A 57671-nucleotide genomic window follows, 5' to 3' on the forward strand; every position below is an offset into this window, starting at 1 on the left:
GCCTGCCTGGAACAGCGCGAAAGCGCGAGCCAAGACCGACGGCAACTCGGCAGCGGACATCAAGGTATGCGAAAACGCGGCGACGCCTGCAACCAGTGCCCCTTGCGCCGGCAATTCGTGCAGCTTGCCGCGGCCGCCGCCCAGTTGGCTACGCGACTGAACGCTGGAAATCACCAGCATCGGGATCGAGTCGGCGTAGGCCTGGCCCATGGCGGTGGTGATGTTGGTCATGCCGGGTCCGGTAATGATAAAGCACACACCTGGCTTGCCGCTGGTACGCGCATAGCCGTCAGCCATGAAACCGGCGCCCTGTTCATGTCGCGGGGTGATGTGGTTGATCGAGGAACTGGCCAGCCCGCGGTACAGCTCCACGGTATGCACACCGGGAATGCCGAACACCCGCTCGACTCCATAGCCTTCAAGTAGCTTGACTAACACTTCGCCGCACGTTGCCATGTCTGGACCCCTTGTTCGTTCCTGAATTGTTTCGAAGGCGCTCACAGGCTTACGCCGATAGCGCCAACATGGCGATCATTGGAACCGGCAGGAGATACCAGTGACAATGCAAAAAATGTCATGCTTAGCCATGTCCTCAGATCATGCCTGCGACCACCCATGAAACGTCTGCCGCCCCTGCCCGCTCTGCACACCTTCCTGATCACGGCGCGATGCTGCAATTTCACGCGCGCGGCGGAGTTGCTGCACATCACTCAAGGCGCCGTCAGCCGGCAGATTTCCGGGCTGGAAAGCCACTTGGGGTTTCGGCTGTTTCATCGGCAGGCCCGGGGATTGAGCCTGACCGCCCAGGGTCGCGACTTCTTTCCGCGGATCGAGCAGGTCTTCGGCTTGATCGAGGAAGCGGTGGATCAGGTAGGGACTGGGCAACAGACCTTGCAACTCAAAGCGCCGACTTGCATCACTCGCTGGCTCTTGCCACGTCTTTTGCAATGGCAACAGGAGCGTCCGGATGTGCCTGTCGAGCTGACCACGACCATTGCGCATGATGTGGACTTCCGTCGCGAGCGGTTCGACGCGGCTGTTGTCTATGGCGCAAGTCCCGACGATTCACTGCATGTGCATCACCTGTTCGACGAACAGCTGACGCCCGTCTGCGCACAGTCCCTGGTCGATGGATCACGGCCGCTTGAGCAATTCAGTGACTTGGAACAACACATGCTGCTGCATCCCACACTGGATGAGCAGGATTGGACGCACTGGCTGAAGGCCGCAGGAACACGGTTGAGTAATGTCGGCAAAGGACAACACTTCGACACCATGGACTTGGCGATGACCGTTGCGTCTCAAGGTTCAGGGGTTGCGATGGGTGACTGGTCTTTGATCGGCGAAGACCTCAGCACCGGGCGCCTGGTTACCCCATTCGATCTCAAGTTGAAGACAGGCGCGGCATATTACTTCGTCTATCCGAATCGCGAGGAACCGACGCCGCAATTGCGCCAATTGCTGAACTGGTTACTCGCCCAAGCGGCGACCCGCAAGCCTTAGCGGCGTGATGTATCAATGAAGCTCACCCGGCAAACCACGCGGCTACAAAAGACGCTGCGTGCAATCGGGTTTAGTTCCATCACCATTACGGCGCCCGGCCCCGGTCACCGATAAAAACATTCAATCCCTGCGGCTGCGCTCCTGCCGGCATACCGACCTACACTTACCTTGTCCGTCAAAAAAATAATTTTTAACCGGATCGAGGTATGCGTCATGAAAACCACAATAAAAAGACAATGCGTTTACGTAGTCGCTGTCGTGACCGTACTGAGTATCTACGCGGCGGGCGCCTACAGAATCGAGCAGTTGCGCCAGGCGCCTCGCATGGCGGTGGTCTGCACCTTCGGCCACTGCATCCCGACCGATGCCAGCTTCAGCGCATTACGATGATCTCTCGGCGTTTTTGGGGCTGCGTGAATCGATTAAGCCAGCTATCGATTAGCAAGCTAACGGATTAGACTGGGCGCACTTTTCCCGCAGAGTTTTCGGCGGGTCAACCTGCCAGTGCGAGTCTCCATTCGTGACCAGCCTCAACCAAACCCGCCCGGACATCCGCAGCATTCTCTTCGCGCTGATGATGGCCGTCTTTCTCAGCGCGTTGGATCAGACCATCGTTGCGGTCTCGATGCCCGCCATCTCTGCCCAATTTCAGGATTTCGACCTTCTGGCCTGGGTCATTTCAGCCTATATGGTTGCCCTGACCGTCGCCGTGCCGATCTACGGCAAACTGGGCGATCTTTACGGACGAAGACGTCTGATGCTGTTCGGGCTGGGCATGTTCACCCTCGCCTCGCTGTTCTGCGCGATGGCTCAAAGCATGGAACAACTGGTGCTGGCGCGGGTGCTGCAAGGCATCGGCGCGGGCGGGATGGTGTCGGTCAGCCAGGCAATCATCGGGGACATCGTGCCGCCTCGTGAGCGCGGTCGCTATCAAGGCTATTTCAGCGGCATGTATGCAGCCGCCAGCGTAGCGGGACCGGTGCTCGGCGGATTCATGACCGAGTATTTGTCGTGGCGCTGGGTGTTCATTATCAATCTGCCTCTGGGGTTCGTTGCCTGGTGGGTCGCACGGCAGACACTCATCGGTCTGCCAGTGCCGCAACGCAAGCCGATCATCGATTATCTTGGTACGGTATTGATGATCATCGGCCTCACCGCCTTGCTGCTCGGCATCACTGAAATCGGTCAGGGTCACAGCTGGAGTGATCAGCATGTGCTCATTCAGTTGGGCGTGGCATTGTTGGCGCTGGTATTTTTCGTGACATACGAGCGCCGCACCCGCGAACCGCTGCTGCCAATGCACTTATTTGCCAACCGCAGCGCAGTGTTGTGCTGGTGCACGATTTTCTTCACCAGTTTTCAAGCGATTTCATTGATCGTACTGCTGCCATTGCGTTTCCAGACCGTGACCGGCGGCGGCGCAGACAGCGCGGCCCTGCACCTTATGCCATTGGCGATAGGCATGCCCATGGGCGCGTACTTCGGCGGTCGACGCACCTCGCTCACGGGTCGCTACAAACCCATCATCCTGACCGGAGCCCTGTTAATGCCGCTGGCCGTTCTGGGAATTGCCTTCACGCCGCCGCAGTCGGTGATCCTGACCGGATTGTTCATGGTGCTGACCGGCATCGCCAGCGGTCTGCAATTCCCGACTTCACTGGTGGGCACGCAGAACTCGGTGGAGATGAAAGACATGGGCGTGGCTACCAGCACCACCAACCTGTTTCGCTCACTGGGTGGCGCAGTAGGTGTCGCCAGCATGTCGGCCCTGTTGCTGGCCATGCTCGCGGGGTCCGGACTCGGCCAAACCGCTGGCGGGACGATGGTCGGCGAAGGTAGCTCCGGCAACCTGTTGATGGACAGCCTGCACGATGTAAGCGGTCCGGCACTGGAATTGTTGCGCGGACAGCTTTCGATGACGTTCCAGCATTTGCTGATGACCAGCGCCGCAGTTTCGCTGCTTGGTCTGGCCGCGGCCCTGGCGATGCCAAATCACCTGCTTCGTGGACGAGAAGACAAGGATCGGTAAATCGGTTTCACCTGCATTAACAGTCCGGTTGCTGGCGAAACGAAATGTCGATCGCCACCGCCAGCAAGCCGGACTGCTATAAGACGCATGAAAAAGGATCAACCGCTGCAATACCCACCGCCACCAGAAAATGCCCCGCTTTGCGCATATACGCGTGTATGTGTTCGATCTTGCCGGTCATCGCGCTGCGCCAACGGTATTCATATTCGCCTGCGCCGCGCCAGCCACGGTTCGAACATGTCAGCCTGTCGCATTACTGAATACGCATAAGGATTTGAGTAAAGGCTAAGTAAACCACCTGTTCAAGCCGCATGAACAAATGTATAGATGCAGGCTAACCGCCACGCGGTTATAGTCGCTTGTCTGAAGAGCAAGGCGAATCTTCCTTGCGCAGGATCAAGCATGTACCACTCATCCGTTAGTCGCACCCGACGCGGACTCGCAAGCAGGGTCTCGCAAGGCGCAACTGTATCGGAGCATGTCCAGAACTGTATCGACCAGGCGCTCGGCGTCCAGGAATAGTTGGAAGCTTTCCGGGACCAACAACCACTGGGCGAGAATGCCATGTACATAAGCATGCAGACAGATGGCCCCTCGTTGAGGGTTTAGATTGGCGGGTAGTTGCCCTTGGCGCACAGCGTTGCTCAATCCCAGGGCGATACGCTCATTGGCATCCAGCCAGACGAATTGACGCTGACGCCGCATGTCACACATTTCATCGGTGAATTCGAATTTATGAAAAAGAATTTCATTGATGCGGCGGGTTTTCGGGTCCGTGGCAACTTGTTGAAACAAACGCACCAACAGCTTTCGCGTCCAACCGAGCGGGTCGGTTTCCTCAGCGCTTTCGCTGGCCCGGGCCATTTCTTCCAATGGCTCATGAAGGCTGTCGAGCATCGCCTGCACCAGATCGGCCTTGTTGCTGAAGTGCCAGTAGATGGCCCCGCGCGTCACCCCCGCAAGCGTCGCGATGTCTGCCAACGTCGTTCGCGCTACGCCACGATCGTAAAAAGCCTGCTCAGCGGCTTCGAGAATCTGCCTGCGCGTTTCCTGAGCTTCTTCTTTCGTGCGACGAACCATGGCAGTAAAACCTCAATGAAAATGCTTCAGGCTCTCGGGTCGAGTGGCCTGAACAGCATGTCGGGCGGCCTTTGTATTGCCTTGTCCCGCACCTACAATCGATGCCCTCGGTGCGTTCAGGTGTCGCAGCCGTGGGTGTTTACAAACAACCGTGAACGTAAGTATATTCATTAGCTTGCTACTTATCCAGCCGGAACCCATTTAACGCCCCTTCCACTTCTCATGAGCCCAGGCTCCTGACCCGAGGATCTTCATGCAATTCAAGCCAGCTGTTACCGTACTGGTCACTGCCGCCGCCCTGGCATCGCTGCTCAGCGGATGCAGTAAAAAGGAAGACGCGGCCGCGGCTGCACCACCGCCCCCTCAGGTCGGCGTCGTGACCATTCAGCCCCAGCCTTATACGCTGGTATCAGACCTGCCTGGACGCACCGCTGCATTTCGCGTGGCCGAAGTTCGTCCGCAGGTCAACGGCATCATTCTCAAGCGACTGTTCACTGAAGGTACGGACGTAAAGGCCGGTCAGCAGTTGTATCAGATCGATCCTGCCGTGTATGAGGCCAACCTCAATAGCGCCAAGGCGACCTACGATGCGACCAATTCGCTGGCAGGCCGCTACAAGCAACTGATCAACGAGCAAGCCGTTAGCCGTCAGGAATACGACACCGCCGTCGGCAACGCGCGCGAAGCACAGGCCGCCGTGCAGACCGCCGAAATCAATCTGCGCTACACGAAGGTGTACGCACCGATTTCCGGCCGCATAGGTCGTTCGCTGGTCACTGAGGGTGCGCTGGTCAGCAACGGTCAGGCCGATGCGATGGCAACCATTCAACAGCTGGACCCTATCTATGTGGACGTCGTGCAGTCCTCCACCGAGCTGCTGCGCCTTCGTCGTGAGCTGGAAAGCGGCAAACTGCAGAAGGCCGGTGATAACGCTGCCAAGGTCAAGCTGACCCTGGAAGACAACAGCCAGTACCCGGTCGAGGGCAAACTCGAGTTCTCCGAAGTATCGGTTGATCAGACCACAGGCTCGGTCACCTTGCGCGCTGTGTTCCCCAACCCTAATCACACGCTGCTGCCAGGCATGTTCGTACACGCTCGCCTGCAATCCGGTGTGAACGAGAAGGCGATCCTGGTGCCGCAGCAAGGCGTCACCCGCGATCTGAAAGGCACTCCGACAGCCCTGGTTGTCAATCAGGACAACAAAGTCGAGCAACGCACGCTTGTTGCCAGCCGCACCAGTGGTACCGACTGGGTGATCGACAAAGGCCTGAGCGCGGGCGATCGCGTCATCACCGAAGGCCTGCAGTACGTCAAGCCGGGCGTTGAAGTGAAGGTAGCGGAAGCCACCAACATCAAACCTGCCGCACCGGCTCCCGTCCAAGGGAGTAATTGATCCATGTCGAAGTTTTTCATCGACCGACCCATTTTCGCGTGGGTAATTGCCCTCGTGATCATGCTGGTCGGGGCTCTGTCGATCCTCAATCTACCGATCAACCAGTATCCGGCCATCGCGCCACCCGCCATCGCTATCCAGGTGACCTACCCAGGCGCGTCCGCACAGACCGTGCAGGACACCGTGGTTCAGGTTATCGAACAGCAGATGAACGGCATCGACAACCTGCGCTATATCTCGTCGGAAAGTAACTCTGATGGCAGCATGACCATCACCGTTACCTTCAACCAGGGTACCAACCCCGACATCGCTCAGGTTCAGGTGCAGAACAAGCTCAACCTGGCTACCCCGCTGCTGCCGCAAGAGGTGCAACAGCAGGGTCTGCGCGTGACCAAGGCAGTGAAGAACTTCCTGCTGGTGGTCGGCCTGGTATCCGAAGACGGCAGCATGGGCAAGGAAGACTTGTCCAACTACATCGTGTCCAATATCCAGGATCAGATCGCCCGTACGCCAGGCGTGGGGGACTTCCAGGTGTTCGGTGCGCAATACGCGATGCGCATCTGGCTCGACCCGGACAAGCTGAATAATTTTCAGCTGACGCCGGTTGACGTAAAGTCCGCGATCACCGCACAAAACGTTCAGGTCTCCTCCGGCCAGATCGGCGGTCTGCCGGCGGTCAAGGGCCAGCAGCTCAACGCCACTATCATTGGCAAGACCCGCCTGCAAACCGCCGAGCAGTTCGGCGACATTCTGCTCAAGGTCAATCAGGATGGCTCTCAGGTACGCTTGAAAGACGTCGCCAGCATTGGCCTGGGCGGTGAAAACTACAGCATCGACGCGCAATTCAACGGCAAACCTGCATCCGGTATGGCGATCAAGCTGGCGACCGGCGCCAACGCGCTGGACACCTCCAAGGCCATCCACGCCACCATGGATCGTCTGGAACCGTTCTTCCCGCCGGGCATGAAAGTCGTCTACCCGTATGACACCACCCCGGTGGTTAAAGAATCCATCAGCGGCGTAGTCCACACCTTGGGTGAAGCGATCATCCTGGTGTTCCTGGTGATGTACCTGTTCCTGCAAAACTTCCGCGCCACCCTCATCACTACGATGACCGTGCCGGTGGTATTGCTGGGTACTTTCGGTATCCTCGCGGCAGCCGGTTTCACCATCAACACCCTGACCATGTTCGGTATGGTGCTGGCGATCGGTTTGTTGGTGGACGACGCGATCGTTGTGGTAGAAAACGTCGAGCGGGTGATGGCCGAGGAGCACTTGTCGCCCCGAGACGCCACGCGCAAGTCCATGGAGCAGATCCAGGGCGCACTGGTCGGTATCGCCATGGTGCTCTCGGCGGTGTTGCTGCCAATGGCATTCTTTGGCGGATCCACCGGTGTGATCTACCGGCAGTTCTCGATCACCGTGGTGTCTGCGATGGCGCTCTCGGTTCTGGTCGCGCTGGTCTTCACCCCGGCCCTCTGTGCGACGCTGCTCAAGCCGATCGATCCGGAAAAGCACGGTCAGCCGCGCAAAGGTTTCTTCGGCTGGTTCAACCGCACGTTCGATCGCGGTGTACTGAGCTACGAGCGTGGCGTCGGCAACGTCATCCGCCACAAAATCCCGGCATTCCTCGTTTATCTGCTGATCTTCGGCGGCATGATCTGGATGTTCACTCGCATTCCGACGGCGTTCCTGCCTGAAGAAGACCAGGGCATCATCTTCGCCCAGGTGCAGACGCCACCCGGCTCTACCGCCGAACGGACGCAAGATACGCTGACCAAAATGCGCGAATACCTGATGACCGATGCAGGCGTCAACTCAGTGTTCTCGGTCAACGGCTTCAACTTCGCGGGCCGTGGCCAGAGTTCCGGTCTGGCGTTCGTGATGCTCAAGTCGTGGGAAGATCGTGATTCGTCCAACAGCGTGTTTGAAGTTGCCAAACGTGCCCAAGGCCACTTCGCCGGTTTCCGCGACGCGATGTCCTTCGCCGTTGTTCCACCTGCGGTACTGGAACTGGGTAACGCCACCGGTTTCGACTTCTATCTGCAGGATCAGGCGGGCCTGGGCCATGAGAAGCTCATGCAGGCACGTAATCAGCTGCTGGGCCTCGCTTCGCAGAGCAAGATCCTGGCCGGTGTGCGTCCTAACGGGCTGACCGACGAGCCGCAATACCAGCTGATCATCGATGACGAAAAAGCACGCGCCCTCGGCGTGACCCAATCCGACATCAACACCACCCTGTCGGTGGCAATGGGCGGCAGCTACGTCAACGACTTCATCGACCGCGGTCGGGTGAAGAAGGTGTATGTCATGGGTAATGCGAAATCGCGCATGAGCCCTGAAGACCTGAAGAAGTGGTACGTGCGCAACGCCAGCGGCACCATGGTTCCGTTCGACGCCTTCGCGGGCGGCGAGTGGGTATTCGGGTCGCCGAAACTGTCGCGTTACAACGGTGTCCCGGCAGAAGAAATCCTCGGTACTCCGGCCCCTGGCTACAGTACCGGTGATGCGATGGCGGAAATCGAGAAACTGGCGCAGCAACTGCCGCAAGGCATCGGCTACTCCTGGACCGGTCTGTCGTTCGAAGAGCGACTCTCCGGTTCGCAGGCTCCGGCACTGTATGCGATCTCGGTACTCGTCGTGTTCCTGTGTCTGGCAGCGCTGTATGAAAGCTGGTCGATTCCGATCGCCGTTCTGCTGGTCGTTCCGCTGGGTGTGATTGGTGCGCTGATGGCCACCAGCTTGCGCGGTCTGTCCAACGACGTGTTCTTCCAGGTGGGCCTGTTGGTGACGGTGGGTCTGGCGGCGAAGAACGCCATCCTCATCGTCGAGTTCGCCAAGGAGCTGCACGAACAGGGCAAATCGCTGATTGATGCAGCGGTGGAAGCGTGCCGGATGCGTCTGCGTCCGATCGTGATGACGTCGATGGCGTTCATCCTCGGCGTGGTGCCACTGACGATCTCCACCGGTGCAGGTTCGGGCAGTCAGCATTCGATCGGTACCGGCGTGATCGGCGGTATGATTACCGCCACCATTCTGGCGATCTTCTGGGTACCACTGTTCTTCGTATCGGTATCCGGGTTGTTCAAGAGCAAACAGAAACACATCCCACACGATGAGGCTGGCCAATGAGCAAGTCCCTGATCTCTCTGGCAGTTACCGCGATCGTTCTCAGCGGCTGCTCGTTGATCCCTGATTACAAGCAGCCCGCAGCACCGGTGGCCGCCCAGTACCCGCAAGGGCCGGCGTATTCGCCGACCGACGCGGCCAACCAGGCAGCCGCCGAACAAGGCTGGCGCCAGTTCTTTCACGACCCGGCGCTGCAGCAGTTGATTGAAACGTCGCTGAGCAATAACCGCGACCTGCGTGTCGCCGCGTTGAACATCGACGCCTACCGGGCCCAATACCGCATCCAGCGTGCGGACTTGTTCCCGGCGGTTGCCGCCGAGGCTTCCGGTATCCGTCAGCGGGTACCGGGCGACTTGTCCCAGACCGGCCAGGCGGGTATTACCAGCCAGTACTCGGTCGGCCTGGGCATCAGTGCCTATGAACTAGACCTGTTCGGTCGCGTGCGCAGCCTGAGCGAGCAGGCTCTGGAAACCTACTTCGCTGGCGAAGAGGCCCGTCGCAGTACACAGATCAGCCTGGTGGCCAACGTTGCCAACGCTTATCTGACCTGGCAGGCGGACAAGGAGTTATTGAAGCTGACTCGGGACACGCTCGGTGCCTTCGAAGAAAGCTTGCGTCTGACCTCGCGCAGCAATGAAGTCGGCGTCGCCTCGGCGTTGGATCTGGCGCAGTCACGCACGTCAGTCGAAAGCGCCCGTGTGAAACTGGCGCAGTACCAGCGTCTGGTCGCGCAGGATGAAAACAACCTGGTCCTGTTGCTGGGCACCGGGTTGCCAGCCAACCTGCCCGCTTCGCAACCGCTGAGTGCCGACATGCTCAACGAGATGCCTGCCGGTCTGCCGTCGGAGCTGCTGCAACGTCGTCCAGATATCCTCCAGGCGGAGCACAGTCTGAAGGCAGCCAACGCCAACATCGGTGCCGCACGCGCGGCGTTCTTCCCGAGCATCAGCCTGACCGCCAGTGCCGGGACAGCGAGTGGTGATTTGAGCGGCCTGTTCAAGGGCGGCTCAGGCACCTGGCTGTTCCAGCCGCAGATCAATCTGCCGATCTTCAATGCCGGCAGCCTGCGTGCGAGCCTGGACTATTCGAAGATCCAGAAGGATATCGGCGTCGCCAACTATGAAAAGGCGATTCAGACGGGCTTCCAGGAAGTATCCGACGGCCTGGCTGCGCGCAAGACCTTCACTGATCAGCTCAAGGCGCAGAACGACTTCGTTAACGCCAACCAGGATTACTACCGCCTGGCTGAGCGTCGCTATCGTATCGGAATCGACAGCAACCTGACCTTCCTCGACGCCCAGCGTCAGTTGTTCAGCGCGCAGCAGTCGTTGATCACCGATCGTCTGTCGCAGTTGAGCAGTGAGGTGAATCTATACCGGGCGCTGGGTGGCGGCTGGTACGAGCAAACCCCACAAGGCGAGAAGAAGCCGACCTCAGGCGATGTTCCCGAGATGCGGATGTTCTGATTCAACGTGTAATAAAAAAAACCCACCGCATGGTGGGTTTTTTTATGGGCTCGAGGGGCTTAGGTCTTGGGGGCAGATCCATTATCTCGGGTGGCGCTGATTTACCTTTCCGTCTCTTGGAGGGGCACTTTCGAAAAGCGCGAAAGTAACCAGAGCGCTTTTACTCCTGGCCTGATCCGTCCTTCGTCGGAATACCCTTACTTCGGCTACGTTCCTTGGGCCTGCACCCAAGCGAGCCGGACTGCTACCGGGGATCGCGGCATACGCAACATCCCGGTTCGCCGCCAAGCCTGTAGGAGCCGGCTCGCAGGCAAACGTGGTGGGCCAGTTCCAAATAGGTTGACTGACACAACGGGCTCGCCAGCAAGCCGGCTCCTACAGCGGATTAGGGGTGTGCGAAGGATTGTGTTCGGCCTCAGCAATGCGAGGAGCGTCAGCTCAAGCCCGAATTGCTCTTCTCACGCGATAGTCCAGGCGACAAAAATCGCGACTTGGGTGCAGGCCGAACACAGGTGACGCTGCGCGGCCCGAGCGGCATGAATCCGCTGGGCCGCCGTTGCCAAAAGTGGCCCACCGTAAGGGCGGAACCATGAGTTGCCGTTACCGCAGAATGGATATGCACGCCGGTTAAGCGCCAACGCAAGTCCAACTCAGCTCAACAAAAACTCGGTCACGCGCAACGTGAACGTCTCACCCAACTCAACATTGGACAGGTGCGCGGCATAGTAGTCGGACAGCTGCGAACCACGAATGTGATTCTGCAGATAATGTCCATCCGCAACAGTCGTAACCGAATCATGGCTGCCACAGATGATCAACGTATCAACCGCAATCGATCCCACCTGTTTCAGAAAATCCGCATTACGCACCGCCCTACAGCACGCCGCGTAACCCTGTGGTGAGGTCGCCGCCAACACGTCGGTAACCGCCTTGACCTTATCGGAATGATCTTGGGCAAACTCCGGTGTGAACCAACGCCCTACAGCGCCAGCCCCCAGATCCTTCATCGCCTGCTCGCCACCCTTCTCTACCGTTTCAATTCGGGGGTCCCAGGTGTCAGGTCCGCCAATCTTCGCCGCGGTGTTGCACAACACCAGCTTGTGCAACCGGTCACTGGCATGAATCCCCAGCCACTGACCGATTAGCCCACCCATCGACAGACCACAAAAATGCGCTTGCTGGATCTTCAAGGCGTCGAGCAACCCCAGCACATCGCGGCCGAGCTGCTCAATGGTGTAAGGACCGTGACTCACCACAGACTTACCATGGCCACGAGTGTCATAACGCACAACTCGGAACCGCTTGCTGAACATAGCGATCTGCGCATCCCACATATGCAGATCAGTACCCAGCGAATTGGACAGGACAAGCACCGGTGCATCCGCAGGACCCTCGATCTCGTAATGCAGTTCACCGTCTTGAAGTTGTACGAACGCCATGGCAACTCCCTTGTTATTGAGCACTTGCGAGAATGTCATTGAAGGATATGGATTACGCGCGCCTGATCGCAGGCGCGCGCGACTGGATTAATGGTCTTCGTGCAGGTATTGCGGCTTCTTCGGCAGGCGCAGGCTGAACAGGAAGGCGATCGCCATCATGGCCGTCACATACCAGTAGAAAGTGCTTTCCGAGCCTATGTTTTTGAAGCTCAGCGCGACGAATTCTGCCGAGCCACCGAAGATGGCGTTGGCCACCGCATACGCCAGGCCCACACCCAATGCGCGTACGTGCACCGGAAACATTTCGGCCTTCACCAAGCCACTGATCGAGGTATAGAAACTGACAATTGCCAGCGCCAAGGTGATCAGGATGAACGCGATGATCGGGCTGGTCGTGGTCTTGAGCGTCATCAACAACGGTACGGTGCAAATGGTCCCTAGGCCACCGAACCACAGCATCGAGGCACGACGACCGATCTTGTCCGCCAGGGCGCCGAACACCGGCTGCATGCACATATAGAGGAACAGCGCCCCGGTCATGATGTAGCTGGCGATCTTGGCGTCCATGTGGACGGTATTCACCAGGTATTTCTGCATGTACGTGGTGAAGGTGTAAAAAATCAGCGAGCCACCTGCGGTATAACCCAGCACGGTGATGAACGCACCTTTGTGGTCACGGAACAGCGCCGCCATGCTGCCAGCGTCCTTGTCCTGACGCACGTCGGCAGTGGTGGTTTCCTTGAGCGAGCGACGCAGCAGCAGCGAAATCACCGCAGCAATCGCGCCCACTACGAACGGAATCCGCCAGCCGTAGGCTTTCAACTCGTCGGCACTGAGGAATTGCTGCAAGATGACCACAGTCAGCACCGCCAGCAATTGGCCGCCGATCAGCGTCACATATTGAAACGAAGCGAAGAAACCACGTTGCCCCCGCAACGCGACTTCACTCATGTACGTCGCCGTGGTGCCATATTCGCCACCCACCGACAGCCCCTGAAACAGGCGCGCGATCAACAGCAGAAACGGCGCCCAGGCGCCAATGGCGGCGTACGTCGGAAGACAGGCGATGACCAGCGAGCCCGCGCACATCATCAGGACCGAGATCATCATCGAGTTCTTGCGGCCATGTTTGTCGGCCACACGGCCAAACAACCAGCCACCGATCGGACGCATCAGAAAGCCCGCGGCGAAAACACCGGCGGTATTGAGCAGTTGCACGGTCGGGTCATCGGACGGGAAGAAGGCCGGTGCGAAGTAGATCGCGCAGAAGGCATAGACGTAGAAGTCGAACCATTCCACGAGGTTGCCCGAAGAGGCCCCCACAATCGCAAAAATCCGTTTGCTCCTTTCTTCTCCGGTGTAGTGAGTCGTTGTCATTATTTTTCCCCATTTTTTATAAAGACCAGCCACAAAGGGTGAGTCTACGACATAACTTGAAACAGTAAGACTTAAGCAGTAACACTTCGACATCACAAGAACAACCACCCAAGCCATCAATTGCCTTTTCGTGAAGGCAAACAATGACTCGGGTGGTTGGTTTCAGGCGTGTCGCTTATCTTTCTATTGCCAGAGCCAAGCCCTGTCCCACGCCGACGCACATGGTTGCCAATCCTTTGCTGCCGCCGGTTTTTTCCAATTGATGCAATGCTGTCAACACCAGCCGCGCGCCGCTCATACCCAGTGGATGCCCTAGGGAAATGGCGCCGCCGTTCGGGTTGACCTTGGCTGAGTCGTCAGCGATACCGAGTTCCCGCATGACCGCCAAACCTTGGCTGGCGAAGGCTTCGTTGAGTTCGATCACATCGAAATCCGATACCGCCAGGCCAAGACGCTCGACCAGTTTGCGCACGGCTGGAACCGGGCCGATCCCCATCACGCGCGGCTCGACGCCTGCACTGGCCATCCCCAACACGCGGGCACGAGGAGTCAGGCCATGTTTTTTGACTGCTTCGGCCGAGGCCAGAATCAATGCCACGGCGCCGTCGTTCAGACCCGCCGCATTACCGGCGGTGACGGTCTTGCCAGAGCCATTGACAGGCTTGAGCTTGCTCAGTGCTTCGAGGGTGGTGTCGGCGCGCGGATGCTCGTCCTTGTCGACAATGGTTTCGCCCTTCTTGTGTGCAACACGCACAGGCACGATCTCTTCGGCAAAGAAACCACTGGCCTGGGCTGCGGCAGTGCGTTGTTGACTGCGCAGAGCGAAGGCGTCCTGATCTTCGCGGGAGACCTTGAAGTCTTCGGCGACGTTGTCACCGGTCTGCGGCATGGTTTCCACGCCGTACCGGTCTTTCATCTGCGGGTTGACGAAGCGCCAGCCGAGCGTGGTGTCTTCCAGCTTCTGGCCGCGACCGAAAGCGCTGTCCGCCTTGCCCATCACGAATGGCGCACGGGACATGGACTCCACGCCCCCGGCAATTGCTAGCTCCATCTCGCCCGAAGCGATGGCCCTGAAAGCGGTGCCCACGGCATCCAGCCCCGATGCGCACAGACGATTCAACGTCACGCCGGGCACCGTTTCTGGAAGCCCTGCCAAAAGCGCGGCCATGCGGGCTACGTTGCGATTGTCCTCACCGGCCTGGTTGGCGCAGCCGAGAAATACCTCATCGACTTGCTGCCAGTTCACTGAAGGGTTGCGCTCCATCAGCGCCTTGATCGGCAGCGCCGCCAGATCATCGGCACGAACAGTCGCCAGAGCACCGCCAAAACGACCAATAGGGGTACGGATTGCATCGCAGATAAATACATCACGCATCAGGCTTCTCCCGGTGCCTGGCCGTGAGCGGCAGCGGTACGCGCTTCCAGATCACGCAAGGCAGTCAATTCATACTCGTTGGGTTCTGCTGAATACACCACATTTTCGGCAAAACGCAGCTCCCAACCGGTAGCCGCGATCACCTGTTCACGGGTGACACCCGGATGCAGCGTAGTCACGACGAACTCATGGGTTTCCGCTTCCGGCTCCATGATGCACAGATCGGTGATGATGCCGACCGGTCCCGCACCGGGAAGCCCCAGGCGTTTACGCGAATCGCCGCCTTCGCCGTGACCGACCGAGGTGACGAAATCTAGCTTGTTGACGAACGCACGGGAGGACTGCTTGAGAATGATCAGAACCTCCTTGGCCGAACCTGCTATTTCTGGCGCCCCACCGGCCCCCGGCAGACGCACTTTGGGGTTGTGATAATCACCCACCACGGTGGTGTTGATGTTGCCGAAACGGTCGACCTGTGCCGCGCCGAGGAAACCGACATCGACCCGGCCACCCTGCAGCCAATAACGGAAAATCTCGCTGGTGGACACCACGGTGTCAGCGGTTTCCGCCAGTTCGCCATCACCGATGGACAGCGGCAGCACATTCGGCTTGGCGCCAATTGGGCCGGATTCATAGATCAATACGACGTCGGGCGCCGAGGTCAAGCGCGCCAGGTTGGCGGCTTTGGAGGGCAAGCCGATGCCGACGAAGCAGACCGAACCGTTCTTCAAGCGGCGAGCAGCGGCCACGGTCATCATTTCATTGGTGGTGTACGTCATTATTTTGCCTCCGAAGCGCGGGCCAGCTTGCTCTGGAACTCACTGAAATCACGGGTGCCGTAGATGTATTCGTCGATCCAGGCAGTAAACGCCTCACGGTCACGACCGATCGGGTCCCACGCCTGATAGAAACGGTTGTCACGCTCGTAATAGCCGTGGGCGTAGGACGGATGCGCACCGCCCGGTACGACGCAGACTGCGCTCAAGGCCCAGGTCGGCAGAACACAGGCGTTCACCGGCGCGTTGAGGTCATCGACGATTTCCTCAACGGTGACAATGCAGCGTCTGGCAGACAGAGCAGCTTCTTTCTGTACACCAAGGATGCCCCACAGCAGCACGTTGCCTTTGCGGTCGGCTTTCTGTGCGTGGATAACGGTCACATCCGGACGCACCGCCGGCACCGCAGCCAGCACTTCGCCGGTGAAGGGGCACGTGACGGATTTGATCAGCGGGTTGACCTTCGGCAGATCGGAACCGGCATAGGCGCGCAGTACCGCGAACGGCAGGCCAGAAGCGCCAGCCACATAAGCGTTGGCCAGGTCGGCGTGGCTGTGTTCTTCGATCTCGATCGGCTGCGGCCATTGTTTTTCAACGGCGTCACGCAGTCGATGTAACGAACCGACGCCTGGATTACCACCCCACGAAAAAATCAGTTTTTTCGCACAGCCTGCGCCGATCAGTTGGTCGTAGATCAAATCGGGAGTCATGCGGACCAGCGTCAGATCTTTCTTTTTCTGACGGATGATTTCATGACCGGCCGCTGTAGGAATCAGATGGGTGAAGCCTTCCAGCGCAACGGTGTCGCCATCGTTGACAAATTGCTTCACGGCATCGTGCAGGGAAAGAATTTCAGCCATGGGGTGCTCCAGGTTCAAAATCTCAATCGGTGAGCGGCGCGTCGATCTGCGCCAGGGATGAGATTCAGGTTATGCCTGAGCGTGAGATCGAACAATCCGATAATCGACTATCTGTTCGATAATCGAACGGAGAGTGCAGTTATAAATCTCAGGTAAAAAGCTGCGTACTTAGATCCCGGCTGGCGTCGAGCATGATCGGCAGGAATTTCTGCTCCAGCTCGTTTCGGCTGACTCGCGCCGCGCTGGTGCTGACGTTCAGCGCCGCCAGCACTTGCCCCGATGCGTCGTAGACCGGCACGGCAATCGAACGCAAACCCTGCTCAAGCTCTTGGTCGACAATGCACCAACCCTGCTGACGAACCTGCTGCAGACATTCCAGCAGCGCTTCGGCGGTGCGTAAGGTGCGACTGGTCTTGGGTTGCAGGTCCACATGGTCGAGGTACTCCTGCAACGAAACATCGTCCAGCGCTGCCAGAAGAATCCGCCCCATCGATGTGCAGTACGCCGGCAGACGCCCTCCCACAGCCAGGTCCACCGAAATGAGCCGTTGGGTAGTCGCCGAGCGAGCGATATAAAGGATGTCATCGCCTTCGAGGGTGGCCATGTTACAGGCCTCATGCAGCTGATCGCTCATGCGATCCAGATAAGGCTGCGAAGACACCGCCAGCGGAGTCGACGATAAATACGCATGGCCGAGCGTGAGCACTTTGGGCAGCAATGAATAGGTACGGCCATCGGTGGTCGCATACCCGAGCTTGATCAAGGTATGCAGGCAACGCCTGACAGCAGCACGCGGGATTTCGGTGCGGTGGCTAATCTGCGCGATGGTCAGGTGACGCTTGCGCTCCTGAAAGGCATGAATCACCGCCAAACCGCGCGCCAGCGACGTCATGAAGTCCGGATCACCCGTAAGGGCCTGTATCCGCTTGGCCGGGGACGCCACGATGGGCGGAGCCAGCGAAGCAAAGGAATTACGCAATTGATCGTTCATGTCGACACCGTTCGTCGTCGCCGCAGAGGCCTTCTGTAGCGCCACTCTCGCCTCTTTACGCCAGGTCGGCAAGGCTGATTTGGGCGATTATCGAACCACTGGCCGATAATCGCAATTGACCCATAGCCTCGTTGCTTATACCTTTCATACGCCACCCGGTGGCTTCTTGGAAATACTGGTCAGGTACCCACTGAGAAGTCCCAGGCACGGCCTTGCTACCCGCAAGGCCGTTTTTATCTCCGCATCCGTTCTCCCATGCAACTGTAAGAATTCGAATACTTTTGCGTCTATCGGCATGAATGATCTTCCGAGGAATTACGTCGTCAGAATTTTGTCTCAGCAATTCTGTTTATGACTAACAAAGTTCCGACTACATTTATCAGCGCAAACTTAGGAACCTTCGTACAAGAAAACAGTATTTGTCCTCACTTATTCAATTGCCGGGCTCTCTACAGTTGACTCTTGTGATCTTCTTGGAGATAGTATCGGGCAATTGACGCGCTATAACGCCAAGGCGTGAGTGAGGTCCGTAGCTCAATCGAGCATGGATCCAATCAACGCGCCGCGTGCACTACCCGAGTGCATCGCCCGGCGATGGACAGGCCAGAAGCCTGGTCAATTCGCCAGCCGACTGGCAACCCGAAAAAAGAATGTAGCTACGACAGTTTTGTCGTTCTGGTGTGCGTAGCCGCATGTGGCAGAAGTGTTCAATACATCGTCGAAGACTCATCGCGAAACGTTTTTCCATAGCAGATCAGTCAATGGCGATTAGCACTTCCAGCACTGCGTTATCACCAGAATCAAACTTGACCCTATCAGGTAATGACGTGACCAAAGATGAACTGCGCGCAGAATTAGAGCGTCAGGAACAACGTTACAAGGAAGTATACGGTGGCGAAGTGACCACCTACGCCGCTCAGCCGGAGCCAGAACGCAAACCTTGGCGCAAACGCGCCAGCTTGCTCGATCAGGCATTCAAGCAAGAACTTCAGAAAATGGAAGACGAGCTCAAGGAAGAGCCTTGAGCCCGACCGCCGAAAACCCGGTCCGACGTAGCATTGTTGAAATGCCTGATTCGTTCTGACCGCTTTCGGCTAAGGTTGAAGTGAATGCCTTTGCACTTCGCTTCCTGACAGGAAGTCAACGGGGTGACTCGACAGAAATTTCGTTGCAGGTTGCTACCAATTGGCGGCTTACCTATCGATTAGTTTTTTTTCTGTCATAATCCCGCCCCCTTAATACCGGGTCAGAAAACCTTCCATGATCGATTTATTCAGCGGACTGGATGCTTGGGTAATTGTGAGCTTGCTGCTCGCCCTGGCTTTTGTCCTCACCTTCGAGTTCATCAACGGCTTTCATGACACCGCCAACGCGGTGGCGACAGTCATTTACACCAAGGCCATGCCGCCACATCTGGCCGTGTTCTTCTCGGGTGTGTTCAACTTTCTCGGGGTGCTGCTCGGCGGCGTCGGCGTGGCGTATGCCATTGTCCATCTGCTGCCGGTCGAGCTGCTGATCAACGTCAATACCGGTCACGGCCTGGCCATGGTGTTCTCGCTGCTGGCGGCGGCGATCACCTGGAACCTGGGAACCTGGTACTTCGGAATTCCGGCGTCCAGCTCGCATACGCTGATCGGTTCGATTCTGGGCGTAGGTCTGGCCAATGCGCTGATCAACAACATCCCCCTGGGTGAAGGCGTCAACTGGCAGAAGGCGATCGATATCGGTGCCTCGCTGGTGTTCTCACCGCTAATGGGGTTCGTTGTCGCTGGACTGGGTTTGTGGGCTCTCAAGACCTGGCGTCCGTTGTCAAAGATGCACAACACGCCGGAACAGCGCCGCAATCTCAAAGATAAAAAGCATCCGCCGTTCTGGAATCGACTGGTTTTGGTAATCTCGGCCATGGCCGTCAGCTTCGTGCACGGCTCCAACGACGGTCAGAAAGGCATCGGTCTGATCATGCTGGTGCTAATTGGTATCGTTCCAGCGCAATTCGTGCTGGATCTGAGCACCACGACCTACCAGATCGAACGCACCCGCGACGCGACTTTGCATCTGAGCCAGTTTTATCAACGCAATAACGCAACGCTCGGTGAATACCTGGCCCTGGGTAAAACAAACACCGGGGACCTGCCCGAGCGCTTCAGCTGCGACCCTGAGCAGACCGAGCCGACCATCGACGCCCTGCTCAACAACCTCAAAGGCGTGACCGATTACCACACCCTCGCCCCTGAGCATCGCATCGAAGTCCGTCGTTACCTGCTGTGCCTGGACGATACCGCGCGCAAGGTCAGCAAACTGCCAGCGCTCGACGCTCGTGAGAAATCCGATCTGGAGAAACTGCGCAAGGACCTGACGACCACCACTGAATACGCGCCTTTCTGGGTGATCTTCGCCGTGGCGCTGGCCTTGGGTATCGGCACCATGGTCGGCTGGAAACGCGTGGTGCTGACCATCGGCGAGAAGATCGGCAAGCAAGGCATGACCTACGCACAAGGCATGTCCGCACAGATCACCACCGCCAGCGCCATCGCACTGGCCAACGTATTTAGCCTGCCGGTATCGACCACTCACATCCTGTCTTCCGGCGTGGCTGGGACCATGGTGGCGAACAAGAGCGGTCTGCAAGGCGGCACCGTGCGCAACATCCTGCTGGCCTGGGTGCTGACGCTGCCAGCCACCGTCGCGTTGTCGGCGGCTCTGTTCTGGCTGGCTTCCAAGGCGCTCGCGTGATTCAACCGGCTGCTTAACTCGAAAATGCCCATTCAATGAATGGGCATTTTTTTTTGAAGTTACAGGACGTCTGTACCAAACAGAGGCATCGACGTACCTTCAACGTCGCTTCTTACTTGCGCCCAACAACGAGCCCATCAACCCCCGCACCAGCTCCCGACCAATCTGATTCGCCGCCTGTCGCATCGCGCTCTTGACCGCCTGCCCGGCCAGCCCACCCAGAAATCCTCCCGCCATATCCGCGAAACCCCCTTCCGATTTTTCTTCGGACGCTGGAGCTTGCGCTGTGTCAGCGGCAGCCCCCTTGCGTGCGAGGAGCATTTCATAGGCGGACTCACGATCAATCGGCTTGTCATACCGCCCCGTAAGCGGTGATTGGCTGATCAATGCTGCCCGCTCAGCCTCGCTCAACGGACCGATTCTCGATTGCGGGGGCGCCACCAGCACGCGCTTTACCATCTCCGGGGTGCCCTTCTCCTGCAAGGTGCCCACCAATGCTTCGCCAATGCCCAGTTCGGTCAACACCGTCAGCGCATCGAATTCCGGATTTGGCCGGAATCCGTCTGCCACGGCCCTCAGTGATTTCTGCTCCTTGCTGGTGAATGCTCGCAGGCCATGCTGAATCCGCAATCCGAGCTGCGCCAGAATGTTGTCTGGTAGATCCCCCGGCGACTGCGTGACGAAATACACGCCAACACCTTTTGATCGAATCAGACGCACCACTTGCTCCAGGCGCTCCTGCAACGCTTTCGGCGTGTCGGCGAAGAGCAGATGCGCCTCGTCGAAAAACAGCGCCAGCAGCGGTTTTTCGGCATCGCCGCGTTCCGGCAATTGTTCGAACAACTCAGCCAGCAACCACAACAGAAACGTCGCGTAGACCTTTGGCGCCTCGTGCACCAGCCGACTTGCATCAAGCAGATGAATGCGCCCTCGCCCATCACTTGCCGGTTGCAGGATATCCTCCAACTGCAATGCAGGTTCGCCAAACAGGGCTTCGGCCCCCTGCTGTTCCAGTACCGCCAGACGCCGCAGCAGCGCCTGACTGGAACCGGTGGTCATCAGCGCGCTGTCCTCGCCCAACACTTGTGGATTTTCACGCAGGTAGTTGAGCAGCGCCTTGAGGTCCTTGATGTCCAACAAGAGCAAACCTTCCCGGTCAGCGATCTTGAAGGCGGCATACAGCGCCGACTGCTGGCTGTCAGTCAATTCAAGGAGACTTCCCAGCAACAGCGGCCCCATTTCCGACAGAGTCGTGCGCAGTGGATGCCCCGATTGACCATTCACGTCCCACAGCGTGACCGGATAACCCTGCGGCTTGTGATTCAGCCAAGGCATACTGGCGATGCGTTCGGCGACTTTGCCCTGGGGGTTGCCCGCCGCGCCGAGACCGCAAAGGTCGCCCTTGATGTCCGCCGCGAACACCGCCACACCGGCATCACTGAACACTTCCGCCAGGCGCTGCAGCGTCACGGTCTTACCGGTGCCTGTCGCACCTGCAACAAGACCGTGACGATTGGCCAGACGCAACGCCTGACCGACCGGCTGGCCATCCAGGCCCGCACCGATAAGAATTTGTCGAGAGTCCGGCATGTCTTCACCTACAGATCGCGTTGGTTGTTTGCAGGAGAACCAAGGCGATAAACCCGCCATTGCCTGCATCGAATATTGCCAACCCGGGTCGGCCCCTTCACTCTAGCCCATGCCACGGCGACGTCGGCCCCTGACCACCGCCCAATACCGAACATCTATCCTCGAGGGTGGTCAATCGAGGACGAAAAACCGGAGGACGCAACCAAGGTGCATATCGCCCCCACTCACATCTCCATCCGCGCTGGTCGAAAGACCACCCTCTATGCGCAGCCCCGGCACCGGCAGAGCGCCAGAAGGGTGGCCGCGTGAAGCGACTCGTATGGCTGGCGGTCGTCCTGCTGCTCGCCCTGATGATTCCATTGTTCATGGGCGGCATGGACATGTTTCATCGCCTGCGCAATTTTCCGCTCGCGCTGTTTCTGGCCATGTTCGGCATGGTGCTGGTAGGTTGGTGCGCGAACACCATGCGCCTGCGTCTGCTGCTGGGTGACAGCGCTGTCGGACTAGGGATGCGCAAAAGTCTGGGGGTGGTCATGGCGACTGAGTTCGCCTATAGCGCAACCCCAGGTGGCAGCGGTGCGCCTTTGACCCTGGTGGCGCTGTTGTCACGCTACGGCATCGGCCCGGCGAAAAGCACCGCCGCATTTGCCACCGACCAGCTCAATGACCTGGTGTTCTTCCTGCTGGCGCTGATCGGCATTCTGATTTATGCAGTGTTCCACAAACTTAGTGAGAACCTGGAGTGGATGCTTGTCGCCAGCGCCTTGCTGATCGGTGCCGGGCTGTGCGTCTGCGCGGGCTTCGCGCGATACCACCGTCGCATCATCCTATTCAACGGCAAGCTGCTCAAACGTCTGAAACGCAAGAACAGCACGCGAATCCGTTGGGCCCGCAAGCTGCTGCACTTTCGCGACGCGCTGGCGGAAACCTGGAAGATGCCCCATCGGATTCTGCTCAAGGTGTTTGTGCTGACCTGCGTCCATTGGGGCCTGCGCTACAGCGTGTTGTACCTGGCACTGCTGGGGCTGGGCGTGGACATCGATTGGGCATGGACGTTTCTGGTGCAGATGCTGTCGCTGAGCGCCGGACAGTTCAGCCTGTCGCCGGGGGGAGCGGGTGCGGCAGAACTGACGTCGGCGGCCCTGTTGGCGCCGATGGTGGGCAAATCGACGGCGGCTGCGGCAATTCTGATCTGGCGAATAGTGACCTACTACTTCTACCTGGTAGCTGGGGGTCCGGTCTTCCTGCTGATGGTGGGCAAGCCGCTGCTGATCAAACTACTGCGGATCAAGGCCGCCTGACTTTTCCTTATCGTCGGGCTTCAACCGCTCCCACAATTGCGCCGCGCCTTCGAACTCGGTACCGTCGTCCGGTGACAGGGCCTCGGGGTCGTAACGGCTCAGGCAACCCTCGCCAAGGGTGGGCGGGGGCCTGGAGGTGGCTTTGTCGAGTGGGTCGGTCATGGTGAAAACCTCAATGCCTGCAGCGAACGTTCGGACATTCCATGACCGGCAGCAATATGGCTCGCCAGCGGCGGCGATGTTGAGATCGCCGCCGCCGGCGAGCCGGACTGCTATGGCCGCTGGCCAGAATCAGAAGCTTAGTCAAACACGACCGTTTTGTTGTCATGTACCAGCACACGATCTTCCAGATGCGCGCGCAGGCCGCGAGCCAGGACCATCTTCTCGACGTCACGACCGAAACGCACCATATTCTCGATGCTGTCGCGGTGACTGACGCGCACCACGTCCTGCTCGATGATCGGGCCAGCATCCAGCTCTTCGGTCACGTAGTGGCACGTCGCGCCGATCAGTTTCACCCCGCGCAGCGATGCCTGGTGATAAGGCTTGGCGCCGACGAACGACGGCAGGAAGCTGTGATGGATATTAATGACCTGGTGCGCATATTCGCGGCACAGCTGCGGCGGCAGGATCTGCATGTAGCGCGCCAGCACCACGACATCCGCTTCATGATGTTTGACCAAACGCGAAACTTCGGCGAATGCCGGCTCTTTGTCCTTGGGGTCAACCGGAACATGGTAATAAGGGATGTCGTGCCACTCGACCATACTGCGCAGGTCCTGGTGATTGGAAATCACGCAGGCGATCTCGCAGTCCAGTTCATCGCTATGCCAGCGGTGCAGCAGATCCGCCAGGCAATGCGACTCACGGCTGGCCATGAGCACGACACGCTTTTTCTGATCGGAGTCGGTGATTCGCCAATCCATCGAGAACTCTTCGGCAATCGGCGTGAATGCCTCGCGGAAACCGTCCAGGTCGAAGGGCAAGGTATCGGCGCGCATTTCATGACGCATGAAAAACCAGCCGCTGAGGTTGTCAGAGTGATGACTCGCTTCGGTGATCCAGCCGTTGTAGGACGCCAGAAAGTTACTGACTTTGGCAACGATGCCGACACGGTCCGGGCAAGCAATCACCAGACGAAAAGTGCGCATGAGGGGAAACTCCAGAACTTCGCAAAGGCGGCTATTCTAGCGATTACCCGGCGACTGTGCAGTATTCCGTTCACACTGATTTCACGCGCGGAAAACCGGATCCGATCGGTGGTAATGCCTTGCTGTTGCTGCGCTGCAATACCTTCGCAAAACAAGGCGCCGATAAATGCACTAGATAGGCACGGTATTTTTTCGTGTCGCGGGCAAGACAGTTGTTTGATGGGCCGTGCATGTCGGTCGCGCTATTTCAAAATGCTACAGATAAAACATTTCTTAAATGTTTACTTGCGCAAATACTGTGACTATTATTGCGTCATTACACCCTGCCCATCACAACACAGGTAGCCCTCATGTCCCTGATCAACGAATACCGCGCTACAGAAGAAGCCATCAAAGAACTGCAAGCACGTCTGCAAAACCTGCAACAAGACGACAAACTGCAAAAGGAACTTGAGTTCGAAGGTAAACTGCGCACCTTGATGGGCGAATACCAGAAGTCCCTGCGCGACATCATCGCGTTGCTGGATCCGGACTCCAAACTGAAGGCCCCACGTGGTGGCGCTGCAGTCAAAACTACCAGTACCAAACGCGCGCGCAAGGTCAAGCAGTACAAGAACCCGCACAACGGTGAAATCATCGAAACCAAAGGTGGCAACCACAAGACTCTGAAAGAGTGGAAAGCCAAGTGGGGCGGTGACGAGGTTGAAAGCTGGGCAACTCTGCTGGGCTAATTGCCCGGATATTGCTACAGCCGTTGTGCAGTGATGTGCGACCCAAAAAAACGCCAGCGTAAGCTGGCGTTTTTTATTGACCTCCTTTGTTAGGCGATCATATTCACAATCCCAGCCGCTGCTGCAATTGCAGAGAGTAATCCTGCCACTGTGCAAGCACCTTGAGCTGCTCCGGCGTAGCTTTCAGCGAATGCGCTATCAACGCTTTGGTAAAGGCTTTGAGCGTGTTGGGCGCCCCGGCCTGCGGGTCGGTCAGTCGCTGCTGACAGAAACTCAGCCAGCGCTGCTGTTCCGTGACGCTGAGGGTTTCGGCAAAGTTGCGCGCCCGATAGCGGAACAACAGTTCCGGAAGACGTGGATCATCGAACGGCCATGCTTCAGTGCCTAACTGTTGTGGCTCGGCAATTCGAACCTGTTCACAAAGACGGCGATCCCGGTCGTTAATAAATCCATCGTACAACTGTTGTTCAGGGTCTTCACTGACAGCGAATTCGTTGCTGGTATAAACCTTTTTCAACTTCTCCTGCCAGATCGCCTGTCCTTCGTTCATACGCATCACGCGCTCTTTGTAGACCGGCAGATCCAACTGCAGTCTCTGACGATCTTCCTCGCGCAAGACGCCCAATGGCGCGACCACCGGACATTTATTTATGTGCAGTAATTTGAGCGGAACCGGTAACTGGCCGTCCAGCAAATCCTCGCGCCGAGTATATAAACGCTGGCGCAAGATTTCCGCATCCTCATCCAGTAGTGGGCTGTGATCGTGAAACAGGTCACAGACAATCAGTGCATTGCGATTGGTCGGGTGCCAGGCCAGTGGTAGTACAACACTCAAATAACTACGCGCGGCAGAAAAGCGTCCGGATATATGCACCAATGGCTGCAGCAGACGAATCTGGTCCTGAACCTTGTGTTTATTGCGCAATTGAAAAAGATAGTCGTAAAGCTTCGGTTGTTTGTCGCGGATCAGGCGTGCCAGCGCAATGGTTGCACGGACATCGGAAAGCGCATCATGAGCCTGTCCGTGGTCAATGCCATTGGCAGCTGTCAGTCGTTCGAGCTTGAGGGTGACGCGCCCTTCCTCTTGCGGCCAGACGATGCCTTCGGGCCGTAGCGCATAAGCTGTGCGCACGACGTCGATCAGGTCCCACCGGCTATTACCGCCCTGCCACTCTCTCCCATAAGGGTCGAAAAAATTGCGATAGAGACTGTAGCGGGTCATTTCGTCATCGAATCGCAGCGTGTTATAGCCTGCGCCGCAGGTGCCGGGCTGTGACAGATGGGCATGCACGCGGGTCATGAAATCCGCTTCACACAAGCCTTTTTCCGCAAGCCGCGCAGGCGTGATTCCGGTGACCAGACATGCTGCGGGATGCGGCAAGATGTCATCGCTGGGTTGGCAATACAGATTGACCGGTTCGGCGATCTCGTTGAGCTGATCGTCAGTGCGAATCCCGGCCACCTGAAGCGGCCGATCATTTCGCGGATTGATGCCGGTGGTTTCGTAGTCGTACCAGAAGATGCTGGAAGTCACAGGCTGATCCTGAACAGAAGACCGGCGCAGTCTACCAGATGAGTTCCATCGCCCCGCTCGCGCACTCGCCACCTGAAACTGTTTAAAGACGTTTCCCACATCATGCATCCAAATTGGCCGGTTGCTTAGCACTGCTGCGCTGGCTAGCATCAGGCTTTATTTTCTGGCGTATCCCTCCCGACAATGTCCTCCTCGCACGCTTGGCAAAGGAACGCTGCGCAACCCGCTCCGCTGGACACCCGTATCCGCATGGAAACCCCGGAAGGCATCGATCTGGTACTACGCCCAGCCGGGCTGCTGTCGCGGTCAATGGCATTCGCCATTGACCTGTTGATACGCGGCGCATTGCTGGTCGCGCTGTTTTTCACGCTCGACGCCTTTGGCGAATTCGGCACTGGGTTATTCGTGCTGGCGCTTTTTCTCATCAACTGGTGGTACATGGTGCTGTTCGAGGTGCTGCATCAGGGCCGCACGCCGGGCAAACAGATCCTGGGGTTACGCGTGATCCACGACGACGGCACGCCGGTCGGCTGGTCCGCCTCGCTACTGCGCAATCTGCTGCGGTTCGTCGACATGCTGCCCTTCGGCTACACCGTGGGCGCGTTCACGTGTCTGCAGCATCCCTTGTTCAAACGACTGGGAGATCTGGCGGCCGGTACCTTGGTGATCTACCGGGATGCCCCGATACCGCGTCCGGTGTTGCCACAAGTGCCTGCTTTAGTGGCGCCGCTGGCACTGACGCTTGATGAGCAGCGTGCCGTGCTGTCCTTCGCCGAGCGTCAGGACGGGCTCTCTCCGGCGCGCGCGCAGGAGCTTGCAGGCATCCTGGTCGCCCCGTTGCAAATGCCCACCCATACGCCCCCCGAGCAAGCGATGAGCCAATTGAACGGCATCGCTCGCGGGTTGGCGGGTTCGGCATGAAACGGCGGGCGATATGAAGCAAAGTCAATTCGAACAACGCCACCAAGATGAGTGGCAACGATTCGCCGAGCGTCTGGAAACACTGGAGCACAGTCGGCGCAAAAACGATGCGGGCGACGGCTTTACCGAGGAATATCGGCAGATCTGTCAGCATCTGGCGCTGGCTCAGGAGCGCGGCTACAGCAGTTATCTGATCGAACCGTTGCAGCAGCTGGCAATGCGCGGCCATCAGCAGTTGTATCGCCATCGCAGTCAATTCGCCGCACAGCTGTTGAGCTTCGTGCTGGCAGACTTTCCACGCCTGGTGCGCGCTGAATGGCGGCTGGTGGTGCTGGCGGGCCTGTTGTTTTTCGGCAGCCTGATCGTCATGGGGCTTTTGGTATATGGCTATCCAGACCTGATCTACAGCGTCGTCAGCCCCGCTCAGGTGGACGAGATGGAAAGCATGTACGACCCCGCCGCAAGGCGCATCGGTCAGGTGGCGGAACGGGCGTCAAGCACCGACTGGCTCATGTTCGGCTACTACATCATGCACAACATCGGCATCGCCTTTCAGACCTTTGCCAGCGGTTTGCTGTTTGGTCTGGGCAGCCTGTTCTTCCTGTTCTTCAATGGCCTGATGATCGGCGCCGTGGCGGGCCATCTTACCGATGTCGGCTTTGGCGAAACCTTCTGGCCCTTCGTGGTCGGCCACGGCGCCTTTGAATTGACCGGCATCGCACTGGCTGGCGCCGCCGGCCTGAAACTTGGTTGGGCATTGGTGGCCCCAGGCTCGTTACGCCGCGGTGAAGCATTGCGGATGGCTGCCAAGACCAGCGTGCGCTTGATTGGTGGCGTTATTCTGTTTCTTTTGATCGCAGCTTTTATAGAAGCCTATTGGTCGTCCATGACCTGGCCGCAGGCGACCACCAAGTACCTGGTTGGCGCCGCGTTATGGGTATTGGTCGCTGCCTACCTGATTTTCGCCGGACGCACCGCCCATGCGCCTGACTGAAGCCCGCGTGGCGATCCGTCCGCGTAATCCCTGGGAGGCGGTTGACCTCGGCGTTCTGCTGGCGCGCCAGCATCGACGCCTGCTGATGACCAGTTGGGCTATTGCCACGCTGCCCGTCTTCGCACTGCTTACCGTGGTGCTGTGGGACTACCCATCCGTGGCGGTGTTGCTGTTCTGGTGGCTGAAACCGGCTTACGAAAGGCTACCGCTGCTGATTCTGTCCCAGGCGCTGTTCGGCACGCCCCCCTCTCTCAGGGAAGCACTGAGAGCCTGGCCTCGAGCCCTCAAGCCGCAGCTGATCGCCAGCCTCACTTGGCGCCGATTCAGTCTCAGCCGAAGTTTCAATCTGCCTGTTCAACAACTGGAGGGACTGGACGGATTGCGACGAGCGCAACGCATTGCCCTGCTCCGTCAGAAGAACCTGCGAGTGGCGCGCTGCCTGACTTCAATCGGCAGCATCCTGGAGATGTGTTTCTGGATCGGCCTGATGCTGCTGTTCTATGCACTCATTCCCCAACAGGTCGAGCTGGACTGGTCGTGGCACAGCCTGCTGAATATCGAAGGCGACTGGAACTGGCTGGAGCATCTGACCAACGCCTTCTATGCGCTGGTCCTCATTTTGTGGGGGCCAATCTATGTGTCATGCGGGTTCGCGCTGTACCTCAACCGACGCACGACACTGGAAGCCTGGGACATCGAACTGGCGTTCCGCCGCCTGCGCCAGCGAGTCATCGGCAGTGCCTACGCGCTGTTGCTCGGTGCCTCCCTTGCCCTAAATTTCTCACCGTCAACCGCGATGGCCGACGACACGCTTGACGAGTCGAACTACAGCTGTCCCTTGCCGCCGCTGGACTTGCCGCAAACCGAGGAAAAGCTCGCAGCCCCCGGCACGCCGCGGCTGCTGAGCCAGCCTCTGACCAGTGAGGCTTCGCAAAGCGCAATCAAGGCGGTGCTGGACAGCCCGCCGTTCAAGAATCCGAAAGCCGTATCCGGCTGGCGCCTACCCGACCAGAAACACGACGCGAAAACCGCAAAAACCGGCGATTCACCCCCGTGGCTGGCCAGACTGGTCGTCGTCCTGCTGAACGTCGGCAAGACCTTGTCGAGCGTATTCGAGGCTCTGTTGTGGACGATGATCACACTGGCAGTGGTGTGGGTGGTTTGGCGCTACCGGGCCTGGTTCGGCACCTTCGTCAGCAAAGGCCAACGCAACACGCGAGTGCAGCGCAGCGCTCCCCGGCAATTGTTCGGTCTCCAGGTGGAGACAGAAAGCTTGCCGGACGATGTCGCCAGCGCGGCGGAAAGGCTCTGGCCGCAATCGCCACGGGAGGCGTTGAGCCTGCTGTATCGTGCTTTGCTCAACCGCCTGCTCACCGACTACCAGTTGCCGCTGAAAAACGCTGATACCGAAGGCCAGGTGTTGGAACACGTTGCGGCGCTCAATCAGCCGCCGTTGCATGACTTCAGCCAGGAACTCACCCACCACTGGCAGAACCTGGCCTACGGTCATCAACTCCCCGCCAGCGACGTTCAAAAGAATCTGTGTGAAGGCTGGCGTCGACTGTTCGTCAGTGGAGCGCCGACATGAGCCGTCGGCTGTGGGTCATGATCATTGCGCTGGTGCTGCTCGGCATCGGCGTCGCCAGCGTGCCCTTGCTCAAACGCCTGGAGCATTACCAGGAGATAGTCGACCAAGGCCCGTCTCCGGAAGTACGGGCCAACCCTTACCTGGCGGCTGAGACGTTTCTGCGCCAACGCGGCGTCTTGGTCAACGTCACTCAAGCGCTCAACGTGCTGCCCGATACTCGTCAGCAAGCGCAGACCCTGATGCTGCTGGACAGCCGCGAGAAGATGACGCCGGGCGAAGTAACGCGCCTGCTGAACTGGGCCCATGGAGGTGGGCGCCTGTTGTTCGTCGCCGAACAACTGTGGGACGAGGAAAAAGGCAGTAGCGGCGATCTGCTGCTCGATCAATTACAAATCCATCAGTTCATGACCCGCGACTTGCGCGAGCAGGACCGGCGCCGCGAACGGGAGCAGATCAAACCCGTTATTCCTTTGAGCACGCCGGATATCGAGGAGCCCCAGACCCCTTGGCCGGAACTGACACGACTTTACGTGCAGAACGAAAACGATCCGGCCTACATGAGCTTCGACCCGGCGTTTCATCTGGATGACCCGCAGGATCATGCGCGGTCATGGGCCAACAGCGCCGACGCTACCCATATGTTGCAGATGGCCTACGGCAAGGGGCTGATCACGGTCCTCACCGACGCCGACCTGTGGAAAACCCGCGCTATCGGCAAATACGACAATGCCTGGCTGCTGTGGTACCTGAGTCAGGACAGCACTGTGACCATGCTGCTGCGTACGGACCACGACGACTTGTTCGGCCTGCTGTGGAAGTATTTCCCCCAAGCCCTGCTGGCATTGGCGCTGTGTATCGGTGCCGGGCTCTGGCATAACGGCATGCGAAATGGCCCGCTGCAGCCAGAGCCGTCGCGCGCCAGACGCCAACTGAGCGAGCACCTGCGTGCCAGTGCGGACTTCATGCTGCGTCGCAGGGGGCAATACGCCCTGCTGCGTTCGCTGCAGCAGGACATTTTGCGACGAGCCCGACAAGGTCATCCGGGTTTTGAAACGCTGCCGGTGACCGAACAATGGCAGATGCTGGCGCGCATCACCCGTCAACCGACCAGCCATATAGGGCAGGCGCTGCGTCCGCGTCTTGAAGAACGCCTGTCCAGTACCGAATTCACCCGTCAGGTTGCCTACCTGCAAACTCTCAGGAATGCCTTATGAGCGATCACCCGACCCCGCAGCCGAACAGCGTAGATCCTGATCTGGAGCGCACCGGGCAGCCCGGTTCCCAGGAACATGACGAGCCCAACGTCAGCGAATCCCATTCGACCCCTGCCAGCAATCCGGCCCAGCAACGGCAGCGCGCCATTCACCTGGCTCAGGCCGTGCGTCACGAATTGCAAAAGGCGGTGATCGGTCAGAACGCGGTGATCGACGATGTCCTGACCGCCTTGATTGGCGGCGGGCACGTCTTGCTCGAAGGTGTTCCCGGCCTTGGCAAGACCCTGCTGGTGCGCGCTCTGGCACGCTGCTTCGGAGGCGATTTCGCGCGTATCCAGTTCACGCCTGACCTGATGCCCAGCGATGTCACCGGTCACGCCGTCTATGACATGCAGAGCGAACAGTTCAAACTGCGCAAGGGGCCGCTGTTCACCAACCTGCTGCTCGCCGACGAGATCAATCGCGCTCCGGCCAAGACCCAGGCAGCGTTGCTGGAAGCCATGCAGGAGCGGCAGGTCACGCTCGAAGGTCGCGCCCTGCCCGTCCCGCAACCCTTCATGGTGCTGGCGACCCAAAACCCTATCGAACAGGAAGGCACCTATCCCCTGCCTGAGGCTGAACTTGATCGCTTCATGCTCAAACTGCGCATGGATTACCCACTGGCCGAGCAAGAGCTGGAGATGGTGCGTCAGGTCACCCGCTCCACTCGTTCGGACATGCTCGACGTCCAACCATTGCGCACGCTGATGCACGCCAGGGATGTCCAGGCGCTGCAACGCATTGCCAGCGATCTACCGGTGGACGAACAGGTTCTGGATTACGCCGTACGTCTGGCCCGCGCCACACGCACCTGGCCAGGCCTGACCTTGGGCGCGGGGCCCCGTGCCTCGATCGCACTGGTACGCGGCGGGCGCGCTCGAGCCCTGCTGCGCGGTGGCGAGTTCGTGCTCCCCGACGACATCAAAGGCTGCGCATTGGCGGTCTTGCGCCATCGGGTCAGGCTGTCGCCGGAGCTGGATATCGAAGGCATGTCGGTGGACCAGGTGCTCAAACAGCTGCTCGATCAGGTTCCGGCGCCGCGCCAATGAAGCAATTGCTCAAGCCGTCGACGAGACTGCTCTGGTGGCTGATAGCACTTGCAGCCTTTGCCATATTGCTTGGCGCACTTCAGGCGCTGGGACGCGGGCCGACCGCCAGACTCGGCGGCCTGTTCTGGGCGCTGATTGGTGTGATCGCCGCGCTGGGCCTGCTGGACGCGTTCTGGTTATGGCGCCTGCCCTCGCCTCGCTTGCAGCGTCACTTGCCGGGGAGTCTGGCACTGGGACGCTGGAGCGAAGTGCGCGTCGAGCTTGAGCACGAGTTCCAGCGCAACGTACCGCTGACGCTGTTCGATCACGGCCCCCAAGGTCCGGGCAATCGTTGCGAACTGGAATACCTGCCTCAAGACATCATCCTGCGCCCCCATCGCAAGGCGCAGCTGACTTACCGCCTGCGCCCCACCAGCCGTGGGCATTTCATCTTCGAACGAATCGAAATCCAGCTGCGCAGCCCGCTGCGTCTCTGGTTGTCCCGGCGTTACCTGGGAGTATTCAATTCAGCGAGGGTCTATCCGGACTTCGCAAGGTTGCACAATGGGCAATTGCTGGCGGTGGATAACTGGCTCAGCCAGATCGGTGTACGTCAGCGCCAACGACGCGGGCTCGGTCTGGAATTCAACCAGCTGCGTGAGTTCCGCGAGGGTGACAGCCTGCGGCAGATTGACTGGAAAGCCACCGCTCGCCAACGCACGCCGATTGCGAGGGAATATCAAGACGAACGTGATCAGCAGATCGTCTTCCTGCTCGACTGCGGTCGCCGAATGCGCAGTCAGGATGGCGAGCTGACGCACTTCGACCACGCCCTCAACGCTTGCCTGTTGCTGGGCTATGTGGCGCTTCGGCAAGGGGATGCCGTCGGTGTGTCGACTTTCGCTGCGGAACAAGACCGTCATCTCGCGCCGGTCAAAGGCGCAGCGCAGCTCAATGTCCTGCTCAACCACGTGTACGATCTCAACAGCACACAACGTCCCGCCGACTACAGCGCGGCGATCCGTCAGGTGCTGATCCGGCAGAAGCGCCGGGCGCTGGTGGTGCTGGTGACCAACCTGCGCGATGAAGACGATGAGGACCTGCTAGGTGCCGTGAAACAGTTGAGCCGGCAACATCGGGTACTGGTCGCCAGCCTGCGCGAAGAAGTGTTGGACGAGCTGCGACAGGCTCCGGTGCAGACCTGGCAACAGGCGCTGGACTACTGCGGCACTGTGGAGTTTCTCAACGCGCGCGCGGGTCTGCATGAGCGATTGACCGCCCACGGCATACCGGTACTGGATGTACGACCCGCTGAGTTGGGGCCGCAATTGGTGAGTCGTTATCTAAGCTGGAAAAAGGCCGGCACCTTATGAATAGAGGCGCCGTCTCAGGCCGAAGCTTCCAGGGGATAAAAACTGAAATAACGCTGTAAAGCCTGTATCAGATGGAAGTACTCGGCAGGTGCCGCTTGCAGTCTGAAGCCAGAGTCATAGACACCGGGTGTTTCATCTTCCTGACACCACAGGCAACTGGCATTGATGTCGATGTTATAGAGCCCGTTTTTCTCGTCCGGCACCTTGAGCCGCAACTGAAAGTCAGCTCCGACCAGAATCGGCAGATCGCTGATCAACATCAGGCCCTGTTCGGAAACATTGCCCAGGCAACCCAGCGGTTTATCAGTGTACCGATTGAATACCTGAAGATAGTAAGGGAGCTGGTGACGCTCGATTCGTCTTTCGTTAAGCATTGGACATTGGTCCTCGAATGACCATTGAGCATGGCCTTGCTAATGCAAAGGGATCCGGTCGCATGCGGAACGGCATAGACGACGAAAAACGATCGAATCCACCTGTTCTTTACAACAGGGACATCATCTGACTCACCAGCCATAACCAAAGTCACTGAACCGATTATTCGATTTCGCGATAACCATCAGGGTTCGATGATTGCCGTGTTCGAAAATCGAGCTGCCCTTTGCCACTCCTGTGATGAAATCTTTAGGTCCCTACCGATTGCAGACTAGCTCAAGCTTTTACAAAAACCACTCAAAAAAGAGACGATGTATCCAACCGAGTGTAACTACAGTGAAGCAGGCCTCGGAATGGCAGGTGGCGCCGCATTGTCATGGCCAAGCTGACGCAGGGTGTCCAGACGCGCCTGCGCCCTGAAGGCGTATTCGCTATAGGGGTACTGTGAAATGATGAACTGGTACGTCTGCGCTGCATCGATATATAACTTCTGGCGTTCCAGGCACTGCCCGCGCAACATCGACACTTCAGGTTGTACATAGCGGCGCGCGCGGCTTTCGCGATCGACTTTCGACAGGTTGTACATCACCGCATCGCAGTCGCCGTTGGCGTACGCGCGGTTGGCATTGTTCAGATGGCTGTTCATCGCCCAGCGGGTGCAACCACTCAACGCCGCCAGTGCCACTAATATCATCACGATTCGCATGAGAGTCTCCTGTGCTCTGCACTGTATCGGCGCGTTGCGGAATTTCTTCAAGCGTGATTCGCGTGCCGTGCGTCTCCCTGAACTGGGCCGATCGCCCACTTGGGAGCCAACACGTAGTGCAAAGGAACAATGACTACAGAGCAATACAGTAGTAGCCTCTCGCTGCGCTTCATTTAAGGAGTTTGTGCATGTCCGTTCGCCGCACCAAAATCGTAGCCACACTGGGCCCTGCAAGTAATTCGCCAGAAGTCATCGAGAAGCTTATTCTCGCCGGCCTGGACGTTGCCCGCCTCAATTTCTCCCATGGCACGCCCGACGAGCACAAGGCTCGCGCGAAGCTGATCCGCGACATCGCCGCCAAGAACGGCCGTTTCGTCGCGTTGCTGGGTGACCTGCAAGGCCCGAAAATTCGTATCGCCAAATTCGCCAACAAGAAGATCGAGCTGAAAGTCGGTGACAAATTCACCTTCTCCACCAGCCACCCTCTGACTGAAGGCACTCAGGAAATCGTCGGTATCGACTATCCCGATCTGGTCAAGGATTGCGGCGTAGGCGACGAACTGCTGCTCGACGACGGACGTGTGGTCATGCGCGTAGACACCGAGACTGCCGATGCGCTGCATTGCACCGTGATCATCGGTGGTCCGCTGTCGGATCACAAAGGCATCAACCGTCGTGGTGGCGGCCTGACTGCACCGGCGCTGACTGAAAAAGACAAGCAAGACATCAAGCTCGCCGCCGAGATGGACCTGGACTACCTGGCCGTTTCGTTCCCGCGTGACGCTGCCGACATGGAATACGCACGTAAGCTGCGCGACGAGTCGGGCGGGACCGCCTGGCTGGTGGCGAAGATCGAACGCGCCGAAGCCGTGGCCAATGACGAAACCCTGGACGCGCTGATCCGCGCCAGTGACGCGGTCATGGTTGCCCGTGGTGACTTGGGTGTGGAAATCGGCGATGCCGAGCTTGTGGGCATCCAGAAGAAGATCATCCTGCACGCACGTCGCCATAACAAAGCGGTGATCGTAGCCACGCAGATGATGGAGTCGATGATCTCAAGCCCGATGCCGACCCGCGCCGAAGTGTCCGACGTGGCCAACGCCGTGCTCGACTATACCGACGCCGTGATGCTGTCCGCAGAAAGTGCTGCCGGTTCCTACCCTGTCGAAGCCGTCGAAGCCATGGCGCGCATCTGCGTGGGTGCCGAACGTCATCCGACCGGCAAGACCTCCAGCCACCGTATCGGCCACTCGTTCACCCGTTGCGACGAGAGCATTGCGCTGGCGGCCATGTATACCGCCAACCACTTCCCGGGCGTAAAGGCGATCATCGCACTGACCGAAAGCGGTTACACCCCGCTGATCATGTCGCGTATCCGCTCCTCGGTACCGATCTACGCGTTCTCCCCGCACCGCGGCACTCAGGCGCGTGCGGCCATGTTCCGTGGCGTGTACACCATTCCGTTCGACCCGGCTTCGCTGCCAGCGGGTCAAGTGAGCCAGTCGGCTGTGGACGAACTGGTCAAGCGTGGTCTGGTCGAACAAGGCGACTGGGTCATCCTGACCAAGGGCGACAGCTACCACACCATCGGTGGCACCAACGGCATGAAGATCCTGCACGTCGGCGACCCGATCGTTTAAGACGCAGCGGCGATAAAAAAGCCCCGGCTCATGAGAGTGCGGGGCTTTTTTGTGTCCGGGCTCAACCGGGTCCTGTAGCAGTCCCGCTTGCCGTCGCCAGCAGGCCGTGCTGTTACAGTCGGGCAACATATGACCATCAAATCGCCCGTTCAGACTTTTTCCAGAAACACATCCGCCAACAACTGCCCACGCGGCAGTCCGGCGATGTACAAGCGTTTGGAAAACATTTCGACACTCGCCGGGCTACCGCACACCAACGCGATGGTCTGGCGAGAAGTGACGCGCAGTCCTGACAGCGCAGCTTGGAAATCCTCAGGTTTTATCAACTCGACCTGTAGCTGTGCATGCTCGGCGCCCAGCGTCTGCAACTGCGCCGCAAGGTAATGCTCACGAGCCACGTGCATCACCCGGATCGGGCCTTGATGCTGCTGACGCAATGCTTCGCGCAACAGGCCCCACAGCGGCCCGAGGCCAGTGCCGGCAGCGAGCAGCCAGAGCGGTCGATCCTGCCAGTCAGGGTCGTATTGCAGCGCGCCGCCGCGCAACTCGCCCAGGCGAATCGCGTCACCGAGGTTCAAGGTGCGAGCAACGTCTGCGAAAACGCCGGGTTTGTGACAATCGATGTGAAACTCAAGAAACCCTTCATCGCCCGGCAGGCTCGCCAACGAATAGGGACGCGCAATGCCGCTCGCTGTCCACAACACCAGATGCTGCCCGGCGCGATAGCGCAGCGTACGTTCGGGCTCAAGGCGCAGGCGCAATACCGAAGGGCTTAGCCAGTCGTAACCGCTGACCCGGGCTGGCGAACCATCGCGCTGCGGATCGAAGACTTCCACGCATAGGTCATCCATCACCCGACACTGACAGGCCAGGCGCCAGCCTTGTTCTCGCTGACTGGCATCCAGCGCCTCAGGCAGGGCGTCCAGCGGCTCGCCACGCATGCAGCGCACCAGACAAGTGTGGCAACTGCCCGCCCGACAACTGTAGGGAACCGACACGCCTGCACTGTTCAAGGCATCGAGCAGGTTGCAACCGGCAGTGACTGACCATTGCCGATTCCCGGCGCGTATCTCAGGCATCGACGTAATCCCATGCCCCGTGACAACAGTTGCGCCCCAGATGCTTGGCGCGATACAGCGCCTGATCGGCACGTTGCAATGCGCGATCCATGTCGTCACCGCGCTCGACGAGGGTCATGCCGACCGACAGGCTTAGTTCCAGGCCCGGCAGTTCGGGGATCACTACCTGTTCAAAGGCAACACGCACGCGCTCACAGCACTCGACCAGCTGACTTCGGGTGCAGCGAGGAATCAACAGGACGAATTCCTCGCCGCCGTAGCGCGCAAGGACATCGTCCGCGCGCAGACATTGGGTCGCGGTCGTGGCGAACACTTGCAACACGCGGTCGCCCGCGGCGTGGCCCAGCAGGTCGTTGACCCGTTTGAAATGGTCCATGTCGATCAGCGCCAGACCCTCGGTGTAGGAGCCGTCCATGGTTTCCATCTCGCGGGTGGCCAGACGCAGAAAGTGGCGGCGATTGTAGAGGTTGGTCAGCTCATCGGTGGAAGCCAGCTCTTCGAGCTGGAACATCATCCCGCGTAAGGTTTCCTGGTGTGCCTGCAAGGTGATCCGATGCTGATGCATGCGCTGACGGGAGCTTTGCACGAAGCGCGCGTACAAGCACAGCCAGCCCAGCACGATAAACAGCGCGCAAGTCTGCAAGGCGGCAAGGCCCGGATCATCGAGCTGGTCCTGGAAGACGTCCCACAGATTCAAACCGGTGAAGCCAAGTAAGGCGAGGATGGCGCATCGGGTGAACACCTTCGGCGGAAGATGAAACAGGCCGAACAGCAGCACTAGCACATAGAGCACCATGAAAGTGCCCCTGGCGGACTCCAGATGAGCGAGCAGAAAGGTTTGCCAGCCGAGCCCCATGAGCACCTGAAACTCGGTCAGGCTCGGATCCTTGAAGCGTTTGTTGTACTCGCCGAAAAACACCAGGCTCAGCACACCCTGAGACAGCAGCACCAGCACGGTGGTCAGCCACAGTCCGAAGAAATCCGCGTAATAGTATCCGGCGCAATACGCCACCCAGACGAGCACGATCAGCAGCACATACGTGCCCGCTGCCAGCGCAAAACGCTTGAACCGCAGGCGCTGGATAGATCCATCTATATGAGGTTGGATAATCATCGGGTAAAGGTCGTCCTGTCCGGCTAGATGGACCTGCGTCGCATCGCTGGCCGGTGGTGCCTCCCGCCAACGCGGCAAGACGCACTTCGATCATCTGGCAAGGTTCCCAATGTAGAGGAAACGGGACCGTTCGCCAACGCATGCTACGTCGACGGCGGGGGTAAACAAATCGGCTCGAAAAACCTTCCGCTCAACCACCATAACGGCCGTCCGACGGAAATCCACAGGGCATTCGTCCGTACTCTTGCTCGCCGGACGACCGCTCGGGCGCTTCGACCAAGGTTTACCTTGCGTCAGGGTGTCGCGCCGATGGCCACGCGGTATACTGCCGCGCCTTTTTCCTGCCGCTGCGCCTGAGCGGCAGCCGAGCCAATGGCCGTTTGCGTGGAGCGCCCGACGTTCTTGCGCCGACCGCCTTATAAATGTTCCCGCCTGATAGAGGAGAACACCCATGACCGTGATCAAGCAGGATGACCTGATTCAGAGCGTCGCCGACGCCCTGCAGTTCATCTCCTATTACCACCCCGTCGATTTCATCCAGGCTATGCACGAGGCCTACCTGCGCGAAGAATCGCCGGCCGCGCGCGACTCCATGGCTCAGATCCTCATCAACTCGCGCATGTGCGCCACCGGCCATCGTCCGATTTGCCAGGACACCGGCATCGTCACCGTTTTCGTTCGCGTCGGTATGGACGTGCGCTGGGATGGCGCCACCATGAGCCTGGACGACATGATCAACGAAGGCGTGCGTCGCGCCTACAACCTGCCGGAAAACGTCCTGCGCGCCTCGATCCTCGCCGACCCGGCGGGGGCTCGCAAGAACACCAAGGACAACACCCCGGCGGTCATCCACTACTCCATCGTGCCGGGTAACACCGTGGAAGTGGACGTGGCGGCCAAGGGCGGCGGCTCGGAAAACAAATCGAAGATGGCGATGCTCAACCCGTCCGACTCCATCGTTGACTGGGTGCTGAAAACCGTTCCGACCATGGGCGCTGGCTGGTGCCCGCCTGGCATGCTCGGCATCGGCATCGGCGGCACCGCCGAGAAGGCTGCGGTCATGGCCAAGGAAGTTCTGATGGATTCCATCGACATCCACGAGCTCAAGGCTCGAGGCCCGTCGAACCGTCTGGAAGAAATGCGTCTGGAGCTGTTCGAGAAGGTCAACCAGCTGGGCATCGGCGCCCAAGGCCTGGGCGGTCTGACCACCGTACTCGACGTGAAGATCATGGATTACCCGACCCACGCAGCTTCGCTGCCGGTCTGCATGATCCCCAACTGCGCTGCGACCCGTCACGCCCACTTCGTGCTCGACGGTTCCGGCCCGGCTTCACTGGAAGCTCCGCCGCTGGACGCCTATCCGGAAATCGTCTGGGAAGCAGGTCCGTCGGCTCGCCGTGTCAATCTCGACACCCTGACCCCGGAAGACGTGCAAAGCTGGAAACCGGGCGAAACCGTTCTGCTCAACGGCAAGATGCTCACTGGCCGCGACGCAGCGCACAAGCGCATGGTCGAGATGCTGAACAAGGGTGAAACCCTGCCGGTCGATTTGAAAGGTCGCTTCATCTATTACGTCGGCCCGGTCGATCCGGTCGGTGACGAAGTGGTAGGCCCGGCCGGCCCGACCACCGCCACCCGTATGGACAAGTTCACCCGGCAGATTCTCGAACAGACCGGCCTGCTGGGCATGATCGGCAAATCCGAGCGCGGTCCGACCGCCATCGATGCGATCAAGGACAATCAGGCTGTTTACTTGATGGCCGTCGGCGGCGCTGCCTACCTGGTTGCGCAGGCGATCAAGAAATCGCAGGTCCTGGCATTCCCGGAACTGGGCATGGAAGCGATCTACGAGTTCGAAGTCAAGGACATGCCGGTCACTGTCGCTGTCGACAGCAAAGGCGAGTCGGTACACATCACGGGTCCTGCCATCTGGCAGAAGAAGATCAGTGAAAGCCTGGCGGTAGAAGTGCAGTAAGCCCTTCGCTATCAGCTACGAAAAAGCCCGGCCTGAGTGCCGGGCTTTTTCATGCCTGCGTCGATGGCCAATCATTTACCCACTGCGTGCAATAGCCCGCCGACGCTGGTAACCGCGTAGTACTACACCCATGGAGCGGCGCTTGTACGTTTTTGAGCGGTTCGGGTTGCCGGCGGTAACGTGCGCAAGATCGCCATTACGGCCGGGCAATTCGCCGATTCAGTCTCGCCGATCCAGCGCATTGACCACCAATCGATCCACCCAGCCCCACAGCCGTTGCTTGACCCGCCGCCAGAGCGGGCGCGACTGCCAGTCTTCCAGGCTGACCTCACTGCTGACCCGAAAGTCCCGCTCGAAGCTATCGCTCACAGCCAAGGTCAAGGATGGGTCCATCGCTTCAAGATTGGCCTCCAGATTGAAGCGCAGGTTCCAGTGATCGAAATTGCACGAGCCGATGCTGACCCAGTCGTCCACCAGCACCATTTTCAGGTGCAGGAAACACGGCTGGTATTCGAAGATTTTCACCCCCGCCTTAAGCAGACGCGGGTAATACCGGTGGCCTGCGTAGCGCACTGAAGGATGATCGGTGCGCGGGCCGGTCAGCAGCAGGCGCACATCGACGCCGCGTGAGGCAGCCCGACGCAATGCGCGGCGGACTTTCCAGGTCGGCAAAAAATAAGGAGTCGCCAGCCAGATACGCTTCTTGCTGGTGTTCAGCGAACGAACCAGCGATTGCAGAATGTCGCGATGTTGGCGGGAGTCAGCGTACGCCACGCGGCCCAGACCGTGACCGCTGACCGGCGCTCTCGGCAGTCGGGGAAGGCCGAAATTTTCCGCCGGGCGCCAGGCGCGGCGTCGAGAGTTGGCGTGAAACTGACGGTCAAACAGCGCTTGCCAGTCGAGCACCAGCGGACCGCGGATCTCCACCATGACTTCGTGCCATTCGCTGCTGTCCAGATCCGGCCGCCAGAATTCGTCGGTTACGCCCGTTCCCCCGACCACGGCCAGCGCTTTGTCGACCAACAGCAGCTTGCGATGATCCCGGTAAAAATTGCGAATGCCCCGGCGCCAATGCACGCGATTGTAGAAACGCAAAATCACGCCCGCTTCGGTCAAGCGCGTGCGCAGGCCCAGGGTAAATGCCAGCGCGCCGAAATCATCGAACAGGCAACGCACGATCACCCCACGCTTCGCTGCATTGACCAGCGCCTGGACCACGGCTTCGGCGCAGACGCCGGCTTCTACCAAATACAGCTCCAACTCCACTTGCTGCTGCGCGGCCTCGATGGCGGCGATCATGCGCGGGAAAAACGCCGGGCCGTCGATCAGCAGATTGAAATGGTTTTCTTCACGCCACGGAAAGATCGCGCCTCTCATGTTCAGCGCGCCATGAAGATCAAGACAGCACCGACGGACGCAGAAAACCAACCGCAAAAGAGTCAATGCCCTTGGGGCCGACGCCGCGCTGCAGATCGAGGAAGCGACGGACTTTGGAGATGCCGGTGATTCTGGTGAAGCTGAACGACAGGCGCGCGGACTGGCTATGCAGATACCAATTGGGCTGAGCAGGCAGCGCCAGGACGGCGAGCGAGGCCAGCAACAGCCGGATGAAAGTGGGCATGAGAACTCCAGAGGCGCGAATGGGGCAACCTTATCCGGCTGTCTGACCGCAGGCAAACAAGTCCGTTCGTTCGCGTCCGGCCGTCGAACGCTTCTGCGGCCCTTTCCCCTGTCACGCAACCATCACCAAAGCTTAATGGTGGTGACATCGGCCCTCCCTAGCCTGCAGTCGTACCCCAATGCTTCGAATAATCAGTCGACCGGCCTGGACGAAGGCTGGCTCACGGAGACGCCCATGACTCAGATCGCCAGTATTCGAGACACCCGCTCCGAACGTCGCCTGCAGGCCGAACACCTGATCGGCCCCCAAGCCATGCAGGAAGCACAGGCTTTGCGCTTCAGCGTGTTCAGTGGCGAATTCAACGCAAAGCTCAAGGGCGCCGAGCTTGGCCTGGACATCGACAATTATGACCTCCACTGCATGCACATCGGCGTGCGTGACCTCAGCAGTGGCCGCTTGGTCGCCACCACTCGCTTGCTCGATCATAAGGCCGCCAACACCCTGGGCCGTTTCTACAGTGAAGAAGAATTCAGCCTGCACGGCCTGGATCATCTGCAAGGCCCGATCCTTGAGCTGGGCCGCACCTGTGTCGACCCGGCCTATCGCAACGGCGGCACCATCGCGGTGCTATGGAGCGAGCTGGCCGAGGTACTCAACAAAGGCGGTTACAGCTACCTGATGGGCTGCGCCAGCATCCCGATGCAGGACGGCGGCATTCAGGCGCACGCAATCATGCAACGCCTGCGCGAGCGTTATCTGAGCACCGAACACCTGCGTGCTGAACCGAAGAAGCCGCTGCCAAGTCTCGATCTGCCGAACAACGTGATCTGTGAAATGCCGCCATTGCTCAAGGCCTACATGCGCCTGGGTGCGAAGATCTGCGGCGAACCGTGCTGGGACGAGGATTTCCAGGTGGCCGACGTGTTCATCCTGCTCAAGCGCGACGAGTTGTGCCCGCGCTATGCCCGCCACTTCAAGGCAGCAGTCTGATGAGTACGCTGCGCAGTCATGCGCGCGTTATCCGCGTACTGGCGGTCATAGCCCTGGGGCTGACCATCGCCGGCACTTTCGCGATGATGGAACGCCTGCGCGTCGGCAACTCCATGGCCCGTCGCCAGCGCTGGACCAGTTGGTTCATGGCGCGACTGAGTGCCGCCCTGCCGTTTCGCGTGACCGTCAGCGGCAAGCTGCCGGGCCAGCCAATGTTGTGGGTCAGCAATCATGTGTCGTGGACCGATATCCCGCTGCTGGGCATGCTCGCGCCGCTGTCGTTTCTGTCCAAGGCGGAGGTGCGTACCTGGCCGGTGGCCGGTTGGCTGGCGTTGAAGGCCGGCACGTTGTTCATCCGGCGCGGGTCAGGCGACAGCAAGCTGATTCAGAAGCAGATGGGCCAGCACTTGCTGGGCAATCATTCGCTGATGATTTTCCCCGAAGGCACCACCACCGATGGCCGCAGCCTGCGCACGTTTCATGGTCGCCTGCTGTCCAGCGCGATTGAGACCGAGGTCGCGGTGCAGCCCGTGGCGATTCAATACCTGCGCGATGGCAAGCCTGATCAGATCGCGCCGTTCGTGGGTGATGACGACCTGCTATCGCACTTGCGTCGACTCTTCGCCAACCACGTGAGTGATGTGCACATCCATTTGCTGACGCCCATCGAGTCCCAGAACAAGGAGCGCGCGGCACTGGCGTTCGAAGCCCAGCAGGCGGTGCATACAGCGTTGTTTGGCGAGGCCGTTCAGCCTGCGCAAGTCCGGCCAGCGGCCAAGGCAGCCTGAGCGAAGGCCTGAAGCTGCGGGTAGAATTCGCTGAAATCTTCGCTCAATGGCCGATAAAGCGCCTGCAGCTCCTGCATGGCGCCGGCTAGCCCTTCGGGGCGCGACAGGCGTCGGGAAATCCCGGCGAGCGCATTGCCGACCACCTCGAAATCCACATACGAGCCCAGCCAATCCTGCGCCGCCATGCGCGGAGCGATCATCGCCAGACGTTCGGGCAACTCCGGTTCGTTGGCCAGCACTCGATAGACCTTGTTGGTGAAGGCATTGAGCGGCACATCCGAATAGAGCGCCCAGTCCCGCGCCAGGCAGTGATCGAAAAACACGTCGAGCACGATCCCGGCATAACGCCGACGCTCAGCCGGAAAACGCCCCATTGCCTGCTTGATCAGGGGATGAGCGTCGGTGAAGGCGTCAATGCGTCGATGGAGCCGAATGGCATCTTCAATGTCCACGGGAAACCGACCCGGCAACAGCCCTTTGACGAAATCGCCGTACAGGCTGCCGAGCAGTTGCGCAGGCGTCTGACCGCCCAGATGGAGGTGTGCGAGGTAATTCATCAGCGTATGGCGCGAACCTGTGGGAGCGGATTTATCCGCGAGACGTCAGTACCTTCACCACATTTGTTGCGCCTGTAAAGCTGCCATCGCGGATAAATCCGCTCCCGCAAGGTAAGCGCTATATATCGTTATAACCCGATATACCGATTCACGCTTTACTAAGCACCAAATCATATTTGTATATCGCGATTTACAGATATAAAGTTCGCCCCATCGCGATATACCGCTACACACGGATTGAGAACGACATGCCTATCGACCTCGACGAAATAATAAAAGCCCTGGCCCACCCGGTTCGCCGTCAGATTCTGGTCTGGCTCAAGGAGCCCTACGCCTGTTTCCCCGATCAGGATCACTCGCTGGAGAACGGCGTGTGCGCCGGTCAGATCGACCAACGCGCCGGTCTGTCGCAATCCACGGTTTCGGCGCATCTGGCCACCTTGCAACGCGCTGGCCTGATCACCAGCAAGAAATACGGCCAGTGGCATTTTTTCAAACGTAACGAAGACGTCATTCAGGCGTTTTTGCAGGAGCTGACAAAACAGCTCTGAACACCCATTCAAAGGAGACGCCCCCGTGCCTCTATCGCTTCTTATCCTGGCCCTGAGCGCCTTCGCCATCGGGACAACCGAGTTCGTCATCATGGGCCTGCTGCCCGACGTTGCCACTGACCTGGGCGTCAGTATTCCCGGTGCCGGCTGGCTGGTCACCGGCTATGCGCTGGGTGTCGCCATTGGCGCGCCGTTCATGGCCATGGCCACCGCCAGACTGCCGCGCAAGGGCGCGCTGGTCACGCTGATGGGGATTTTCATCATCGGCAACCTGCTTTGCGCCGTCGCTGCCGACTACAACATCCTGATGTTCGCCCGGGTGATCACCGCCCTGTGTCACGGCGCATTCTTCGGCATCGGCTCGGTGGTGGCTGCGGGTCTGGTTCCAGCCAACCGCCGCGCCTCGGCCGTTGCATTGATGTTCACCGGCCTGACCCTGGCCAACGTGCTGGGCGTGCCACTGGGCACCGCGCTGGGTCAACAGGCTGGCTGGCGCTCGACCTTCTATGCGGTCACAGTGATCGGCGTCATCGCCTTCATCGGTCTGATCCGCTTTCTACCGGCCAAACGTGATGAAGAAAAACTCGACATGCGCGCCGAGCTACGCGCCCTCAAAGGCATCGGCATCTGGCTGTCGCTGAGCATGACCGCGCTGTTCGCCGCGTCGATGTTCGCCCTGTTCACCTACGTCGCGCCGCTGCTGGGCGAAGTCACCGGCGTTTCGCCACTGGGCGTGACCTGGACCCTGCTGCTGATCGGCCTGGGTCTGACCGTTGGCAACATCATCGGCGGCAAGCTGGCTGATCGACGTCTGGCCGCCACGCTGATCGGTGTGTTCATCGCCATGGCCGTGATCTCGACCGCCCTGAGCTGGACCAGCGTTGCGTTGATTCCGGCCGAAGTGACGCTGTTTCTCTGGGCCACCGCTGCCTTCGCCGCCGTGCCTGCCCTGCAGATCAACGTCGTGACCTTCGGCAAGGAAGCACCGAACCTGGTTTCGACCCTGAACATCGGCGCCTTCAACGTCGGCAATGCCCTCGGCGCGTGGGTGGGTGGCAGCGTCATCGCTCACGGCTTCGGCCTGACCAGCGTGCCATTGGCAGCCGGTGGCCTGGCGGTATTGGCCCTGCTGGTGACCCTGATCAATTTCCGTCAGCGCGGCGATGCCGGGCTGGCTGCTCTTGCGAACTGATCTTTCAGAATCAGAGTTACAGAAAGTTGCGTCAACACACTGCGGATTCACTTATTACCGATTGCATTGAGGATTTCCCCGATGACCACCATTTTTGACCCGATCACGATCGGCGAACTCGACCTGGCCAACCGCATCATCATGGCCCCGCTGACCCGCTGCCGCGCCGACGAAGGCCGGGTGCCCAACGCGATGATGGCCGAGTATTACGTGCAGCGCGCCTCTGCCGGTCTGATCATCAGTGAAGCGACTTCGGTCACCCCGATGGGCGTCGGTTATCCGGATACTCCGGGCATCTGGTCCGCCGATCAGGTTCGCGGCTGGGGCAACATCACCAAGGCCGTGCATGCCGCAGGTGGCAAGATCGTGCTGCAACTGTGGCACGTGGGCCGTATTTCGCATTCGAACTACCTCAATGGCGAAGCGCCGGTTGCCCCGAGTGCCATTCAGCCTAAAGGTCATGTCAGCCTGGTGCGTCCGCTGTCCGACTACCCAACGCCACGTGCACTGGAACTGGCTGAAATCGAAGACGTCGTCGACGCGTACCGGGTAGGCGCCGAGAACGCCAAGGCTGCCGGTTTCGACGGCGTGGAGATCCACGGCGCCAACGGTTATCTGCTCGATCAGTTCCTGCAAAGCAGCACCAACAAACGCACCGACGCCTATGGCGGCTCCCTGGAAAACCGCGCGCGTCTGCTGTTGGAAGTGACTGATGCAGTCGTTGAAGTCTGGGGCGCGGGGCGCGTTGGTGTGCACCTGGCGCCGCGCGCTGATTCTCACGACATGGGTGACGATAACCTGGCCGAAACGTTCACATACGTTGCCAAGGAGTTGGGCAAGCGTGGCATCGCCTTTATCTGCGCCCGTGAGCGCGAACTGGACGACAGCCTGGCACCGCGTTTGAAAGAGGCGTTTGGTGGAGTATTCATTGCCAACGAGAAGTTCACCAAGGACAGCGCCAATGCCTGGTTGGCCAGCGGCAAGGCTGACGCCGTTGCATTCGGCGTGCCGTTCATTGCCAACCCAGACCTGCCTGCGCGGCTGGCGAAAGACGCGCCGTTGAATGACGCGCATCCTGAGACCTTCTACGCTAAGGGGCCGGTGGGGTATGTGGATTATCCGACGCTGTAAATAGGGGAATTGATATTGGCATCGGGAATCGGAGGCTCAAGCTAACGCTCTTCGCATTGCTGATTGTCATACACAACCACCCACGGTAGGAGCCGGCTTGCTGGCGAACGCGGAGTGTCAGGCAACATATCCATACCTGACCCACCGCGTTCGCCAGCAAGCCGGCTTCTACAGTTGATCAGAGGTGTAGAAGAGTGTGTCCGGCATCAGCATTGCGAAAAGCGTTACGGCACTCCAAAAAAAACCCCGAACCAGTCGGGGCTTTTCGCGCTACGGCATTCGCTTAGTAGTAAGCGTTCTCTTTCTGCGTATGGTCAGTCACATCACGCACACCGGCCAACTCGGGAATACGCTCGAGCAATGTGCGCTCGATGCCTTCCTTGAGCGTCACATCGGCCTGTCCGCAACCCTGGCAACCACCGCCGAATTGCAGCACGGCGATGTTGGCCTCGTCTTCCTCGACCACGTCGATCAACGTCACCTGGCCACCATGGCTGGCAAGACCGGGGTTGATCTCGGTCTGCAGATAATAATTGATACGCTCGTTGATCGGGCTGTCGGCATTGACCATCGGTACCTTGGCATTCGGCGCCTTGATCGTCAGCTGGCCACCCATGCGGTCGGTGGCGTAATCGACCACTGCGTCGTCCAGAAATGCCTCGCTGAACGAATCGATCCAGGCCGTGAAGCTTTTCAGGCCGATGGCCTTGTCTTCCGGCTTCTCTTCGCCCGGCTTGCAGTAGGCGATGCAGGTCTCAGCGTATTGGGTGCCAGGCTGGGTAATAAACACGCGGATGCCGATGCCGGGGGTGTTCTGCTTTTGCAGCAGATCGGCCAGGTAATCGTGGGCGGCATCGGTAATAGTAATAGCGGTCATGAAAATTCCTCGCAGACGTGGGCGCAGTTTACGCCATTCCGTGGCAACTGACAAAGTCCTAGTATTTCGCTCAGGTACTACGCGACGAAAGACTCGCTCAAGACAGCGCTGCTGTTTCGCTGACCGCCCTTCTGCTGTCCAACCAGCCCTTCATCCGGCGATAAAGACCCTTCTCAATCCATTCATAGCTCAGCCACGCGCCCAATGCGATGACCGGCACGCACACGGCAAACGCCACGTAAGGGTTCAGCCCGTAACGTTCGGTCGCCAGCCAGCCGCCGTACAGCACCAGAACGTGCAGCAGGTACACCGAATAGGAGCAGTCGCCCATGGTTTTCAACAGACGGCTGCCGCGCAGGTACGGCTCCAGGGAGATGCATGCCACTACTATGACGGCACTGGGCACGCCCCAATGGATGAATCGCAGGTCCGGCTGCAATTCCTTGATGGCCAGCAACGCACCGCCGATGGCCAACAGTGGCAGCCACAGACGCTCGGTGATCCAGCCGCGGCGGTAAATGACGCCGATGCCGATACCGAGCAGGAATTCGTACACGATATCGTTGGCATAAAATCGGCTGATCAACCCGGAACGCCCCAGCACGTCGGTCACGGCGAACAGTGCGGCGGCGATTATCAGCGGGCGCAGACGCTGCTGGAACAGGAACACCATCGAGAACAGTACGTAAAACAGCATTTCGTAATTCAGCGTCCAGCCAACGTTCAGCGTCGGGTACAGCCCGTAGCCGCCGGGGTTTTCCGACGGGATGAACATAAGCGACAGCATGAAGCTCTGCCAATCCACTACCTGATGCGGCAACAGCGGATGCGCGACCAAGACCAAAAGGCCCATGACCAGGGTGTAGAGCCAATAGGCGGGCACGATCCGGATAATGCGGTTGAGCATGAAGCGGCTGGCGGGAATGTCCCTATCCACCGTAGACAGGTAGATCACCAGGCCGCTGATGACGAAAAAGATGTCGACGCCGACAGCGCCTTTTTCAGTGAAGAAACGGCCAATCGGGCCGCTGGGATGGAAGTCGAAAAAAATCTGCATGAAGTGGTGACACACAACAACCCACGCGGCGAGTGCCCGCAGGGCTTGAACCGAAATCAACATCTGCAACCTCTTGCTTACTCTGGTTTGACCCACGACCAGGACCTCAAAAAGCCCACGCTTGCAGGACGACTCACGGGTTCCGACTAACGCCGGTGCGAAAAGGTTCGGCAGAACTGACGGGCTGCATAATGGCTGCAGGCCATGTTTTATAAGGGTTTTTGGGTTTCGACCAGCGTGTATGGGGGCCACGTGGATTTGAATTTTTCGTGACTAATTTGCGGCGGGCCGGCCGGAAAATGGGTACTGACCACCGCAATCTCCTGTAGGAGCCGGCTTGCTGGCGAATGCGGTGGGTCAGCTGCACATTTATCGATTGACGCTCTTGGTTCGCCAGCAAGCCGGCTCCTACAAGGGATCGGGGTGGGTCAGCTGCACATTTATCGACTGACGCTCCCGGTTCGCCAGCGAGCCGGCTCCCACAGGAGATTGCGGTGTGTCAGAACTACCGCTTACAAGTTCTCATACCGATTCATATCCAACACCCCAGCCTCCTGCGGTTCGGTCTCTTGAATGTAGCGGTCCAGGTCGTGGAAATATGTCCAGAACAGTGGGTTGCTACGACGCACGCCCCAGCGCTGAACGATCCTGTCGAAAGCCTCTTTGTGCTCGTGGGCGTGCTCCATCGCATCGACAAACGCGTTCACTTCATTGGCCGGGACGTTGAAGATGAAGTTCGGGTAGCTGCTCAGGACGCCCGGATAAATCGTCAGCGTGTCGAGACCCGGTTGATAGCGGTACGCTTCGCCCAGCAGGAACGCCACATTGCTGTGCGCGCGGTTGCGCAACATGCTGTAGACGATGCGCTTGCCGCTGCCATCCTGAATACGCAGCATCGTCGCTTCCGGCAACAACTCGATGACACGCAGCCCCGCCGCCGGACGCGACACCAGACGGCTCAGGGACTGCTCTACGTCGCTGAACACCGGCCCCACGCCCTGCCGCGAGCAATAGGCGCCACGGCAATGGTTGATCGGATCGGGCGCGGCATTGAGCGTGCCCGCGCGCTCGATCAGCTTGCGTTCAAAGTCATGCTTGGGGTCTTTCTCGTCGAGTTTGATACCGCTCGGCGTGTCGTCGTCGATGGCCTGGTAATCCAGCCACATCTTCACTTTGCCGCCGTTCTGGTACCAGCTGCCGAGGATGTCGTCACGTTTGTTCGCCGGCATCAGCCGCAGGAAGTTGACTTCGGCGCCGTTGCGGATCAGGTCGAAATACAGACGGGTCTGAACCTGATGCGAGACGTTGCCGTACACGTCGAAATTAACCACTAACTGATAATAGGTCCGTTCCAGCAGCGGGTAATCGAACAGCCACACGGTGGTGGGCAGAGCGCCGATCAGGCCCTTGTTGACCGTGGCGCTGTCGAAATGGCGAAAGATGGTCAGCAAGGCGTTGTCGTTGCCTGCCCAGAGCGTCGCCCAGCCCGGCGGCGGCATATGCGCGTAAGCATCGCTGCGCAGGTCTTCGTATTCGTTGCGCTTGTCGCGGTAGTTGTGCCACAGGCTCAAAACGCTGCCCACGTTATCGTTTTGTCCGGGCATCGCCAGGAGCGGCGTCGCCTTGCCGCGGTAAACGGCATCGGTGATGTAACGATCGTGAGCGGGATCCTGGAACAGCGCCCAGAAATGATCGCGGATCACGTCGGTGGCAATCTCGCCACGACACACCGGGCCGCGGATGAAAGTGCGCACAAAATACTCTGCGTTATCCAGCATGAACTGATAACGCGCGACCGCCGGGATCTGCTTGAAGGTATCGAAAGGGTTGGCGCGCCGCTGCGGGCCATACCCCGGCAGCTCGGTGGCGTGCCAGTTGCCGCTGTAGAACAGCTGCTTGACCCGCGCCAGCTTCTGCGGACTCATTGGATAAGTGATATGGGTCTTGTGCACGATGACGCCCTGCACCGGCATCAGACGGTAATAGAAATTGGTGCCGGGATCGTCATCGGGACGGCGGGTAGCGATCAGATCCACCGGTTGGCCGCTTGGCGTGCGTGAACGCACCCATTGAAAGAAATGCCCCGGCTCGCCATCGGCGAAATAGATGTGCGCCAGGAACAGATGCTCATACAGCCAGCGAGCGACCAGTGCCTCGGTTGAACCGGGACGGTTGAGCAGGTTCTCCCATTCAGTGATCTGCGCAGACTCGCCTGCACTCGCCTGCACCGGCGTCTGCTCCACCGGAGCGCCCGCCGCCAGCCAACTCTGCAGTGTGTTGTATTGCGCGTCGGTCAAGCCAGTCACCGCCAGCGGCATGCCTTGACCGGGATGGGCCTTGGCGTAGCCCTCGAACTCTTGCGGCAGCGGGCACATGTTCGCGCGATTGAGCCCCAACGCGATGTTATCCGGCAGTTTTGCATTGGGCACCAGCGGCGTGCTGTGACCGAATTCCAGCATCCTGGCCATCAATGCAGCCTGATTGCTTTGCCCGTCCAGCACCGAATAGAAGCCTTTCTTGCGCCACGCTTCAGGGCCATTGGCGTCGTAGAAGATCCGCGTCGGCGCCACGGCCCGACTCCGATCGCCCTGGTACACCGGCACTTTCGAAGCACCGCGCAACACGCCTTCGCCGCTGCCCAGGTTCAACTGGCAGGCAGCATCGTTGCAGGCGTGGCAGGCGACGCACTTCTCGGTGAAGATCGGCTGAATGTCGCGGCTGTAGGAGATAGCAGGGGAAATGGCTGGTGACGACGGGGGCGATTGCGCAAACGCTGCACCGCAAAACAACAAGGCCACAGTGATGGCGAACAAGCGATGCAACATGGAACGGGCGTCCTGAAATAAAAAACCCGATGATTCTACCTGTCGCGAGCAGCCGTCAACATGAGCAGAATTCATTTAAATCCCGCGCCGGTTTAAAACGGCACAGGTTTGCTATTATTTCGCACCTTTGAGCGTCACCATTTTTCCGTCTTCTTCATCCGGGTAAGCCAATGTCAGATCGCAACGCGCGTCTTCAAGCACTTCATCAAGCTCTCAAGGAACGCATTCTGATTCTCGATGGCGGCATGGGCACCATGATCCAGAGTTATCGTCTGGAAGAAGAAGACTACCGCGGCAAACGTTTCGCCGACTGGCCAAGCGACGTGAAAGGCAACAATGACCTGCTGATCCTGACTCGCCCGGATGTCATCGGCGCGATTGAAAAGGAATACCTGGACGCTGGCGCCGACATTCTCGAAACCAACACGTTTAACGCGACCCAGGTCTCCCAGGCCGATTACGGCATGGAAGCGCTGGTGTACGAACTGAACGTCGAAGGCGCGCGACTGGCCCGCACCGTCGCCGACGCCAAGACCCTGGAAACCCCGGACAAGCCACGCTTCGTCGCTGGCGTGCTCGGCCCGACCAGCCGCACCTGCTCGCTATCGCCGGACGTCAACAACCCCGGCTACCGCAACGTGACCTTCGACGAATTGGTGGAGAACTACACCGAGGCCACCAAGGGGCTGATCGAAGGCGGTGCGGACCTGATCCTCATCGAAACCATTTTCGACACCTTGAACGCCAAGGCAGCGATCTTCGCCGTGCAGGGCGTATTCGATGAAATCGGCTTCGAATTGCCGATCATGATTTCCGGCACCATCACCGACGCTTCCGGCCGCACGCTCTCGGGCCAGACTACCGAAGCGTTCTGGAACTCGGTGCGTCATGCCAAGCCTATCTCGGTGGGCTTGAACTGCGCCCTGGGCGCCAGCGAGCTGCGCCCTTATCTGGAAGAGCTGTCGAACAAGGCCGATACCCAGGTTTCGGCGCACCCCAACGCGGGCCTGCCCAACGAGTTCGGTGAATACGACGAGTCACCTGCCGAAATGGCCAGGGTCGTCGAAGAGTTCGCCCAGAGCGGCTTCCTCAATATCGTCGGGGGCTGCTGCGGTACGACTCCGGCGCATATCAAGGCCATCGCCAACGCCGTCGGCAAGTATCCGCCGCGTACGATCCCGGACATCCCGAAAGCCTGTCGTCTGTCGGGTCTGGAGCCGTTCACCATCGATCGCCAGTCGTTGTTCGTCAACGTCGGCGAACGCACCAACATCACCGGTTCCGCCCGATTTGCCCGCCTGATCCGTGAAGACAACTACACCGAAGCCTTGGAAGTCGCCCTGCAGCAGGTCGAAGCCGGAGCCCAGGTGATCGACATCAACATGGACGAAGGCATGCTGGACTCGAAGAAGGCCATGGTGACCTTCCTCAACCTGATCGCTGGCGAGCCGGACATCTCGCGCGTTCCGATCATGATCGATTCCTCGAAATGGGAAGTGATCGAAGCCGGCCTCAAGTGCATTCAGGGCAAGGGCATCGTCAACTCGATCAGCATGAAAGAAGGCGTCGAGCAGTTCATCCATCACGCCAAACTGTGCAAGCGTTACGGCGCTGCGGTGGTGGTCATGGCCTTCGACGAAGCCGGTCAGGCCGACACCGAAGCGCGCAAGAAGGAAATCTGCAAACGCTCCTACGACATTCTGGTCAACGAAGTCGGCTTCCCGCCGGAAGACATCATCTTCGACCCGAACATCTTCGCCATCGCTACCGGCATCGAGGAGCACAACAACTACGCGGTCGATTTCATCAACGCCTGTGCCTACATTCGCGACGAGCTGCCGTATGCGCTGACCTCCGGCGGCGTGTCCAACGTGTCGTTCTCGTTCCGTGGCAACAACCCGGTACGCGAGGCAATTCACTCGGTATTCCTGCTGCACGCGATCCGCAACGGCCTGACCATGGGCATCGTCAACGCTGGCCAGTTGGAGATCTACGACGAGATCCCGGCCAAGCTGCGTGAAGCGGTGGAAGACGTGGTCCTGAACCGCAGCGAAGAAGGCACCGAAGTGCTGCTGGCGATCGCCGATGAGTTCAAAGGCGACGGCTCGGTCAAGGAAGCTGAAACCGAGGAATGGCGTGGTTGGGAGGTCAACGAACGCCTCAAGCACGCGCTGGTCAAGGGCATCACCACTCACATCGTTGAAGACACCGAGCTGTCGCGCCAGTCCTTCGCGCGGCCGATCGAAGTCATCGAAGGCCCGCTTATGGCTGGCATGAACGTGGTCGGCGATCTGTTCGGCTCCGGCAAGATGTTCCTGCCGCAGGTGGTGAAATCCGCCCGCGTGATGAAACAGGCGGTGGCCCATCTGATTCCCTTCATCGAGGCGGAAAAAGGCGATAAGCCGGAGGCCAAGGGCAAGATCCTCATGGCCACGGTCAAGGGCGACGTGCATGACATCGGCAAGAACATCGTCGGCGTGGTGCTGGGCTGTAATGGCTACGACATCGTCGATTTAGGCGTGATGGTGCCTGCAGAGAAGATTCTGCAAGTCGCCAAGGATGAAAAATGCGACATCATTGGCCTGTCCGGCCTGATTACTCCGTCGCTGGACGAGATGGTGCATGTCGCTCGCGAAATGCAGCGGCAGAATTTCAGCCTGCCGCTGATGATCGGCGGCGCGACCACGTCCAAAGCCCATACGGCAGTGAAGATCGAACCCAAATACAGCAACGATGCGGTGATTTACGTCACCGACGCCTCACGCGCAGTGGGTGTCGCCACGCAGCTGCTGTCCAAGGAGTTGAAAGCCGGCTTCATCGAGAAGACCCGCGCCGAATACGTTGAGGTCCGCGAACGCACCTCAGCCCGCAGTGCCCGCACCGAACGTTTGAGCTACAGCGCCGCCATCGCCAAGAAACCGCAGTTCGACTGGGCTGCGTACGAGCCTGTCAAACCGACTTTCACCGGGGTCAAGGTGCTGGAAGACATCGACTTGAACGTGCTGGTGGATTACATCGACTGGACGCCGTTCTTCATCTCCTGGGATCTGGCTGGCAAGTACCCGCGCATCCTCACCGATGAAGTGGTGGGTGAGGCGGCAACGTCGCTGTTCAACGATGCGCAGGAACTGCTGCACAAGCTGATCGACGAGAAACTGATCCGCAGCCGCGCGGTGTTTGGCTTCTGGCCGGCCAATCAGGTCGATCACGATGACATCCAGCTGTTCGATGACAAAGGCCAGCCGCTGGCCAAGCTGCATCATCTGCGTCAGCAGATCATCAAGACCGATGGCAAGCCGAACTTTTCGCTGGCCGACTTCGTCGCGCCGAAAGACAGCGGCGTGACCGATTACGTGGGTGGTTTCATTACCACCGCGGGCATCGGCGCCGAAGAAGTGTCCAAGGCGTATCAGGACAAGGGCGATGACTACAACGCAATCATGGTCAAGGCGTTGGCCGACCGATTGGCCGAGGCCTGCGCCGAATGGCTGCACCAGCAAGTGCGTAAGAATTACTGGGGTTATGCCACCGACGAACAGCTGGACAATGAAGATCTGATCAAGGAGAAATATATCGGCATCCGCCCTGCTCCCGGTTACCCGGCCTGTCCGGACCACACCGAAAAAGGCGTGCTGTTCGACCTGCTCGACCCGACTCAGGGCGAAGGCAAGCCAGGCATCAGCGGTGTGTTCCTCACCGAGCACTACGCGATGTTCCCGGCGGCGGCGGTCAGCGGCTGGTACTTCGCCCACCCACAGGCGCAGTATTTCGCGGTGGGCAAGGTCGACAAGGACCAGGTGCAAAGCTACAACGCTCGCAAAGCTCAGGAGATGCGCGTGACCGAGCGCTGGCTGGCGCCGAATCTCGGGTATGACGAGTAATCCATCTGGCACACCTCTGTAGCAGCCCGCCGGGCTGTTACAGAGGGACCTGGCCAGATTTCCAGCTATTCTTTCTTCAGCACTTCCAGACGCTGGAGGAGAAATGGAAAATCCATCCGAAAACGCGCAGCAACAACCCGACGACAAGCCACCCACCTTCTGGCAGATGCTGCACAGCGTCATGGCCGCGGCGTTTGGCGTGCAAAGTCACAAGAATCGCGCGCGTGACTTCACTCACGGCAAGCCTGCGCATTTCGTGATCATCGGTATTGTCTTTACCGCTGTGTTCGCCCTGGCGCTGATGGGCATCGTGCAACTGGTGCTGTACTTCGCCCTGCGCTGATTCAGGGTTCAACGCCTGGGCTACTGATGGCTCACCCAGAACACCGCAGCCCCCACGACGAGAATGATGATGAAAAGGATCGCCCAGGCATCCACATGGCTGTCGGACTTGGCAACTTTAGGGTGGTGATTTCTCATTGCATCGCCTCTTTTAAGTCTTATTGGTGATTGCAGAGTGGATCGCAGACGTTTGACCTGACTCAACCCTGAGTAAAGTCGAGCTTTGTCCTTATCACAAATGGGGTTATGAGCAACTGACGAAGGGCTTAGCACGTTCGGTTCTTTGCTTATATTCAAACATCACTTTTGCGCATATCTGCAAACTGTTAACCTCCCCCAGCTCCGTTTGGGGCTGCGCGACCGTGCGCGCAGATTTGTTCAGCGGCCTGAAGTCATCGCGACAACGCATCGCCTGTTTTGGGCCGTCTAAGCAGCAGTGAACCGCCTGAGAACAGGACCACCATGTACGTATATGACGAGTACGATCAGCGGATCGTCGAGGACCGCGTCAAGCAGTTCCGCGACCAGACCCGCCGCTACCTGGCCGGCGAGCTTAGCGAAGAAGAGTTCCGCCCGCTTCGCCTGCAAAACGGCCTCTACATTCAGCGCTTCGCCCCGATGCTGCGCGTGGCTGTGCCTTACGGCCAGCTGACCTCCCGCCAGGCCCGCATGCTGGCGAAGATCGCCCGCGACTACGACAAGGGCTACGCGCACATCAGCACCCGCCAGAACGTGCAGTTCAACTGGCCGGCGCTGGAAGACATCCCCGACATCCTCGCTGAACTGGCGACCGTGCAGATGCACGCGATCCAGACCAGCGGTAACTGCCTGCGCAACGTCACCACGGACCAGTTTGCAGGCGTCGCTGCCGATGAGCTGGTTGACCCGCGCCCGTGGTGCGAGATCGTGCGTCAGTGGACGACGTTCCACCCGGAATTCGCCTACCTGCCACGCAAGTTCAAGATTGCGATCAACGGTTCGACTTCCGACCGCGCTGCCATCGAAGTTCACGACATCGGCCTTGAGCCGGTAAAAAACGCCGCGGGCGAGCTGGGCTTCCGCGTCCTGGTGGGCGGTGGTCTGGGTCGTACCCCGGTCGTGGGTGCGTTCATCAATGAGTTCCTGCCCTGGCAGGATCTGTTGAGCTACCTGGATGCCATCCTGCGGGTGTACAACCGTTACGGTCGTCGCGACAACAAGTACAAGGCGCGGATCAAGATCCTGGTCAAGGCGCTCACCCCGGAAGTGTTCGCCGAGAAGGTCGAGGCGGAAATGGCCCACTTGCGTGGCGGCCAGACCACCCTGACCGAAGCCGAAGTACATCGTGTCGCCAGGCATTTTGTCGATCCTGAATA

The 57671-nt window shown here is 59.2% G+C and carries 48 protein-coding genes (2 of these 48 cut by a window edge); 26 read left to right on the forward strand and 22 right to left on the reverse strand.

The genetic code is table 11. The features are described 5' to 3' along the window. A protein-coding gene (locus ACRER8_RS16870; protein ID WP_431747361.1) for a 5-guanidino-2-oxopentanoate decarboxylase crosses the window boundary here: on the reverse strand, positions 1-456 show its 5' portion. Its footprint begins 1182 nt before the window's first position; 456 of the gene's 1638 nt are visible here — the first part of the coding sequence; the start codon lies at positions 454-456; its stop codon lies beyond the left edge, outside the window. Positions 457-615: 159 nt separating this feature from the next. On the opposite strand from ACRER8_RS16870, the gene ACRER8_RS16875 reads away from it, so the two are divergent. The 3 genes from ACRER8_RS16875 to ACRER8_RS16885 all read left to right on the forward strand — a co-directional run bounded on the left by ACRER8_RS16875 (position 616) and on the right by ACRER8_RS16885 (position 3532). Then, positions 616-1503, forward strand: a complete 888-nt coding sequence (locus ACRER8_RS16875; protein WP_431747362.1) for a LysR substrate-binding domain-containing protein — start codon at positions 616-618, stop codon at positions 1501-1503. Positions 1504-1716: 213 nt separating this feature from the next. Then, the gene (locus ACRER8_RS16880) at positions 1717-1893 is read left to right on the forward strand and encodes a hypothetical protein (RefSeq protein ID WP_431747363.1); all 177 of its coding nucleotides are present in this window, start codon (positions 1717-1719) and stop codon (positions 1891-1893) included. 130 nt (positions 1894-2023) lie between these two features. Beyond that, complete coding sequence (locus tag ACRER8_RS16885; protein ID WP_431747364.1) at positions 2024-3532, forward strand: MDR family MFS transporter; 1509 nt, start codon at positions 2024-2026, stop codon at positions 3530-3532. A gap of 411 nt (positions 3533-3943) precedes the next feature. On the opposite strand, the gene ACRER8_RS16890 is transcribed toward ACRER8_RS16885, so the two are convergent. Beyond that, the gene (locus tag ACRER8_RS16890; RefSeq protein WP_431747365.1) at positions 3944-4612 is read right to left on the reverse strand and encodes a TetR family transcriptional regulator; all 669 of its coding nucleotides are present in this window, start codon (positions 4610-4612) and stop codon (positions 3944-3946) included. A gap of 253 nt (positions 4613-4865) precedes the next feature. On the opposite strand from ACRER8_RS16890, the gene ACRER8_RS16895 reads away from it, so the two are divergent. The 3 genes from ACRER8_RS16895 to ACRER8_RS16905 are packed head-to-tail and all read left to right on the forward strand — an operon-like array spanning position 4866 to position 10600. Next, the gene (locus ACRER8_RS16895) at positions 4866-6005 is read left to right on the forward strand and encodes an efflux RND transporter periplasmic adaptor subunit (RefSeq protein ID WP_431747366.1); all 1140 of its coding nucleotides are present in this window, start codon (positions 4866-4868) and stop codon (positions 6003-6005) included. Positions 6006-6008: 3 nt separating this feature from the next. Then, entirely contained in the window at positions 6009-9137 is a 3129-nt protein-coding gene (locus tag ACRER8_RS16900) for an efflux RND transporter permease subunit (RefSeq protein ID WP_431747367.1), read from the forward strand. Further along, positions 9134-10600, forward strand: a complete 1467-nt coding sequence (locus tag ACRER8_RS16905) for an AdeC/AdeK/OprM family multidrug efflux complex outer membrane factor (protein ID WP_431747368.1) — start codon at positions 9134-9136, stop codon at positions 10598-10600. The genes ACRER8_RS16900 and ACRER8_RS16905 overlap by 4 nt, the downstream gene beginning before the upstream one ends. Before the next feature lie 650 nt (positions 10601-11250). Here the strand turns inward: ACRER8_RS16905 and pcaD are convergent. The 6 genes from pcaD to pcaR all read right to left on the reverse strand — a co-directional run bounded on the left by pcaD (position 11251) and on the right by pcaR (position 17418). Next, positions 11251-12039, reverse strand: a complete 789-nt coding sequence (pcaD, locus tag ACRER8_RS16910) for a 3-oxoadipate enol-lactonase (RefSeq protein WP_431747369.1) — start codon at positions 12037-12039, stop codon at positions 11251-11253. 87 nt (positions 12040-12126) lie between these two features. Continuing rightward, complete coding sequence (locus tag ACRER8_RS16915; protein WP_431747370.1) at positions 12127-13416, reverse strand: MFS family transporter; 1290 nt, start codon at positions 13414-13416, stop codon at positions 12127-12129. A gap of 175 nt (positions 13417-13591) precedes the next feature. After that, complete coding sequence (gene pcaF, locus ACRER8_RS16920; protein ID WP_431747457.1) at positions 13592-14794, reverse strand: 3-oxoadipyl-CoA thiolase; 1203 nt, start codon at positions 14792-14794, stop codon at positions 13592-13594. Next, positions 14791-15573: a CoA-transferase subunit beta gene (locus ACRER8_RS16925; RefSeq protein ID WP_431747458.1), complete on the reverse strand. Its 783-nt coding sequence runs from the start codon at positions 15571-15573 to the stop codon at positions 14791-14793. The genes pcaF and ACRER8_RS16925 overlap by 4 nt, the downstream gene beginning before the upstream one ends. Continuing rightward, a complete protein-coding gene (locus ACRER8_RS16930) occupies positions 15570-16427 on the reverse strand; it encodes a CoA transferase subunit A (protein WP_431747371.1) in 858 nt (285 codons plus the stop codon). The genes ACRER8_RS16925 and ACRER8_RS16930 overlap by 4 nt, the downstream gene beginning before the upstream one ends. 148 nt (positions 16428-16575) lie before the next feature. Then, positions 16576-17418 (reverse strand): pca regulon transcriptional regulator PcaR, encoded by an 843-nt coding sequence (pcaR, locus tag ACRER8_RS16935; RefSeq protein WP_431747372.1) that lies wholly within the window; start codon positions 17416-17418, stop codon positions 16576-16578. Between the two features lie 827 nt (positions 17419-18245). Between pcaR and ACRER8_RS16940 the strand changes: the two genes are divergently transcribed. Continuing rightward, positions 18246-18443, forward strand: a complete 198-nt coding sequence (locus tag ACRER8_RS16940) for a hypothetical protein (RefSeq protein ID WP_296256681.1) — start codon at positions 18246-18248, stop codon at positions 18441-18443. A 235-nt stretch (positions 18444-18678) separates the two neighbouring features. Beyond that, positions 18679-20151 (forward strand): inorganic phosphate transporter, encoded by a 1473-nt coding sequence (locus ACRER8_RS16945; protein WP_431747373.1) that lies wholly within the window; start codon positions 18679-18681, stop codon positions 20149-20151. A gap of 99 nt (positions 20152-20250) precedes the next feature. On the opposite strand, the gene ACRER8_RS16950 is transcribed toward ACRER8_RS16945, so the two are convergent. Continuing rightward, positions 20251-21741, reverse strand: coding sequence for a helicase HerA-like domain-containing protein (locus ACRER8_RS16950; RefSeq protein WP_431747374.1), 1491 nt, complete (start codon positions 21739-21741; stop codon positions 20251-20253). Between the two features lie 305 nt (positions 21742-22046). Here ACRER8_RS16950 and ACRER8_RS16955 point away from each other — a divergent pair, with 305 nt between their 5' ends. Further along, positions 22047-23042, forward strand: a complete 996-nt coding sequence (locus ACRER8_RS16955; protein WP_431747375.1) for a lysylphosphatidylglycerol synthase transmembrane domain-containing protein — start codon at positions 22047-22049, stop codon at positions 23040-23042. Here ACRER8_RS16955 and ACRER8_RS16960 read toward each other — a convergent pair. After that, a complete protein-coding gene (locus tag ACRER8_RS16960; RefSeq protein ID WP_431747376.1) occupies positions 23019-23204 on the reverse strand; it encodes a hypothetical protein in 186 nt (61 codons plus the stop codon). The genes ACRER8_RS16955 and ACRER8_RS16960 overlap by 24 nt on opposite strands. 137 nt (positions 23205-23341) lie before the next feature. Further along, on the reverse strand, positions 23342-24193 hold the full coding sequence (purU, locus tag ACRER8_RS16965; RefSeq protein ID WP_431747377.1) for a formyltetrahydrofolate deformylase: 852 nt from the start codon (positions 24191-24193) through the stop codon (positions 23342-23344). Positions 24194-24543: 350 nt separating this feature from the next. Here purU and mvaT point away from each other — a divergent pair, with 350 nt between their 5' ends. Further along, on the forward strand, positions 24544-24924 hold the full coding sequence (gene mvaT, locus ACRER8_RS16970; protein ID WP_431747378.1) for a histone-like nucleoid-structuring protein MvaT: 381 nt from the start codon (positions 24544-24546) through the stop codon (positions 24922-24924). Positions 24925-25027: 103 nt separating this feature from the next. Here mvaT and sbcB read toward each other — a convergent pair whose 3' ends face one another. Next, entirely contained in the window at positions 25028-26458 is a 1431-nt protein-coding gene (sbcB, locus tag ACRER8_RS16975; protein WP_431747379.1) for an exodeoxyribonuclease I, read from the reverse strand. A 183-nt stretch (positions 26459-26641) separates the two neighbouring features. Here sbcB and ACRER8_RS16980 point away from each other — a divergent pair, with 183 nt between their 5' ends. The 6 genes from ACRER8_RS16980 to ACRER8_RS17005 are packed head-to-tail and all read left to right on the forward strand — an operon-like array spanning position 26642 to position 33615. Then, the gene (locus tag ACRER8_RS16980) at positions 26642-27379 is read left to right on the forward strand and encodes an RDD family protein (protein ID WP_431747380.1); all 738 of its coding nucleotides are present in this window, start codon (positions 26642-26644) and stop codon (positions 27377-27379) included. 13 nt (positions 27380-27392) lie between these two features. Beyond that, on the forward strand, positions 27393-28373 hold the full coding sequence (locus ACRER8_RS16985; protein WP_431747381.1) for a stage II sporulation protein M: 981 nt from the start codon (positions 27393-27395) through the stop codon (positions 28371-28373). Continuing rightward, positions 28360-29961, forward strand: coding sequence for a DUF4129 domain-containing protein (locus ACRER8_RS16990; RefSeq protein ID WP_431747382.1), 1602 nt, complete (start codon positions 28360-28362; stop codon positions 29959-29961). The genes ACRER8_RS16985 and ACRER8_RS16990 overlap by 14 nt, the downstream gene beginning before the upstream one ends. Further along, the gene (locus ACRER8_RS16995; protein WP_431747383.1) at positions 29958-31175 is read left to right on the forward strand and encodes a DUF4350 domain-containing protein; all 1218 of its coding nucleotides are present in this window, start codon (positions 29958-29960) and stop codon (positions 31173-31175) included. The genes ACRER8_RS16990 and ACRER8_RS16995 overlap by 4 nt, the downstream gene beginning before the upstream one ends. Continuing rightward, the gene (locus ACRER8_RS17000) at positions 31172-32263 is read left to right on the forward strand and encodes an AAA family ATPase (RefSeq protein ID WP_431747384.1); all 1092 of its coding nucleotides are present in this window, start codon (positions 31172-31174) and stop codon (positions 32261-32263) included. Before ACRER8_RS16995 ends, ACRER8_RS17000 begins: the two co-directional genes overlap by 4 nt. Next, entirely contained in the window at positions 32260-33615 is a 1356-nt protein-coding gene (locus tag ACRER8_RS17005; protein ID WP_431747385.1) for a DUF58 domain-containing protein, read from the forward strand. The genes ACRER8_RS17000 and ACRER8_RS17005 overlap by 4 nt, the downstream gene beginning before the upstream one ends. Positions 33616-33629: 14 nt before the next feature. On the opposite strand, the gene ACRER8_RS17010 is transcribed toward ACRER8_RS17005, so the two are convergent. Together ACRER8_RS17010 and ACRER8_RS17015 are read right to left on the reverse strand one after the other, a co-directional pair. Continuing rightward, complete coding sequence (locus ACRER8_RS17010; protein WP_431747386.1) at positions 33630-33989, reverse strand: PilZ domain-containing protein; 360 nt, start codon at positions 33987-33989, stop codon at positions 33630-33632. A gap of 332 nt (positions 33990-34321) precedes the next feature. After that, positions 34322-34696, reverse strand: a complete 375-nt coding sequence (locus ACRER8_RS17015; RefSeq protein ID WP_431747387.1) for a tetratricopeptide repeat protein — start codon at positions 34694-34696, stop codon at positions 34322-34324. 188 nt (positions 34697-34884) lie between these two features. Here ACRER8_RS17015 and pyk point away from each other — a divergent pair, with 188 nt between their 5' ends. Next, positions 34885-36336: a pyruvate kinase gene (gene pyk, locus ACRER8_RS17020; RefSeq protein ID WP_110950205.1), complete on the forward strand. Its 1452-nt coding sequence runs from the start codon at positions 34885-34887 to the stop codon at positions 36334-36336. Between the two features lie 149 nt (positions 36337-36485). On the opposite strand, the gene ACRER8_RS17025 is transcribed toward pyk, so the two are convergent. Together ACRER8_RS17025 and ACRER8_RS17030 are read right to left on the reverse strand one after the other, a co-directional pair. Then, positions 36486-37415, reverse strand: a complete 930-nt coding sequence (locus ACRER8_RS17025) for an iron-sulfur-binding ferredoxin reductase (RefSeq protein ID WP_431747388.1) — start codon at positions 37413-37415, stop codon at positions 36486-36488. After that, positions 37408-38529, reverse strand: a complete 1122-nt coding sequence (locus tag ACRER8_RS17030; protein WP_431747389.1) for a diguanylate cyclase domain-containing protein — start codon at positions 38527-38529, stop codon at positions 37408-37410. Before ACRER8_RS17030 ends, ACRER8_RS17025 begins: the two co-directional genes overlap by 8 nt. Before the next feature lie 451 nt (positions 38530-38980). Between ACRER8_RS17030 and ACRER8_RS17035 the strand changes: the two genes are divergently transcribed. After that, positions 38981-40504, forward strand: a complete 1524-nt coding sequence (locus tag ACRER8_RS17035) for a fumarate hydratase (RefSeq protein WP_431747390.1) — start codon at positions 38981-38983, stop codon at positions 40502-40504. Between the two features lie 219 nt (positions 40505-40723). On the opposite strand, the gene ACRER8_RS17040 is transcribed toward ACRER8_RS17035, so the two are convergent. Together ACRER8_RS17040 and ACRER8_RS17045 are read right to left on the reverse strand one after the other, a co-directional pair. Next, complete coding sequence (locus ACRER8_RS17040) at positions 40724-41881, reverse strand: phospholipase D-like domain-containing protein (RefSeq protein ID WP_431747391.1); 1158 nt, start codon at positions 41879-41881, stop codon at positions 40724-40726. A 19-nt stretch (positions 41882-41900) separates the two neighbouring features. Continuing rightward, entirely contained in the window at positions 41901-42125 is a 225-nt protein-coding gene (locus ACRER8_RS17045) for a hypothetical protein (RefSeq protein WP_431747392.1), read from the reverse strand. A gap of 234 nt (positions 42126-42359) precedes the next feature. Between ACRER8_RS17045 and olsB the strand changes: the two genes are divergently transcribed. Together olsB and ACRER8_RS17055 are read left to right on the forward strand one after the other, a co-directional pair. Then, positions 42360-43115 carry an L-ornithine N(alpha)-acyltransferase gene (gene olsB / locus ACRER8_RS17050; RefSeq protein WP_431747393.1) on the forward strand — a complete coding sequence of 252 codons (756 nt, stop codon included), beginning with the start codon at positions 42360-42362 and terminating at the stop codon, positions 43113-43115. Further along, positions 43115-43903, forward strand: a complete 789-nt coding sequence (locus ACRER8_RS17055) for a lysophospholipid acyltransferase family protein (RefSeq protein ID WP_431747394.1) — start codon at positions 43115-43117, stop codon at positions 43901-43903. The genes olsB and ACRER8_RS17055 overlap by 1 nt, the downstream gene beginning before the upstream one ends. Here ACRER8_RS17055 and ACRER8_RS17060 read toward each other — a convergent pair. Continuing rightward, complete coding sequence (locus ACRER8_RS17060) at positions 43864-44460, reverse strand: ACP phosphodiesterase (protein ID WP_431747395.1); 597 nt, start codon at positions 44458-44460, stop codon at positions 43864-43866. The genes ACRER8_RS17055 and ACRER8_RS17060 overlap by 40 nt on opposite strands. A gap of 248 nt (positions 44461-44708) precedes the next feature. Here ACRER8_RS17060 and ACRER8_RS17065 point away from each other — a divergent pair, with 248 nt between their 5' ends. The 3 genes from ACRER8_RS17065 to ACRER8_RS17075 all read left to right on the forward strand — a co-directional run bounded on the left by ACRER8_RS17065 (position 44709) and on the right by ACRER8_RS17075 (position 47334). Then, positions 44709-45011, forward strand: coding sequence for an ArsR/SmtB family transcription factor (locus tag ACRER8_RS17065; RefSeq protein WP_431747396.1), 303 nt, complete (start codon positions 44709-44711; stop codon positions 45009-45011). A gap of 25 nt (positions 45012-45036) precedes the next feature. Then, positions 45037-46203 (forward strand): MFS transporter, encoded by a 1167-nt coding sequence (locus ACRER8_RS17070; protein WP_431747397.1) that lies wholly within the window; start codon positions 45037-45039, stop codon positions 46201-46203. An 81-nt stretch (positions 46204-46284) separates the two neighbouring features. Next, positions 46285-47334, forward strand: coding sequence for an alkene reductase (locus tag ACRER8_RS17075; protein WP_431747398.1), 1050 nt, complete (start codon positions 46285-46287; stop codon positions 47332-47334). A gap of 283 nt (positions 47335-47617) precedes the next feature. On the opposite strand, the gene nfuA is transcribed toward ACRER8_RS17075, so the two are convergent. From nfuA to ACRER8_RS17090, 3 genes are all read right to left on the reverse strand, one after another. Then, positions 47618-48211, reverse strand: coding sequence for a Fe-S biogenesis protein NfuA (gene nfuA / locus ACRER8_RS17080; protein ID WP_110949778.1), 594 nt, complete (start codon positions 48209-48211; stop codon positions 47618-47620). A 97-nt stretch (positions 48212-48308) separates the two neighbouring features. Next, complete coding sequence (locus ACRER8_RS17085; protein ID WP_431747399.1) at positions 48309-49331, reverse strand: acyltransferase family protein; 1023 nt, start codon at positions 49329-49331, stop codon at positions 48309-48311. Positions 49332-49780: 449 nt separating this feature from the next. After that, entirely contained in the window at positions 49781-52093 is a 2313-nt protein-coding gene (locus tag ACRER8_RS17090; RefSeq protein ID WP_431747400.1) for a fatty acid cis/trans isomerase, read from the reverse strand. Between the two features lie 170 nt (positions 52094-52263). On the opposite strand from ACRER8_RS17090, the gene metH reads away from it, so the two are divergent. The 3 genes from metH to ACRER8_RS17105 form a co-directional block, all read left to right on the forward strand. Next, positions 52264-55974, forward strand: a complete 3711-nt coding sequence (gene metH, locus ACRER8_RS17095; protein WP_431747401.1) for a methionine synthase — start codon at positions 52264-52266, stop codon at positions 55972-55974. Between the two features lie 103 nt (positions 55975-56077). Further along, entirely contained in the window at positions 56078-56317 is a 240-nt protein-coding gene (locus ACRER8_RS17100) for a DUF2970 domain-containing protein (RefSeq protein WP_431747402.1), read from the forward strand. A 461-nt stretch (positions 56318-56778) separates the two neighbouring features. After that, positions 56779-57671, forward strand: the 5' portion of a protein-coding gene (locus tag ACRER8_RS17105) for a nitrite/sulfite reductase (RefSeq protein ID WP_431747403.1). It continues 766 nt past the right edge of the window; the window shows 893 of its 1659 coding nt (coding positions 1-893); its start codon is at positions 56779-56781; the stop codon falls past the right edge of the window.

It is taken from the genome of Pseudomonas sp. (genome assembly GCF_050739935.1).
In the GTDB taxonomy this organism is placed as follows: domain Bacteria; phylum Pseudomonadota; class Gammaproteobacteria; order Pseudomonadales; family Pseudomonadaceae; genus Aquipseudomonas.

Coding starts and splice junctions, on each gene's coding strand:
- ACRER8_RS17065 (WP_431747396.1), top strand. CDS start 44,709: ATGCCTATCGACCTCGACGAAATAATAAAAGCCCTGGCCCACCCGGTT.
- olsB (WP_431747393.1), top strand. CDS start 42,360: ATGACTCAGATCGCCAGTATTCGAGACACCCGCTCCGAACGTCGCCTG.
- ACRER8_RS17060 (WP_431747395.1), bottom strand. CDS start 44,460: ATGAATTACCTCGCACACCTCCATCTGGGCGGTCAGACGCCTGCGCAA.
- pcaD (WP_431747369.1), bottom strand. CDS start 12,039: ATGGCGTTCGTACAACTTCAAGACGGTGAACTGCATTACGAGATCGAG.
- ACRER8_RS17005 (WP_431747385.1), top strand. CDS start 32,260: ATGAAGCAATTGCTCAAGCCGTCGACGAGACTGCTCTGGTGGCTGATA.
- metH (WP_431747401.1), top strand. CDS start 52,264: ATGTCAGATCGCAACGCGCGTCTTCAAGCACTTCATCAAGCTCTCAAG.
- ACRER8_RS16930 (WP_431747371.1), bottom strand. CDS start 16,427: ATGGCTGAAATTCTTTCCCTGCACGATGCCGTGAAGCAATTTGTCAAC.
- ACRER8_RS17100 (WP_431747402.1), top strand. CDS start 56,078: ATGGAAAATCCATCCGAAAACGCGCAGCAACAACCCGACGACAAGCCA.
- ACRER8_RS17075 (WP_431747398.1), top strand. CDS start 46,285: ATGACCACCATTTTTGACCCGATCACGATCGGCGAACTCGACCTGGCC.
- ACRER8_RS16985 (WP_431747381.1), top strand. CDS start 27,393: ATGAAGCAAAGTCAATTCGAACAACGCCACCAAGATGAGTGGCAACGA.
- ACRER8_RS16960 (WP_431747376.1), bottom strand. CDS start 23,204: ATGACCGACCCACTCGACAAAGCCACCTCCAGGCCCCCGCCCACCCTT.
- ACRER8_RS17055 (WP_431747394.1), top strand. CDS start 43,115: ATGAGTACGCTGCGCAGTCATGCGCGCGTTATCCGCGTACTGGCGGTC.
- ACRER8_RS17025 (WP_431747388.1), bottom strand. CDS start 37,415: ATGCCTGAGATACGCGCCGGGAATCGGCAATGGTCAGTCACTGCCGGT.
- ACRER8_RS17090 (WP_431747400.1), bottom strand. CDS start 52,093: ATGTTGCATCGCTTGTTCGCCATCACTGTGGCCTTGTTGTTTTGCGGT.
- mvaT (WP_431747378.1), top strand. CDS start 24,544: ATGTCCCTGATCAACGAATACCGCGCTACAGAAGAAGCCATCAAAGAA.
- ACRER8_RS16905 (WP_431747368.1), top strand. CDS start 9,134: ATGAGCAAGTCCCTGATCTCTCTGGCAGTTACCGCGATCGTTCTCAGC.
- ACRER8_RS16990 (WP_431747382.1), top strand. CDS start 28,360: ATGCGCCTGACTGAAGCCCGCGTGGCGATCCGTCCGCGTAATCCCTGG.
- ACRER8_RS17015 (WP_431747387.1), bottom strand. CDS start 34,696: ATGCGAATCGTGATGATATTAGTGGCACTGGCGGCGTTGAGTGGTTGC.
- ACRER8_RS17045 (WP_431747392.1), bottom strand. CDS start 42,125: ATGCCCACTTTCATCCGGCTGTTGCTGGCCTCGCTCGCCGTCCTGGCG.
- ACRER8_RS16900 (WP_431747367.1), top strand. CDS start 6,009: ATGTCGAAGTTTTTCATCGACCGACCCATTTTCGCGTGGGTAATTGCC.
- pcaR (WP_431747372.1), bottom strand. CDS start 17,418: ATGAACGATCAATTGCGTAATTCCTTTGCTTCGCTGGCTCCGCCCATC.
- pyk (WP_110950205.1), top strand. CDS start 34,885: ATGTCCGTTCGCCGCACCAAAATCGTAGCCACACTGGGCCCTGCAAGT.
- ACRER8_RS16980 (WP_431747380.1), top strand. CDS start 26,642: ATGTCCTCCTCGCACGCTTGGCAAAGGAACGCTGCGCAACCCGCTCCG.
- ACRER8_RS17040 (WP_431747391.1), bottom strand. CDS start 41,881: ATGAGAGGCGCGATCTTTCCGTGGCGTGAAGAAAACCATTTCAATCTG.
- ACRER8_RS17085 (WP_431747399.1), bottom strand. CDS start 49,331: ATGTTGATTTCGGTTCAAGCCCTGCGGGCACTCGCCGCGTGGGTTGTT.
- ACRER8_RS17000 (WP_431747384.1), top strand. CDS start 31,172: ATGAGCGATCACCCGACCCCGCAGCCGAACAGCGTAGATCCTGATCTG.
- ACRER8_RS16995 (WP_431747383.1), top strand. CDS start 29,958: ATGAGCCGTCGGCTGTGGGTCATGATCATTGCGCTGGTGCTGCTCGGC.
- ACRER8_RS16895 (WP_431747366.1), top strand. CDS start 4,866: ATGCAATTCAAGCCAGCTGTTACCGTACTGGTCACTGCCGCCGCCCTG.
- purU (WP_431747377.1), bottom strand. CDS start 24,193: ATGCGCACTTTTCGTCTGGTGATTGCTTGCCCGGACCGTGTCGGCATC.
- ACRER8_RS16950 (WP_431747374.1), bottom strand. CDS start 21,741: ATGCCGGACTCTCGACAAATTCTTATCGGTGCGGGCCTGGATGGCCAG.
- ACRER8_RS16875 (WP_431747362.1), top strand. CDS start 616: ATGAAACGTCTGCCGCCCCTGCCCGCTCTGCACACCTTCCTGATCACG.
- nfuA (WP_110949778.1), bottom strand. CDS start 48,211: ATGACCGCTATTACTATTACCGATGCCGCCCACGATTACCTGGCCGAT.
- ACRER8_RS16945 (WP_431747373.1), top strand. CDS start 18,679: ATGATCGATTTATTCAGCGGACTGGATGCTTGGGTAATTGTGAGCTTG.
- ACRER8_RS16880 (WP_431747363.1), top strand. CDS start 1,717: ATGAAAACCACAATAAAAAGACAATGCGTTTACGTAGTCGCTGTCGTG.
- ACRER8_RS17030 (WP_431747389.1), bottom strand. CDS start 38,529: ATGATTATCCAACCTCATATAGATGGATCTATCCAGCGCCTGCGGTTC.
- ACRER8_RS16915 (WP_431747370.1), bottom strand. CDS start 13,416: ATGACAACGACTCACTACACCGGAGAAGAAAGGAGCAAACGGATTTTT.
- ACRER8_RS17035 (WP_431747390.1), top strand. CDS start 38,981: ATGACCGTGATCAAGCAGGATGACCTGATTCAGAGCGTCGCCGACGCC.
- ACRER8_RS16890 (WP_431747365.1), bottom strand. CDS start 4,612: ATGGTTCGTCGCACGAAAGAAGAAGCTCAGGAAACGCGCAGGCAGATT.
- ACRER8_RS17010 (WP_431747386.1), bottom strand. CDS start 33,989: ATGCTTAACGAAAGACGAATCGAGCGTCACCAGCTCCCTTACTATCTT.